50 protein-coding genes and 1 tRNA gene (1 of these 51 running past the window's edge) are annotated in these 57,671 nt (G+C 72.3%); 16 read left to right on the forward strand and 35 right to left on the reverse strand.

The annotated features are described in order from the left end of the window. Window positions 1-926 precede the first annotated feature (926 nt). The 13 genes from IF06_RS0115265 to glyA all read right to left on the reverse strand — a co-directional run bounded on the left by IF06_RS0115265 (window position 927) and on the right by glyA (window position 11,885). Window positions 927-1,382 carry a DUF2550 domain-containing protein gene (locus tag IF06_RS0115265; protein ID WP_013475361.1) on the reverse strand — a complete coding sequence of 152 codons (456 nt, stop codon included), beginning with the start codon at window positions 1,380-1,382 and terminating at the stop codon, window positions 927-929. A 12-nt stretch (window positions 1,383-1,394) separates the two neighbouring features. Then, the gene (locus IF06_RS0115270; protein WP_013288251.1) at window positions 1,395-1,673 is read right to left on the reverse strand and encodes a F0F1 ATP synthase subunit epsilon; all 279 of its coding nucleotides are present in this window, start codon (window positions 1,671-1,673) and stop codon (window positions 1,395-1,397) included. Window positions 1,674-1,782: 109 nt separating this feature from the next. Further along, entirely contained in the window at window positions 1,783-2,928 is a 1,146-nt protein-coding gene (locus IF06_RS0115275) for an LCP family protein (protein WP_030271777.1), read from the reverse strand. Window positions 2,929-3,142: 214 nt separating this feature from the next. Continuing rightward, a complete protein-coding gene (gene atpD, locus IF06_RS0115280; protein WP_013288253.1) occupies window positions 3,143-4,588 on the reverse strand; it encodes a F0F1 ATP synthase subunit beta in 1,446 nt (481 codons plus the stop codon). After that, the gene (locus tag IF06_RS0115285; protein ID WP_013288254.1) at window positions 4,588-5,517 is read right to left on the reverse strand and encodes a F0F1 ATP synthase subunit gamma; all 930 of its coding nucleotides are present in this window, start codon (window positions 5,515-5,517) and stop codon (window positions 4,588-4,590) included. Before IF06_RS0115285 ends, atpD begins: the two co-directional genes overlap by 1 nt. A gap of 4 nt (window positions 5,518-5,521) precedes the next feature. Next, window positions 5,522-7,174 (reverse strand): F0F1 ATP synthase subunit alpha, encoded by a 1,653-nt coding sequence (atpA, locus tag IF06_RS0115290; RefSeq protein ID WP_013288255.1) that lies wholly within the window; start codon window positions 7,172-7,174, stop codon window positions 5,522-5,524. Window positions 7,175-7,259: 85 nt separating this feature from the next. Beyond that, on the reverse strand, window positions 7,260-8,081 hold the full coding sequence (locus tag IF06_RS0115295; RefSeq protein WP_013288256.1) for a F0F1 ATP synthase subunit delta: 822 nt from the start codon (window positions 8,079-8,081) through the stop codon (window positions 7,260-7,262). Next, on the reverse strand, window positions 8,081-8,620 hold the full coding sequence (locus IF06_RS0115300) for a F0F1 ATP synthase subunit B (RefSeq protein ID WP_013288257.1): 540 nt from the start codon (window positions 8,618-8,620) through the stop codon (window positions 8,081-8,083). Before IF06_RS0115300 ends, IF06_RS0115295 begins: the two co-directional genes overlap by 1 nt. Window positions 8,621-8,647: 27 nt before the next feature. Beyond that, window positions 8,648-8,881, reverse strand: a complete 234-nt coding sequence (locus IF06_RS0115305) for an ATP synthase F0 subunit C (RefSeq protein ID WP_013288258.1) — start codon at window positions 8,879-8,881, stop codon at window positions 8,648-8,650. 70 nt (window positions 8,882-8,951) lie between these two features. After that, window positions 8,952-9,749, reverse strand: coding sequence for a F0F1 ATP synthase subunit A (gene atpB / locus IF06_RS0115310; RefSeq protein ID WP_013288259.1), 798 nt, complete (start codon window positions 9,747-9,749; stop codon window positions 8,952-8,954). An 11-nt stretch (window positions 9,750-9,760) separates the two neighbouring features. Next, on the reverse strand, window positions 9,761-9,997 hold the full coding sequence (locus IF06_RS0115315) for an AtpZ/AtpI family protein (RefSeq protein WP_013288260.1): 237 nt from the start codon (window positions 9,995-9,997) through the stop codon (window positions 9,761-9,763). A gap of 174 nt (window positions 9,998-10,171) precedes the next feature. Further along, window positions 10,172-10,603, reverse strand: coding sequence for a hypothetical protein (locus IF06_RS0115320; protein ID WP_013288261.1), 432 nt, complete (start codon window positions 10,601-10,603; stop codon window positions 10,172-10,174). Continuing rightward, window positions 10,596-11,885, reverse strand: a complete 1,290-nt coding sequence (gene glyA / locus IF06_RS0115325) for a serine hydroxymethyltransferase (protein WP_030271779.1) — start codon at window positions 11,883-11,885, stop codon at window positions 10,596-10,598. The genes IF06_RS0115320 and glyA overlap by 8 nt, the downstream gene beginning before the upstream one ends. A 35-nt stretch (window positions 11,886-11,920) precedes the next feature. On the opposite strand from glyA, the gene IF06_RS0115330 reads away from it, so the two are divergent. Next, complete coding sequence (locus IF06_RS0115330; protein WP_013475359.1) at window positions 11,921-13,387, forward strand: SDR family oxidoreductase; 1,467 nt, start codon at window positions 11,921-11,923, stop codon at window positions 13,385-13,387. On the opposite strand, the gene IF06_RS0115335 is transcribed toward IF06_RS0115330, so the two are convergent. After that, window positions 13,384-14,226 (reverse strand): SDR family NAD(P)-dependent oxidoreductase, encoded by an 843-nt coding sequence (locus IF06_RS0115335; RefSeq protein WP_232236691.1) that lies wholly within the window; start codon window positions 14,224-14,226, stop codon window positions 13,384-13,386. The genes IF06_RS0115330 and IF06_RS0115335 overlap by 4 nt on opposite strands. Window positions 14,227-14,287: 61 nt before the next feature. On the opposite strand from IF06_RS0115335, the gene IF06_RS0115340 reads away from it, so the two are divergent. Continuing rightward, a complete protein-coding gene (locus IF06_RS0115340; protein WP_013288265.1) occupies window positions 14,288-14,914 on the forward strand; it encodes a TetR/AcrR family transcriptional regulator in 627 nt (208 codons plus the stop codon). 10 nt (window positions 14,915-14,924) lie between these two features. Here the strand turns inward: IF06_RS0115340 and IF06_RS0115345 are convergent, their stop codons facing one another. From IF06_RS0115345 to prmC, 4 genes are all read right to left on the reverse strand, one after another. After that, window positions 14,925-17,033 carry a transglycosylase domain-containing protein gene (locus IF06_RS0115345; RefSeq protein WP_013288266.1) on the reverse strand — a complete coding sequence of 703 codons (2,109 nt, stop codon included), beginning with the start codon at window positions 17,031-17,033 and terminating at the stop codon, window positions 14,925-14,927. A gap of 116 nt (window positions 17,034-17,149) precedes the next feature. Further along, window positions 17,150-17,761: a phosphotyrosine protein phosphatase gene (locus tag IF06_RS0115350; protein ID WP_030271783.1), complete on the reverse strand. Its 612-nt coding sequence runs from the start codon at window positions 17,759-17,761 to the stop codon at window positions 17,150-17,152. After that, window positions 17,762-18,406: an L-threonylcarbamoyladenylate synthase gene (locus tag IF06_RS0115355; protein WP_013288268.1), complete on the reverse strand. Its 645-nt coding sequence runs from the start codon at window positions 18,404-18,406 to the stop codon at window positions 17,762-17,764. Further along, complete coding sequence (gene prmC / locus IF06_RS0115360) at window positions 18,406-19,296, reverse strand: peptide chain release factor N(5)-glutamine methyltransferase (RefSeq protein WP_036310877.1); 891 nt, start codon at window positions 19,294-19,296, stop codon at window positions 18,406-18,408. Before prmC ends, IF06_RS0115355 begins: the two co-directional genes overlap by 1 nt. Before the next feature lie 130 nt (window positions 19,297-19,426). Between prmC and IF06_RS0115365 the strand changes: the two genes are divergently transcribed. Then, on the forward strand, window positions 19,427-20,980 hold the full coding sequence (locus IF06_RS0115365) for a GGDEF domain-containing protein (protein WP_013288270.1): 1,554 nt from the start codon (window positions 19,427-19,429) through the stop codon (window positions 20,978-20,980). 68 nt (window positions 20,981-21,048) lie between these two features. Here IF06_RS0115365 and prfA read toward each other — a convergent pair whose 3' ends face one another. The 12 genes from prfA to argS form a co-directional block, all read right to left on the reverse strand. Beyond that, window positions 21,049-22,137, reverse strand: coding sequence for a peptide chain release factor 1 (gene prfA / locus IF06_RS0115370; RefSeq protein ID WP_030271787.1), 1,089 nt, complete (start codon window positions 22,135-22,137; stop codon window positions 21,049-21,051). Between the two features lie 91 nt (window positions 22,138-22,228). Next, window positions 22,229-22,453 (reverse strand): 50S ribosomal protein L31, encoded by a 225-nt coding sequence (gene rpmE, locus IF06_RS0115375; RefSeq protein ID WP_013288272.1) that lies wholly within the window; start codon window positions 22,451-22,453, stop codon window positions 22,229-22,231. Between the two features lie 362 nt (window positions 22,454-22,815). Continuing rightward, window positions 22,816-26,241, reverse strand: a complete 3,426-nt coding sequence (locus IF06_RS0115385; RefSeq protein ID WP_030271789.1) for a phosphodiester glycosidase family protein — start codon at window positions 26,239-26,241, stop codon at window positions 22,816-22,818. A 141-nt stretch (window positions 26,242-26,382) separates the two neighbouring features. Continuing rightward, window positions 26,383-28,476, reverse strand: a complete 2,094-nt coding sequence (rho, locus tag IF06_RS0115390) for a transcription termination factor Rho (protein WP_030271791.1) — start codon at window positions 28,474-28,476, stop codon at window positions 26,383-26,385. Window positions 28,477-28,813: 337 nt separating this feature from the next. Continuing rightward, window positions 28,814-29,716, reverse strand: coding sequence for a homoserine kinase (thrB, locus tag IF06_RS0115395; protein WP_030271792.1), 903 nt, complete (start codon window positions 29,714-29,716; stop codon window positions 28,814-28,816). A 64-nt stretch (window positions 29,717-29,780) separates the two neighbouring features. Beyond that, a complete protein-coding gene (locus IF06_RS0115400; RefSeq protein ID WP_013288276.1) occupies window positions 29,781-31,025 on the reverse strand; it encodes an MFS transporter in 1,245 nt (414 codons plus the stop codon). Between the two features lie 9 nt (window positions 31,026-31,034). Beyond that, complete coding sequence (locus tag IF06_RS0115405; protein ID WP_030271794.1) at window positions 31,035-31,856, reverse strand: polysaccharide deacetylase family protein; 822 nt, start codon at window positions 31,854-31,856, stop codon at window positions 31,035-31,037. Between the two features lie 117 nt (window positions 31,857-31,973). Continuing rightward, window positions 31,974-35,219 (reverse strand): efflux RND transporter permease subunit, encoded by a 3,246-nt coding sequence (locus IF06_RS0115410; protein ID WP_030271796.1) that lies wholly within the window; start codon window positions 35,217-35,219, stop codon window positions 31,974-31,976. Between the two features lie 607 nt (window positions 35,220-35,826). Then, window positions 35,827-36,876: a threonine synthase gene (gene thrC, locus IF06_RS0115415; protein ID WP_013288279.1), complete on the reverse strand. Its 1,050-nt coding sequence runs from the start codon at window positions 36,874-36,876 to the stop codon at window positions 35,827-35,829. A gap of 112 nt (window positions 36,877-36,988) precedes the next feature. After that, complete coding sequence (locus IF06_RS0115420; RefSeq protein WP_013288280.1) at window positions 36,989-38,293, reverse strand: homoserine dehydrogenase; 1,305 nt, start codon at window positions 38,291-38,293, stop codon at window positions 36,989-36,991. Further along, window positions 38,290-39,675 (reverse strand): diaminopimelate decarboxylase, encoded by a 1,386-nt coding sequence (lysA, locus tag IF06_RS0115425; protein WP_013288281.1) that lies wholly within the window; start codon window positions 39,673-39,675, stop codon window positions 38,290-38,292. Before lysA ends, IF06_RS0115420 begins: the two co-directional genes overlap by 4 nt. Window positions 39,676-39,679: 4 nt before the next feature. Then, window positions 39,680-41,347, reverse strand: coding sequence for an arginine--tRNA ligase (gene argS, locus IF06_RS0115430; RefSeq protein ID WP_013288282.1), 1,668 nt, complete (start codon window positions 41,345-41,347; stop codon window positions 39,680-39,682). 98 nt (window positions 41,348-41,445) lie between these two features. On the opposite strand from argS, the gene IF06_RS0115435 reads away from it, so the two are divergent. The 8 genes from IF06_RS0115435 to IF06_RS0115470 all read left to right on the forward strand — a co-directional run bounded on the left by IF06_RS0115435 (window position 41,446) and on the right by IF06_RS0115470 (window position 48,791). Continuing rightward, window positions 41,446-42,282: a DUF3105 domain-containing protein gene (locus IF06_RS0115435; RefSeq protein WP_013288283.1), complete on the forward strand. Its 837-nt coding sequence runs from the start codon at window positions 41,446-41,448 to the stop codon at window positions 42,280-42,282. Window positions 42,283-42,292: 10 nt separating this feature from the next. Further along, on the forward strand, window positions 42,293-42,967 hold the full coding sequence (locus tag IF06_RS0115440) for a DUF305 domain-containing protein (RefSeq protein ID WP_030271799.1): 675 nt from the start codon (window positions 42,293-42,295) through the stop codon (window positions 42,965-42,967). A 429-nt stretch (window positions 42,968-43,396) separates the two neighbouring features. Continuing rightward, window positions 43,397-44,092 (forward strand): winged helix-turn-helix domain-containing protein, encoded by a 696-nt coding sequence (locus IF06_RS0115445; protein WP_026267749.1) that lies wholly within the window; start codon window positions 43,397-43,399, stop codon window positions 44,090-44,092. Between the two features lie 76 nt (window positions 44,093-44,168). Next, window positions 44,169-44,240: transfer RNA gene (locus tag IF06_RS0115450), tRNA-Arg, on the forward strand. A 166-nt stretch (window positions 44,241-44,406) separates the two neighbouring features. Next, window positions 44,407-44,802: a GntR family transcriptional regulator gene (locus IF06_RS0115455; RefSeq protein WP_013288286.1), complete on the forward strand. Its 396-nt coding sequence runs from the start codon at window positions 44,407-44,409 to the stop codon at window positions 44,800-44,802. Further along, entirely contained in the window at window positions 44,799-45,698 is a 900-nt protein-coding gene (locus IF06_RS0115460) for an ABC transporter ATP-binding protein (protein WP_013288287.1), read from the forward strand. Before IF06_RS0115455 ends, IF06_RS0115460 begins: the two co-directional genes overlap by 4 nt. Further along, entirely contained in the window at window positions 45,695-46,666 is a 972-nt protein-coding gene (locus IF06_RS0115465) for an ABC transporter permease subunit (protein WP_030271802.1), read from the forward strand. The genes IF06_RS0115460 and IF06_RS0115465 overlap by 4 nt, the downstream gene beginning before the upstream one ends. A gap of 115 nt (window positions 46,667-46,781) precedes the next feature. After that, on the forward strand, window positions 46,782-48,791 hold the full coding sequence (locus IF06_RS0115470; protein WP_013288289.1) for a helix-turn-helix domain-containing protein: 2,010 nt from the start codon (window positions 46,782-46,784) through the stop codon (window positions 48,789-48,791). A gap of 61 nt (window positions 48,792-48,852) precedes the next feature. Here IF06_RS0115470 and IF06_RS0115475 read toward each other — a convergent pair whose 3' ends face one another. Then, on the reverse strand, window positions 48,853-49,953 hold the full coding sequence (locus IF06_RS0115475; protein WP_030271804.1) for a cupin domain-containing protein: 1,101 nt from the start codon (window positions 49,951-49,953) through the stop codon (window positions 48,853-48,855). Window positions 49,954-49,990: 37 nt separating this feature from the next. Continuing rightward, the gene (locus tag IF06_RS34355; RefSeq protein ID WP_232236692.1) at window positions 49,991-50,431 is read right to left on the reverse strand and encodes a hypothetical protein; all 441 of its coding nucleotides are present in this window, start codon (window positions 50,429-50,431) and stop codon (window positions 49,991-49,993) included. Between IF06_RS34355 and IF06_RS0115485 the strand changes: the two genes are divergently transcribed. Beyond that, a complete protein-coding gene (locus IF06_RS0115485) occupies window positions 50,424-51,155 on the forward strand; it encodes a DUF1275 family protein (RefSeq protein ID WP_030271806.1) in 732 nt (243 codons plus the stop codon). The two genes, IF06_RS34355 and IF06_RS0115485, sit on opposite strands and share 8 nt — an antisense overlap. 12 nt (window positions 51,156-51,167) lie before the next feature. Here the strand turns inward: IF06_RS0115485 and ligD are convergent, their stop codons facing one another. Further along, window positions 51,168-52,127, reverse strand: a complete 960-nt coding sequence (gene ligD / locus IF06_RS0115490; RefSeq protein ID WP_030271808.1) for a non-homologous end-joining DNA ligase — start codon at window positions 52,125-52,127, stop codon at window positions 51,168-51,170. A 90-nt stretch (window positions 52,128-52,217) separates the two neighbouring features. On the opposite strand from ligD, the gene IF06_RS0115495 reads away from it, so the two are divergent. The 3 genes from IF06_RS0115495 (at window position 52,218) to IF06_RS0115505 (ending at window position 55,464) form a co-directional block, all read left to right on the forward strand. After that, the gene (locus IF06_RS0115495; protein WP_030271810.1) at window positions 52,218-52,619 is read left to right on the forward strand and encodes a winged helix-turn-helix transcriptional regulator; all 402 of its coding nucleotides are present in this window, start codon (window positions 52,218-52,220) and stop codon (window positions 52,617-52,619) included. 91 nt (window positions 52,620-52,710) lie between these two features. Further along, window positions 52,711-53,256: a TetR/AcrR family transcriptional regulator gene (locus tag IF06_RS0115500; protein WP_013288294.1), complete on the forward strand. Its 546-nt coding sequence runs from the start codon at window positions 52,711-52,713 to the stop codon at window positions 53,254-53,256. Between the two features lie 27 nt (window positions 53,257-53,283). Continuing rightward, the gene (locus IF06_RS0115505) at window positions 53,284-55,464 is read left to right on the forward strand and encodes an MMPL family transporter (RefSeq protein WP_030271812.1); all 2,181 of its coding nucleotides are present in this window, start codon (window positions 53,284-53,286) and stop codon (window positions 55,462-55,464) included. A 35-nt stretch (window positions 55,465-55,499) separates the two neighbouring features. On the opposite strand, the gene IF06_RS0115510 is transcribed toward IF06_RS0115505, so the two are convergent. After that, the gene (locus IF06_RS0115510; protein ID WP_013475318.1) at window positions 55,500-56,756 is read right to left on the reverse strand and encodes an erythromycin esterase family protein; all 1,257 of its coding nucleotides are present in this window, start codon (window positions 56,754-56,756) and stop codon (window positions 55,500-55,502) included. A gap of 125 nt (window positions 56,757-56,881) precedes the next feature. Between IF06_RS0115510 and IF06_RS0115515 the strand changes: the two genes are divergently transcribed. After that, complete coding sequence (locus tag IF06_RS0115515) at window positions 56,882-57,079, forward strand: DUF2795 domain-containing protein (protein ID WP_013288297.1); 198 nt, start codon at window positions 56,882-56,884, stop codon at window positions 57,077-57,079. A 60-nt stretch (window positions 57,080-57,139) separates the two neighbouring features. On the opposite strand, the gene IF06_RS0115520 is transcribed toward IF06_RS0115515, so the two are convergent. Next, window positions 57,140-57,671, reverse strand: the 3' portion of a protein-coding gene (locus tag IF06_RS0115520; RefSeq protein ID WP_030271814.1) for a Gfo/Idh/MocA family protein. The gene runs 365 nt beyond the window's last position; 532 of the gene's 897 nt are visible here — the last part of the coding sequence; its start codon lies beyond the right edge, outside the window — the gene reads right to left on this strand; the stop codon is at window positions 57,140-57,142.

Here is a 57,671-nt window from a genome sequence, read left to right on the forward strand (position 1 = left end):
TGTCCGCCGCGTGCGCAGCCACCGGACCGGCGAACACGCCACCGGTGAAAGCCAGACCAGCAACACCCAGAATGCTCTTACGCAGAATCGTGTTCATGGAGGGCTCCATTCGGGGGTCGACACACCCCGCGGGGGACGGGGATGCGTGGGCACCGTCAGGCGCTCAAAAAGACTGGGGGGATCCGGCTACTCGCGAGGGCAGAGGGGTGCCGCTGCGCGGCGCCGGAAGCATGTCCAACGACCCGCCACCCGCCACCATTCCCGGGGGCGCCACACGCCACCGGAGAGCAGGCGCGGGGGTTCACGTCGTCGGAACCGTGTTCAACGACCAGCCGGCCAGGATGATTCCCGGGCCTGCGGACACCGCCCCGCTCGCAGGGCGCGCCGCCGACGCTCGGTCGTTCACCCGGTTACAACGCCACCCACCCACCCGCGATTCCACCCTCAGAGTGCCGCCCACCACCCCCGAACCAGACACACCCGCCCAGGTCAGCACGGATCGCACCACACGCACCCGCCCCCGCGCCGTCGATCATGAAGTTGACGCCGACAAACCGGACACCAAACACCGTCAAGTTCATGATCGACAGAACCCAGGCAGGGCTGACCCGGGGCGGGTTGGCCCGAGCGGGGCTGGCCCGAGCGGGGCTGGCCCGAGCGGGGCTGGCCCGAGCGGGGCTGGCCCGAGCGGGGCTGGCCCGAGCGGGGCTGGCTCAGTGCGGGGGGCGTCTCATTTGCGAGGTTTGCCGGGCACCAATGTGCAAGATCGCGGGAGGCGCCGGGAAGGGTGCGGCGATCTTGGAGTTGTGGTGCCTCACTAACGGCGCGAACCGGGCATTTCCTGGCGCCACAACTCCAAGATCGGCGTCAGCGGCGGCGACCCGGCACGACCCCCGTGACCGGTTGACGGGGTGTTGGGGTGAGGGTCAGGCGGCGGGCCAGTCCTGGGAGGCCAGACGCGGCGAGGCCGCCCCGGGTGGGGCGGCCTCGAGCCAGGACAGGAATCCGGTGACCGTGGATCGCGCCATGGCGATCTCGATCGGCGCGTGGTGGCTGGTACAGCGCAGGATCACCCACTCGGCGGGCATCGACATGCGCTCCTGCCCCTCGGGCAGCCGGCGACGCTCGACCGCCAGCCCCTTGCGGGAGAGCACCCGCTTGGGGCGCAGCGCGAAGCTGAACATGCGGTACCAGCGGAGTTCGTCGCCCACGAAGCGACCGAACCCGGGTGACCAGCCACGACCGTCGAGGATCGTGTTGACCCGGACGCTCAGCCGGATGATGCCACCGCTACGCGTGAACAGGGCCCGCCGGATGAAGAGGATCAGAAGCGCGACGACGACGATCGCGAAGCCGATTCCGATCCCTTCGACGATCTCCATCGGCGGGTCGGCTCAGCGGGCCGGGGTGGCGGGGGTTGCGCTCTCGGCGAGGACTGTGACGCCCTCACCGGTCACCGACAGGAAGCCGCCGGCCACGTCGTACGCGATCTGCTGGCCACCGGCCTGCTTGATGCGTACCTGGCTGGGTTCGGCGAGCTGGCCGAGCAGCGGTGCGTGCCCAGGCAGCACACCGAGCTCACCCTCGGTCGTCCGGGCGACGACCATCTCGGCCTCGCCGGTCCAGACCTTCTCCTCGACGGCTACGAGCTCGACGTGAAGCTGCTGTGCCACGCTGTCTCCTTGCTGCGGCGGCGGATTGCCGAAAGTCTAGTCGCGACCCCGCAGCCCACCCAACGCGGGTGGTGAGAGCCGGACCACCACGGTCCCGCACCCGCTCAGGCTACTTGGTCTTCTGCTTGAAGTCGGGGTGCTCCAGCAGGAATGCGTCGAGCTGTTCGGTACGCAGGGCGGTGAAGAAGTCCTCCGCCGGTTCGAGCAGTTGCTCACCCCGGTAGTTGCTGCCGGTACCGATCGGGCCGCCCGGCAGCTTGATCGTCTCGATCGCCTCGGGCCGGATGTCCTTCAGGGCCAGCCCGAAGTCGACCACGCTGTTGCCGCGGCCGTTGAACACCAGCGACTTCCCGGCGGCGCGCAGCACCCGGTCCAGCTTGACCGGGTTGGCCACCACGTCGGCGCTGAACGCCTGGCTCACCATCGCCTTGACGAACTGCTGCTGGTGCCGCTGCCGGCCGTAGTCGGCGTCCGGCACGCCGTTCTTCGGGTAGCGCTGCCGGACGTAGTCCAGCGCCTGCCAGCCCTTGAGGTGGGCGTTGCCCTTCTTGTACACGGCCTGCGGCCCGAGGTAGCCACCACCGCCGGGCTTGAGCTGGCGCGGCGTGCCGTCCGGCTGGAGGTGCTCCGAGCGCACCTCCCGCTCGATGTACATGTCGACGCCGCCCATGGCGTCGACGATCTTCTTGAAACCGCTGAAGTTGATGATCGCACCGGCGTCGAAGCGCTTGATGCCGGTGACCTCCTGCACGGTGTTGGCGAGCAGCTCGAAGCCCTGCGCGGTGCTGGGGTTCTGCCCCGGCACGTTGCTGCCGTGCGACATGGCCGCGTTGAGCCGGTCGTTGGCGCCCGAGTAGTCGGCCTTGGGGAACTCCGGGATGTCCACCCGCAGGTCACGCGGCAGCGAGAAGAGGTAGCCGCGGTCCATGGTGGCGGGCACGTGCAGGACCATGATCGAGTCGGCGAGCGGGCGGGCGGTCGCGGTCCGGGGGTCCACGCCGACGAGCAGGATGTTGAGCGGGCCCTTGATGTCGCTCTTCTTCTCGTTGGCGCCGGCGGCCTGGTCACCGAAGAGGTCGGCCTTGCCCACCGATCCCTCGTAGCGGGCGACGAGGGCGCGCGAGCCGATCAGCACGGAGCCGCTGAGCACCACCATGACGATGCCCAGGATCGTGCAGACGCGGGCCCACCGGGGCACGCCGCGCCACATGGACCGCTTCCCGCGATCCGCGCCGCCCTTACCGCCCACGAGCATCTCCAATCGTCGCGCCCACGGGTAGGAAGACGGGCGCGGGGGTCCGTTTGGTTGCAGAGATCAACGGCCGGATGTGAAGTCGTGTCAGGAACGGTACCGCGCGATCCGGCGAACTGCTTGCCGGAGAACCGGGCATCTGGTAGTGCAGTGCCCGGAAAAGGCGAAGGCCGCCCCGGCTTTCGCCGGGACGGCCCTCGTGGGTGTGAGCGGGCTCTCAGCCCTCCTCGCCCATCAGCTCCTTGGCCTTGGCCCGCAGGTCGTCCAGGCCGCCGCACATGAAGAACGCCTGCTCCGGGAAGTGGTCGAACTCCCCCTCGCTGATCCGGCGGAAGGCGTCGATGGTCTCGGCGATCGGGACCGTCGAGCCGGGCACGCCGGTGAACTGCTCCGCCGCGTACGTGTTCTGCGAGAGGAACCGCTCGATCCGGCGGGCGCGGCCGACGGTGAGCTTGTCCTCCTCGGAGAGCTCCTCGATACCGAGGATGGCGATGATGTCCTGCAGGTCCTTGTAGCGCTGCAGGATCCGCTTCACCTCGGTGGCGACGGCGAAGTGCTCCTCGCCGACGAACTCCGGGGCGAGGATCCGGGACGAGGACGCCAGCGGGTCCACGGCCGGGTAGATGCCCTTGTCGGAGATCGACCGCTCCAGGTTGGTGGTCGCGTCGAGGTGGGCGAACGTGGTGGCCGGCGCCGGGTCGGTGTAGTCGTCGGCGGGCACGTAGATCGCCTGCATCGAGGTGATGGCCTGGCCCCGGACGGAGGTGATCCGCTCCTGGAGCTCGCCCATCTCGTCGGCCAGGGTCGGCTGGTAACCCACGGCGCTCGGCATGCGGCCGAGCAGCGTGGAGACCTCGGAACCGGCCTGGGTGAAGCGGAAGATGTTGTCGATGAAGAGCAGCACCTCCTGCTTCTTCACGTCACGGAAGTACTCCGCCATGGTCAGCGCGGACAGCGCGACCCGCAGGCGGGTGCCCGGCGGCTCGTCCATCTGGCCGTAGACCAGCGCGGTCTTGTCGATGACGCCCGACTCGGTCATCTCGGCGATGAGGTCGTTGCCCTCGCGGGTGCGCTCACCCACGCCGGCGAAGACCGAGGTACCACCGAAGTTGCGGGCGACACGGGTGATCATCTCCTGGATGAGCACCGTCTTGCCCACGCCCGCGCCGCCGAACAGGCCGATCTTGCCGCCCTTGACGTACGGGGCGAGCAGGTCGATGACCTTGATGCCGGTCTCCAGCATCTCGGTCTTCGGCTCCAGGTCGGCGAAGGCCGGGGCCTTGCGGTGGATGCCCCACCGGTCGTCGGCCTGGATGGTCTCGCCCTCGGTGAGGTTGAGGCACTCGCCGATCGCGTTGAACACGTGGCCCTTGACCGCGTCGCCCACCGGCACGCTGATCGGCGCGCCGGTGTCGCGCACCTCGGTGCCGCGGACCAGGCCGTCGGTCGGCTGCATCGAGATGGCGCGGATCAGGTTGTCACCCAGGTGCTGGGCGACCTCCAGGGTCAGCGTCTTCTCACCGCCGGAGAGGGTCACGTCGACGTGCAGGGCGTTGAACAGCCCCGGCATGGCGTCGCGCGGGAACTCGGCGTCGACGACCGGGCCGATGACCCGGACCACGCGACCCGTGGCCGTCTTGGTCTCAACTGCGGATACAGTCATCACACTTCACTTCCCGACGCGGCCAGCGCGTTCGCGCCGCCGACGATCTCACTGATCTCCTGGGTGATGCCGGCCTGACGAGCCGAGTTCATCTCACGCGTGTACTTCTCGATCATCTCTTCGGCGTTGTCGGTGGCGCTCTTCATCGCCCGCCGACGGGCGGCCGACTCACTGGCCGCCGACTCCAGCAACGCCGCGAAGATCCGCGTGTTGATGTACTTCGGCAGCAGGGCGTCGAGCAGCGACTCCGGCTCCGGCTCGAACTCGTACGCCGGCAGCAGGCCCTCGGACCGGGGCCGGTCCTCGACCTGCATCGGACCGACGATCCGGGTCACCGGGTTCTGCGTCATCAGGGACTTGAACTCGGTGTAGACGATGTGCAGCTCGTCCACGCCGAGGATCCCGTCGGCGCCGGCCTCGTTGTCGGTGTCGTCCGCGCCGGCGGTGAACGCCTTGATCAGCGTCTCACCGACCTCGCGGGCGTCCTCGAACGACGGCTGCTCGGAGAAACCCGTCCAGCTCGCGGCGATCTGCCGGTTGCGGAACCGGTAGAACGCCACGCCCTTGCGGCCGATGACGTAGAGCACGGGCTCCTTGCCGTCGGCACGCAGGCGGGCGATCAGCGACTCGGCGGTCCGGATCGCGTTCGAGCTGTAGCCACCGGCCAGGCCCCGGTCGGCGGTGACCAGCAGGACGCCCGCCCGCCGCACCCGCTCGCGCGGGGTGAGCAGCGGGTGGTCGATCCGCGCATTCGAGGCCAGCGCCGTCAGCACGCCGGTGATCGCCTCGGCGTACGGCAGCGAGGCCGCCACCTTGGCCTGGGCCTTGGCGATGCGGCTCGTCGCGACGAGCTCCATCGCCTTGGTGATCTTCTTCATCCCCTTGGCGGAACGGATCCGCTGCCGGAGAACGCGTACCTGGGCGGCCATCGGATCAGCTCTCGGCCGGGCGGTCGGTGGTGCCGTCGCGGAAGCGGGTCACCGTCTCGCGGGTCTCCTCGCCCTCCAGCGGCTTGGCCGGCGCGTCGTTGACCCGGACCTCGTCCTCCTTGCCCAGGAAGACCTGCTTGAACTCGCTGATCGCGGAGTCGAGCGAGGAGATGATCTCGTCGTCCCACTTGTTGTCGGCGATTCCGGCCAGGACGCCCTCGTGCTTGTGGCGGAGGTACTGGAGGAACTCGGACTCGAAGCGGCGGACCTCGCCGACCGGGACGTCGTCCAGCTTGCCCTCGGTGCCGGCCCAGACGGAGACGACCTGCTCCTGCACCGGGTACGGCGAGTAGTTCGGCTGCTTGAGCAGCTCGACCAGGCGGGAACCCCGGTCCAGCTGGGCGCGGGAGGCCCGGTCCAGGTCGGAGGCGAAGGCGGCGAACGCCTCCAGCTCGCGGTACTGGGCCAGGTTCAGCCGCAGCGAGCCGGCGACCTTCTTCATCGGCTTCACCTGCGCGGCGCCACCGACCCGGGAGACCGAGGTGCCGACGTTGATGGCCGGCCGGACGCCCTGGTTGAACAGGTCGGTCTCGAGGAAGATCTGGCCGTCGGTGATGGAGATGACGTTGGTCGGGATGAACGCCGAGATGTCGTTCGCCTTGGTCTCGATGATCGGCAGACCGGTCATCGAGCCGCCGCCCAGCTCGTCGGAGAGCTTGGCGCAGCGCTCCAGCAGACGCGAGTGCAGGTAGAAGACGTCACCCGGGTAGGCCTCGCGGCCCGGCGGGCGGCGCAGCAGCAGCGACACGGCGCGGTACGCCTCGGCCTGCTTGCTCAGGTCGTCGAAGACGATCAGGACGTGCTTGCCGCCGTACATCCAGTGCTGCCCGATGGACGAGCCGGTGTAGGGGGCGAGGTACTTGAAGCCGGCCGGGTCGGAGGCCGGGGAGGCGACGATGGTGGTGTACTCCATCGCGCCCGCCTCCTCCAGCGTCCCCTTGATGGAGGCGATGGTGGAGGCCTTCTGGCCGATCGCGACGTAGATGCAGCGGACCTGCTTCTTCGGGTCGCCGGAGCGCCAGTTCTCGCGCTGGTTGAGGATGGTGTCCAGGGCGACAGTGGTCTTGCCGGTCTTGCGGTCACCGATGATCAGCTGGCGCTGGCCACGGCCGATCGGGGTCATCGCGTCGACGGCCTTGATGCCCGTCTGCAGCGGCTCGTCGACCGACTTGCGGGACATCACGTTCGGGGCCTGGAGCTCCAGCTCGCGGAAGCCCTCGTTGGCGATGTCGCCGAGGCCGTCGATCGGCTCGCCGAGCGCGTTCACCACGCGGCCGAGGAACGCGTCGCCGACGGGCACGGAGAGCACCCGGCCGGTGCGCTTGACGCGCTGACCCTCTTCGATCCCGCCGAAGTCACCGAGGACGACGACACCGATCTCCCGGACGTCGAGGTTCAGCGCCACGCCGAGCGTGCCGTCCTCGAACTCCAGGAGCTCGTTGGTCATGGTCGAGGGGAGACCCTCGACGTGGGCGATGCCGTCACCGGCGTCGGCGACGGTGCCGACCTCCTCGCGGGAGACGTCGGCCGTGTAGGAGGAGACGTAGCGCTCCAGGGCGCCGCGGATCTCCTCCGTCGAGATGGTCAGCTCGGCCATCCTCTGCTTCCTTAAGTATCAGGGGCCCGGGATACCTAGTACCGACCGGTCCGATGGCGTCGAATCAGGGCTGCTAAGACGCTGGTCAGCGCTTCGCGAGCGCGTTGCGGGTCTCGTTGAGGCGGCGCAGGACGGTCCCGTCGTACAGGTCGGATCCGACCCGCACGCGCACTCCGCCGAGCACGTCGGGGTCGACCGTCTGCTTGACGGAGACCTCCCGACCGTACATCTGGGAGAGGCGGGCGCCGAGGCGTCGCTCCTCCTCGTCGTTCAGCGGTGCCGCCACGGTCACGTACGCGACCTGACGGTCCCGCCGGTCGGCGGCCAGCTCGACCAGCCGGGTGAGCGCACCGGTGAAGGAGCGTCCCCCGAAGCCGGCGAGCGCGGCCTCGACGAGGCGGACGGTGACCGGCCGGGCCTTGCCGGCCAGCAGCTGCTGGGCCAGTTCGGCCCGCCGCTGCACCGGGGCCATCGGGTCGGAGAGCGCGTTGGACAGCTCGCCGGAACCGGAGACGACCTTCCCGAAGCGGAACAGCTCGTCCTCGACCTCGCCCAGATCGCCGGTCGAGTCGGCGCTCGCGAGGAGCGCCTCCACGCCGATCCGCTCGACGCCGTCGAGCAGCTCCGACGGGGCCGACCAGCGACCGGAGACCAGCGTGGTGAGCAGGTCGAGCGCGTCCGCGCCGACCTTCCCGCCCAGGATCCCGGTGAGCAGAGCCGCGCGGTCCTCACCCGAGCGCGCCGGGTCGGCCAGCGCCCGGCGCAGCCGCGGCTCGCGCCGCAGCAGGTCGGCGACGGAGAGGATGTCGTCGGCGGTGGAGGCCACCGCCGACGGCTCCGCGCCGCGGGCGTACGCGTCGAGGCGCTCGGCCCCGGCGGAGTACGACTCCCGGCTGGCGGCCTGCATCAGCGGGCCCCCGTGCTCTCGAGACCGCTCAGGAACCGGTCGACGGTGCCCTTGCGACGCGCCTCGTCGGCCAGCGACTCACCGACGATCTTGCTGGCCAGGTCCACCGCGATGGTGCCGACCTCGGTGCGCAGCTCGCGCACGATGGTGGCCCGCTCCGCGGCGAGCTGCTCCTTGCCGGCGGCGATGATCCGGTCGGACTCCTCGCGCGCCTTGGCGAGGATGTCCTGGCGGATGCCCTCGGCGTCGGCCCGGGCGTCGTCCCGGATCTTGGCGGCGTCGGTACGCGCCTCCGCGAGCTGGGCCCGGTACTGCTCGAGCAGCTGGTTCGCCTCGGCCTGCGCGGCCTCGGCGCGCTTGATGCCGCCCTCGATCGCGTCGACCCGGGCCTGGAACGTCTGCTCCATGCGCGGGAAGACGAACTTCATCAGCACGAAGCAGAGCACGATGAAGGCGATCCCACCGACCACGATCTCCTGCCAGACAGGGATGATCGGGTTGTGGGTCGTCTCACCACCCTCAGCGGCGAGGAAGTACATCGGAAACCTCCCGGTCTCAGGGCCGAATTAGAGGTTGCCCTGCCAGATGAAGCCGAAGGCGATACCCAGCAGCGCGAGGGCCTCGATGACGGCGAAGCCGATCCAGACGTACGGCAGGGTCATCCGGGACGACTCCGGCTGGCGGGCGGTCGACTGGATGTAGGCCGAGAAGACCAGGCCCACGCCGATGCCCGGGCCGATGGCCGCGAGACCGTAGCCGATGGCGGCGGTGCTGCCCTCTACCGCGGCGTAGATGTCCATTGGTTGGTTCCTCCTGGTTATCACGCGTGACGGTCACGCGGGACGACAACGGTTGGTGCGAAAGATCGGATCAGTGCTCGTCGGCGAGGGCGCCCTGCACGTAGCTGGCGGTCAGCACCGTGAAGACGTACGCCTGCAGACAGATCACCAGGAACTCGAGGAAGGTCAGCGCCACAGTCATCGTCCAGGACAGCACCGAGACCGGTGCCAGCCAGGCGTTGGCGCTGATCATGGCGAACCCGCCGAGCGTGAAGACCAGCAGGAGCATGTGGCCGGCGAACATGTTCGCGAAGAGACGGACGGCCAGCGAGAACGGCCGGACGATGAAGGTCGAGAACAGCTCGATCGGGATCAGCAGCGGCAGGATGAACCAGGGCGCCGGCGGGACCAGAGCGTTCTTGAAGTACTTCACGAAGCCGTGGTGCCGGATGCCGACGTAGTTGAACATCACGTAGCTGATCACGGCGAGGAAGGCCGGGAAGGCGATGTGCGAGTTCGGCGAGATCTGGAAGAACGGCACGATCGCGAAGAAGTTCGTCAGCAGGATGAAGCAGAAGAGCGTGGTGAAGTACGGCGCGAACCGCACTCCCGCGTGACCGATCATGTCCACGGCGATGTTGTTGCGCACGAAGCCGTAGATCGACTCGGCCAGCCACTGCTTCTTGGTGGGGACCAGCTGCGGCTTCCGGTACGTGGCCAGGAAGAAGATGATCAGCACGCCGACGGCGATCCACACCATCGCCGTGATCTTGGTGAACCAGTACGAGTTCTCCGCACCCCAGGGCAGGATGCTGGGCAGGTAGAAGTCCCCCACGCTCGGTGGGAATTCCGCCTGGCCCTGAGCCAGGACGTTCGCCTGTCCGAACACCGCGTCCCTTCCTAAGTAGGCGTGCCAAGTCGGCGGACGACCAGGATGATCCCCCCGGCCATGCCGAGCACGACCCCGATACCGGTGGCGATGCCGCCGGTGTCGAGCCAACGGTCGACCAGCCAGCCGATGAAACCCCAGACGAGCATGCCCCCGATGAGGTATGAGAGCGCGGTCCAACCCTGACCGGCACCGGACGGAACGTCGCCCGAGCCGCCAGTGTTGGGGGGTTTCTGGTCACCGGCCATGACGGGGCGAACGATATCAGTCGAGCAGAAGAGGTTGTGCCTCACCCCCCGCACAACCTGGTTGTGTGGGACACGGGCGGGCGAAGTCGTCTGGAGGAACGGTACTCCTCCCCCGCCACTGAGAGAATGACCGATCGCGGACAGAACCACGCGTCGCCCGAAGGGTGGGACGGCTCAGCGCAGCATCCGTCGGGCATGGACGGTCGTGAGCCACCAGACGTGCACGCCGGTCCAGACCACCACGCCCGCGGCGATGCCGAAACAGAACGGGATCAGTCCCGGCCAGCCGGTCGAGGCCACCAGCACCATCACCCCGCCGAGCGCGGTGATCTTGGCGACGTAGAGGCCCAGCCCGAACGGCAGCACGAGCTGCGGATCCTTCGAGTCCGCCCAGGCAAGCACCACTGTGGTGAGCGTGTAGCTCGCAGCCGTGACGGCCACCCCGGCCGCCGCGCCGAGCGCGCCGTCCGCGCCGCGCCACACCCCGCCGACCACCGCCGCGACAGCGGCCAGCACCGCCACCGCGGCCAGCAGCACCGGCAGATGGCGCAGTCGCCAGCCGCGGTCCGCCGTCGCCTCCGCCGCGCGCGTCCCGGGCTCAGCCACGGGGGTACGCCGGGAACTCGGTGACCAGCTCGGTCACGTCGGCGGCGATCCGGGTCAGCTCGTCGCCGCCCCCGGGGGACTCCGGATCGGTCCGCACCGCCCGACCGATCAACGTGGCGATCCGGCGCATCTCCCCTTCCCGCATGCCCTGGGTGGTGACGCTCGGCGAGCCCACCCGGATGCCGGAGGCCACCGCCGGCGGCTGCGGGTCGTACGGGACGGCGTTCTTGTTCAGCGTGATGCCGGCGGCGTCGCAGCGGGCCTCGGCCTGGGCGCCGGTCACACCGGTCTCGCGCAGGTCGAGCAGGGCCAGGTGGGTGTCGGTGCCGCCGGACACCGCCGGCAGCCCCTCCGCGGCCAGCCCGTCGGCGAGCGCGCGGGCGTTGGTGACCACCTGGGCGGCGTACGTGCGGAACTCGGGCTGCGCGGCCTCGCGCAGCGCGACCGCCTTGGCGGCGACGGCGTGCATCAGCGGGCCGCCCTGGGTGAACGGGAAGACCGCCTTGTCGATCCGGGCCGCCAGCGGCTCCCGGCAGAGGATCATGCCGCCGCGCGGGCCGCGCAGCACCTTGTGGGTGGTCGCGGTGACCACGTCGGCGTACGGCACGGGCGACGGGATCGCGCCGCCGGCCACCAGGCCGATGAAGTGCGCGGCGTCCACCATCAGGTACGCGTCGACCTCGTCGGCGATCTCCCGGAAGCGGGCGAAGTCGATCAGCCGCGGGTACGCCGTCGCGCCGCAGATGATCATCTTCGGCCGGTGCGCGCGGGCCAGGTCGCGTACCTCGTCGTAGTCGATCGTCCCGGTGTCCCGCCGGACGGTGTAGCCGACCGGGTGGAACCACTTGCCGGAGAAGTTCACCCGGCTGCCGTGGGTCAGGTGCCCGCCGTGCGGCAGGTCCATGGCCAGCACCGTGTCACCCGGCTGCACCAGGGCGGCGTACGCGGCCAGGTTGGCGCTCGCCCCGGAGTGCGGCTGGACGTTCGCGTGCTCGGCGCCGAACAGCTCCTTCGCCCGGGAGATCGCCAGTTCCTCGGCCCGGTCCACCTCGGCGCAGCCGCCGTAGTAGCGCCGCCCCGGGTAGCCCTCGGCGTACTTGTTGGTGAGCGTGGAGCCCAGCGCGGCCAGCACCGCGGGCGAGGTGAGGTTCTCGCTGGCGATCAGTTGCAGGCCGCCGCGCAGCCGGTCCAGCTCACCCAGCACCACCTCGGCGATCTCCGGGTCGACGGTACTGAGCTGCTGAAAGTCCGGCCCCCAGAAGGTGTCCCTCGCGTTCTCCACAGCGAAGGAGTCTACGGAGCCGCACACTGGATGCCGTGAGATGCCTCGTCACCGGTGCGACCGGCTACATCGGCGGACGCCTCGCGCCCCGGCTGCTGGCCGAGGGGCACACCGTACGCTGCCTGGCCCGGACCGCCGGACGGCTGCGGGACGTGCCGTGGGCGGCCGAGGCGGAGGTCGTCGAGGGCGACCTCCGCCGGCCGGAGACGCTGCCGGCCGTGTTCGCAGGCGTGGAGGTGGCGTACTACCTGGTCCACTCGCTGGGCCAGCGTGGTTTCGAGGCGGCCGACCGGGAGGCGGCGACGAACTTCGCCGAGGCGGCGCGCGCCGCGGGCGTACGCCGGATCGTGTATCTCGGCGGGCCGGAGCCGGCGGAGCGCGACGGCCTGCCCTCGGCGCACCTGCGCTCCCGGGCGGAGGTCGCGCGGATCCTGCTGGACAGCGGCGTGCCCACTGCGGTGCTGCGCGCCGCCGTGATCATCGGATCCGGTTCGGCCTCGTTCGAGATGCTGCGCCACCTGACCGAGCGGCTCCCGGCGATGGTCACCCCGCGCTGGGTGCGCAACCGGATCCAGCCGATCGCGGTCCGGGACGTGCTGCGCTACCTGGCCGGCTGCGCGCACCTGCCGGCCGACGTCAACCGGGCCTTCGACATCGGCGGCCCGGACGTGCTGACGTTCTCCGAGATGATGCAGCGGTACGCCCGGGTGGCCGGGCTGCGGCGCCGGGTCATCCTGCCGGTACGCCCGCTCACCCCGTCGCTCTCCTCGCACTGGGTCGGCCTGATCACGCCGGTGCCGAACGCGATCGCCCGGCCGCTCGTGGAGAGCCTGGTGCACGAGGCGGTGGCGCACGAGCACGACATCGCCCGGTACGTGCCGGACCCGCCGGACGGGCTGATCGGCTTCGACCAGGCGGTCGCGCTGGCGCTGACCAAGGTGCGGGACGCGGAGGTGGAGACGCGCTGGTCGAACGCGAGCGGGCCGGACGCGCCCGCCGAGCCGCTGCCGTCGGATCCGCACTGGTCCGGCGGCACCGCGTACACCGATCTGCGGGAGCGGACGGTGGACGCGCCACCGGCGGCGTTGTGGCGGGTCATCGAGGGCGTCGGCGGCGAGAACGGCTGGTACTCGTTCCCGCTCGCCTGGTCGGTGCGCGGCTGGATGGACCGCCTGATCGGCGGCGTCGGGCTGCGCCGGGGACGGCGCGACCCGCACCGGCTCCAGGTCGGCGAGGCGCTGGACTTCTGGCGGGTCGAGGAGATCGTCCCGGGTGAGCTGCTGCGGCTGCGCGCCGAGATGCGGCTGCCCGGCCGCGCCTGGCTGGAGATGCGCGCCGAGCCGGACGGGGACGGCCGCAGCAGGTACGTGCAGCGGGCCGTGTTCCTCCCGCGCGGCCTGCCCGGCCACCTCTACTGGGCCTCGGTGGCCCCCTTCCACGCCGTCGTCTTCGGCGGCATGGCCCGCAACATCGCCCGGGGCGCCGAACACCCCGCCGGTTAGGACGGAGAGCCGTTCTTCAGTGCGGGGCCGAGGAGCAGCCCTCCGTCGATGACGTACTCGGCGCCGGTGATGAAGGCCGCGTCCGGCGACGTGAGGAACAACAGCAGCGCGGTGATGTCGGCGGGCTGCCCGAGTCGCGGGACGGCGAACGGCTCGGGCGAGTAGAAGTCGGCGATCGGGGCGGCGCTGCCGGCCGCCGGCTCGGTGATGAACGGGGTGGCGACCACGCCGGGGTGGATCGCGTTGACGCGGATGTTGTCGCGGCCCAGTTCGAGGGCGGCGGTCCGGGTGAGCCCTCGAACCGCCCACTTGCCGGCGACGTAGGGCGCGTAGAGGGCGGTACCGCCGAGGCCCGTGGTGGAGCCGATGTTGACGATCGTTCCTCCCCCCGCGCGCCGCAGCGCCGGGGCGGCTGCCCTGATGCCGAGGAACGTGCCGGTGAGGTTGACGTCGAGGATGCGGGCCCACGTGGCCAGGTCGGTGGACTCGATGACGGCCGGCGGGTTCTGCACCCCGGCGTTGTTGACGAGGATCGTGAGCGCACCGAATGTCTTCTCGGTCTCCGCGACGGCGGCGGCCCACGACTCCTCCCGGGTGACGTCCAGGCGGACGGAGAGGGCCCGGTGTCCCAGCTCGGCGGCGAGGCCGGCGCCACGGTCGGCGTCGATGCCACCGATGACGACGTTGGCGCCTTCGGCGTGCAGGGCGCGGACGTGGCTGGCCCCCTGCCCGCCGCTGCCTCCGGTGACGAGAACTGTCTGATCGGCGAAACGGGACATCGGATCCTCCGGTACGTACGGGACGACCACCCGGGACGGGTGGTGAGTCGAGCGACTCACCACTCGAAGCTACGCCCCCGCAGATGGTGAGTCAACCCACTCACCTCGCTATGATGGGCGCATGACCCCAGCGCCGTCGGCCTATCACCAGCGCGTGGCGGAGGAGAAGCGCGCGCTGATCCTGCAGGCCGCCACCGAGCTCTTCCTGGAGTCGGGCTACGACCGGGCGTCACTGGCGCGTATCGCCGAGAGTGCCGGCGTGTCGAAGGCGACGCTGTTCAAGCAGTTCCCGACGAAGGCGGCACTGTTCGATGCCATCGTCATCGACTCGTGGGCCCGCAACGACGTCGCCGACGTGCCGCCCGCCGGTGACCTGACGGCCGGCCTGACGGTTCTCGGGCGGCACTACGCGACGCTGTTGAGCCGGCCGGAGATGACCGATCTGTTCCGCATCGTGATCGCCGAACTGCCACGCTTTCCCGAACTGGCCCGAGCGCACTTCTCCCAGGGCAAACTGCCGTACTTCGAGTCCGTCCGGACCTACCTCGTGGCCGAGCACGAGGCGGGAGCCGCGGACGTCGACGACCCGGAGATGGCCGCTACGCAGTTCCTCGGGATGATCTCCAACTACCTGTTCTGGCCGCGCCTGGTCCTCCCGGACTGGACGGTCACCCCTGACCGCACGACAGCGGTGGTGGACGAAGCCGTCCGGACCACTGTCGCGCGGTACGGCAGGTCGACGAGCTGACGGACGTCTCTCAGTTACCGGTGCGCGGGCTGGTGTGCTGGAAGGCCACCGCCTGGCCGGGCGGGACGAAGTCGCGTACCGGCTCGTCGCGCAGCGACCACGCGAGGATGCGGCCCACAGCGGCGATCTGCCGCTTCTGCACGCCGCCGCCGACCGCGTCCCGGGGGTCGTCCGGGTTCGCGGCGATCGTCGCCACCGACAGCTGCGGGGTGAACGCGACGACCGTCTCGGTGGCGTTCCGCTCCGAGCTGCCGGTCTTGCCCGCCACCGGCCGGCGCAGACCAGGGGCCAGTTCCTCGGCGGTGCCGCCGTCGCAGCGCCGGTACATCGACTGGTCGCCGACCGGGCAGCGACTGGCGTCGGCCGCCGCGCGGGCCACCTCGGTGTCGAGCACCTGCCGGCAGTCGGTGTTCCCGGCCGGCACCGTCCGGCCGCCCGGATCGGTGATCGAGGTGACCGGCGTGGGCCGGCACCAGGTGCCCTCGGCGGCCACCGCGGCGTACGCGCCGGCCAGGTCCAGCGGCGTGGTGGCAGAGACCCCGAGCGTGAACGGTCCCCAGCTCTTGGCGCCCTCGCGGGCCATCCGGGCGTCCGCCGGGGCACGGAAGACGATGCCCAGCCGCTGGGCCATCTCGACCACCCGGTCCGCGCCGACGCGCTCGGTCAGCCACGCGAAGTACGTGTTCACCGACCGGCCGAACGCGTCCCACATGTCCCGGTCGCCGTCCATCCAGTAGGTGTTGGCGTTCGCCGGGCACCACCGGCCGCCGCAGCTCGCCGGGCCGGCGCCGACCGGGTACTGCGTCACGTAGACGCGCGGCGCGTCGAACTCGGTGTCCAGCGGCAGCCCGGACTCCAGCGCGGCCAGCAGGGCGAACAGCTTGAACGTGGAGCCCGCCTGATAGCCGGTGATGCCACCACCACCGGCCACCAGCTGGTTGACCGTGTTCGGGTAGTTCTGCTGCCCGTCCGGGTTGGCGGTCGTGCCGTAGGTGCGGTTCACCGCCATGGCCAGCACCCGGCCGGTGCCCGGCTGCACCACGGCGGTCGGCGCCGCCCGCGCGATCGTCTCCGGGTAGATCTCCCGCACCTGCTCGCTCGCCTTGGCCTGCACGTCCGGGTCGAGCGAGGACACGATCTTCCAGCCGCCGCGGCGCAGCGTCCGCTGCCGCTCGTCGACGTTCTCGCCGAACGCCGGCTGGGCGTTCCACCACTGGGTGAACCAGTCGCAGAAGAAGCCCCAGTCGTTGTGGTCGGCGGGCACCGCGGCGCAGTCGTTCGGTGTGGTGTTGGGCTTGAGGGCCAGCTCCGTTGCCTTCGCCGTCTCGGCGTCGGCCGCGCTGACCCGGCCGGTCTCCACCATCCGGTCCAGCACGTACGCCCGCCGCTGCCGGGCCGCGTCGGCGTCGCCGTTGATCGGGTCGTCGGCCGGGGACCGGACCAGCCCGGCGAGCAGCGCGGCCTGGGCCAGCGTGAGCCGCTCCGGGGTGGTGGAGAAGTAGCGCTTGCTGGCGGCGGCGATGCCGTACGCCCCGGCGCCGAAGTACGCGATGTTCAGGTAGCGCCCGAGGATCTCGTCCTTGCCGATCTGCCGTTCCAGCGTCAGCGCGTACCGCATCTCGCGGATCTTGCGCCCGACGGTGATCTCGGTGGCGGCGGCGCGCTGCTCCTCGGTCAGCCGGGGGTCACCGGCGAGCGCGTTGCGCACGTACTGCATGGTCAGCGTGGAGGCGCCCTGGCGGGTGCCCTCGCGACGGTTGGCCGTGAACGCCCGCGCCACGCCGCGCACGTCGACGCCGTGGTGCTCGTAGAAGCGCACGTCCTCGGCGGCCACGATGGCGTCGCGCATCACCGGCGCCACCTCGCCGACCGGCACGTCCACCCGGTCCTCGACGTAGAACGAGGTGATGAGCGTCCGCCCGTCGTTGGCGTACAGGTTGGACCGCTGCGCCGGCTGCGGCGTCTTGAGCGCCTCCGGCAGCACTGTGTACGGCATCAGGTTCTTCACGCCCAGCCCGAAGACCAGCGCGGCCGGCAGCGCGGCTGCGGCCAGGGCCAGTCCGGCGAGCACGCCGGCGAGCACAACGGTGAACAGCTTGTCGAGATAGGCCCGGTTCATCAGCTCTCCCCGCAGGAGCCGGCCGTACGGACCCGTTCAGAATGACCGGAATGGCCGCTTTCGCCGCCGTCTTCCGCGAAATGCGCAGGAAGTTCGCGAGGAAGGATGAACCGCGATCAGGGGAGCAGCACGGCAGCCAGCGGCTGCACCGTCTCCTCGATCTCGTCGGCGACCCGGCTGAAGCACTGGTCGCCCCGCCCCCACGGGTCGTCCAGGTCGTCGGTGGGCAGCGCGGAGGCGTTCTGCCGGGCCGCGTCGACTGCCGCGACGAGGGCGACGCCGCGCGCGTACACGGCGTCCGGCGTCGGCTCGGCCGGCGGCAGTGCGGACCGGTCCAGCGCGCCGAGCAGGCGGCCGAACTCCCCGAGCACGAACGTGCGCGCGGCGGCGTCCGGCCGCAGCGCCACCACGTACTCCTGCTGGTCCGCGGTGGCGGTGAGCACCAGGTCGGCGGCGTCGATCAGGTCGGAGCGCAGCCGCCGGGCGGCGAACCCCCCGGTGTCACCGCCGCGCGAGATCACCTGCCGGGCGGCGGGCGGGTTCATCTCCTCCCCCGCGTGCCAGCCGCCGGTGCCGGCGCTGTGGCTGTGCACGAGCGCGTCCGACCCGGCCGGATCGACGTCGAGGCGGGCCAGCCGCTCCCGGACCGCGAGCAGCAGCAGCCGCTCGGCCATCGGCGACCGGCAGATGTTGCCCATGCAGACATGCAGGACGGTGAAGGGCGGCACTCAGACCCCCCGCTCGTCGAGGATGTCCGGCACGACCTCGCGCAGCTTCGCCAGCGTCACCGCGCCCTCGCGCAGCACCCGCGGCACGTCGCCGGTCAGGTCGACGATGGTGCTCGGCACCGGGTCCACCGCCGGCCCGGCCTCCAGGTACGCCCGGACGCCGTAGCCGAGCTGGTCACGAGCCTCCTCGGCGGTGAGCGCGGCGGGCTGGCCGATCTTGTTGGCCGACGCGACGGCCATCGGCCCGGTCTCCCGCAGCACCTCCAGCGCGACCGGGTGCAGCGGCATCCGCACCGCCACCGTGCCGCTGGAGTCGCCCAGGTCCCAGGCCAGGCTCGGCGAGTGCTCCACCACGATGGTCAGCGCGCCGGGCCAGAACGCCTCGACCAGGTCGCGGGCCGCGCCGGGCAGCGAGAAGACCAGGCCGTCGAGCGTGTGCCGGGAACCGATGAGCACCGGGGGCGCCTGCCGGGCGCCACCCTTCGTGTCCGCCAGGGCCTTCACCGCGTACGGGGTGAAGGCGTCCGCCCCGATGCCGTAGACCGTGTCGGTCGGCAGGACGACGAGTTCCCCGTTCTTGACCGCCTCGATGGCAGCGGCGATGCCGCGGTCCCGGTCGGCGGGCGACCGACAGTCGTAGAGCATCACGAGGAGTCAGTCTGCCACGCCCGGGCGGGGTCGGCGTGGGTGCCGTCCGCCCGCCGGGACGCGCTCGCCCAGCGGGGCCGCCCGGCCAGGTCCCGGTGCTCCTCCACCCGGTCGTAGCGGCCGTCGCCGCGCAGCAGCGCGGGCACCGCCGCCGCGTGCGTGTCGTCGTGCTCGATGCCGATCGCCCCGCCCGGGCGCAGCAACGCGGCGGCCCGGCCGACCACCGGACGGATCACGTCCAGCCCGTCCGCGCCGCCGAACACCGCCTCGTCCGGGTCGTGCCCGGCCACCTCCGGCGGCACCGCTACCGACCTCGGCACGTACGGCGGGTTGCACAGCAGCACGTCGACCCGCCCGGCCAGGTCGGCCAGCAGGTCCGGATCGGTCACGTCGGCGGCCACCACCTCGACCGGCCGGTCCCCGGCGGCGGCGCGCCCGGCCGCGTTGCGCCGCAGCCACGCCAGCGCGGCCGGGGACCGCTCCACCGCCACCACCCGGGCCGCGGGCACCTCCTGCGCGACAGCGAGGGCGATCGCGCCGGAACCGCTGCACAGGTCGACCACGAGCGGCGCGGCGTGCTCCCGGGCACGCTCGATCCCCCACCCGGCCAGCAGCTCGGTCTCCGGCCGGGGCACGAAGACGCCCGGCCCGACGGCCAACTCCAGGTGCCGGAAACCGGCCGAGCCGAGCAGGTGCTGCAACGGCTCGCGGGTCACCCGCCGGCCGACGAGCGCGTCCAGGCGGTCGCGCTGTGCCGGGGTGAAGCCGTCGGCGAGCGCCAGCCGGCCACGCGGCACGTCCAGGACGTACGCGGCGAGCTGCTCGGCCTCGGCGCGGGGTGCCTCGACGCCCGCCGCGGCGAGCGCGCGCGCCACCCGGATGATCACCAGCGAGGGGCGTTCGCGTTCTGTCCCTTCGGACGGGTGTTGCGGGAGTGCGGTCACGCAATAATCATGAGGCGTCGCGGCCCACCTCACGAGCGGGTGCGTCCGGGCGCACACCGCAGGGAGGTCGCGAGTGGGCTGGCTCGACCAGGTCGAGGACCAGGTTGACGCTCTCCGACGCGCTCGGTCACTCCAGGAGGCCAGCCGGTCCGCGGAGGCGTGTGCCCTGCTCGACCGCGTCATCCGCACCACCGACGACCCGTACGCCCGCGCCGACGCGCTCGTGCAACGCCTGTCCGCGCTGATCAATCTCGGCCGGACCGCCGAGTTCACCCGGGCCGTCGAGGACGCCTCCGCCGCCGTACGCGACCTGACCGAGCCCTACCTGCACGGGCACCTCAACGCGCTGGCCGCCCTCGCCGCACACCACCAGGGCGCGCTGGACCGATGCGTGATGCACCTGGTCCGGGCCGCCCGCGCGCTCAGCGCCGACGACACGCCCGACCGGGACACCGCCTGGGGCTGGCACGACCTGGCGATGGCGTACTCGTACCTGAGCTTCCACGGCCACGCGCTCGGCGCGATCGAGCGGGCCCGGGAGGTCGGGCTCAGCGTCGGCATCCCCGAGGAGACGTTCGCCGCCCCCGGGATCCGGCTGCGCAACGCGGTCGCGCTCGACCACAACGGCGACAGCGACGGCTGCCTGCGGGTGCTGCGCGACGTCGCCGGTGACCTCGCCCGGTTCCTGCGCGGCGGGGGTGCCGGCAACCTGCGCCCGAGCAGCCTGGCCGCGTACGGCTACGCCGCCGCCCGGCGGGCCGCGCTCGGCGACCGGGTGGAGTCCGCCGGGGACGCCGACCCGAACCGGCTGCTCGGCCACGGCGGTGACAGTGCCCGCGCCCGCGACCTGCGCCAGCTCGGTCAGGTCTGCCTCGCGGTGGCCGCCGGCCGCCCGATCGAGGCGGTCACCCGCCTGGACTCGCTGCGGGTGTCCGACGAGACGCTCGGCGCGGCCGAGGCACCCCGGCTGCGCAGCGTGGCGCTGGCCCGGGCCGGTGACCATGCGGGCGCGCACCGGGCCGACCGGCACGCGTTCCGGCTGGCGGCGCGGCGCAGCGACCGGCTGCGGGACGTCTACATCGACGGCATCGCCGCCCGGATCGACCACGAGGAGATGCGCCGCGAGGCGGCCCGGTACGAGGGCGAGGCGCTCACCGACCCGCTCACCGGCCTGCCCAACCGGCGCCGGCTGGAGCGCTACCTGGGCGCCGTGGTGTCCCGGGGCGAGCGGGTGGTGATCGGCGTCTGCGACCTCGACGGGTTCAAGGCGGTGAACACCCGGCACGGCCACCACTCCGGGGACCTGGTTCTGCAACGGGTCGCCGGGGTGATCAACCGGGTGATGCGGCGGGGAGACTTCGTGGCGCGCTACGGCGGCGACGAGTTCGTCGTGGTGCTGCCCGACACCGGCATGCCGGAGGCGGTCGAGGTGGCCCGCCGGATCGAGGCGGCCGTCCGCACCGAGGACTGGGAGTCCCTGGTCCCGGGCACGCCGGTCGGGGTGACGATCGGCTTCGCCGAGGTCGACGGCAGCACCACCGTGAGCGTCCGGGAGGCGCTGGGCGCCGCGTTCGAGCTGGCCGACCGGGAGATGCTGCGCGCCAAGGCGCGGTTGCGGGCGAGCTGAGCGGTAAGGAGGGGGCCCTTGTTAACGCCTCCGGTAGAGGAGGGGCCCCCGCTTAACACCCCCGGCGGTCAGCGGCGGGACAGCTCGGTCTCGCCGGCCAGCCGGGCCGCGCGGTCCGCCTCGGCCAGCGCGTCGAGCACCCCGTCCAGTTCGCCGGCCAGCGCCAGGTCCAGGTTGTACGCGGTGTAGCCGATGCGGTGGTCGGTGATCCGGTTCTGCGGGAAGTTGTAGGTGCGGATCCGCTCGGACCGGTCCACGGTCCGGACCTGCGCCTTGCGGGCGTCCGACGCCGCCGCGTCCGCCTGCTCCTGGGCGGCGGCCAGCAGCCGGGCGCGCAGGATGCGCATGGCCTGCTCCCGGTTCTGCAACTGCGACTTCTCGTTCTGGCAGGAGACCACGATGCCGGTCGGCACGTGGGTGATCCGTACCGCCGAGTCGGTGGTGTTCACCGACTGCCCACCGGGGCCGGACGAGCGGAACACGTCGATGCGCAGCTCGTTCGGGTCGATGGTGACGTCCACGTCCTCCGCCTCGGGCAGCACCAGCACGCCGGCGGCGCTGGTGTGGATCCGCCCCTGCGACTCGGTGACCGGGACGCGCTGCACCCGGTGCACGCCGCCCTCCCACTTGAGCCGGGACCAGACGCCGTTGCCGCCCTCCGGGACGCCCTTGCTCTTGATCGCCAGGGAGACGTCCTTGACGCCGCCGAGGTCGGAGTCCTGCGCGTCGATCACCTCGGTGACCCAGCCGTGCCGCTCGGCGTACCGGGTGTACATCCGCAGCAGGTCACCGGCGAACAGCGCGGACTCCTCGCCACCCTCGCCGGCCTTGATCTCGACGATCACGTCCTTGGCGTCGTGCGGGTCGCGCGGGATGAGCAGTTCCGCGAGCCGTTCCTCAAGGGCCGGCAGGGAGGCGGCGATGGTGTCCGCCTCGACGGCGAACGTCGCGTCCTCGGCGGCCAGTTCCCGGGCGGCGGCCAGGTCGGCGCGGGCCTGCTCCAGCTCACCGGCCGCCTTGTGCAGCGGGACCAGTTCGGCGTACCGACGGCCGACCCGCCGGGCGGCGCCCTGGTCGGCGTGGATGGCCGGGTCGGCCAGCCGCCGCTCCAGCTCGGCGTACTCGTCGAGGAGGGCGGCCAGGCGCTCACTGCTCATGCTGCGGATGCTCCTTGGGGGAGATGAAACCGGCGCAAACGGACGAACGCCCGTGCCCGGCAGGAGCCGGACACGGGCGTCGTCGACGGAGCTACTTGGCCTTCTTGGCCTGAACCTTGGCGTACTTCTGCTGGAACTTCGCGACCCGGCCGGCGGTGTCCAGCACGCGCTGCTTACCGGTGTAGAACGGGTGGCAGGCGCTGCAGGTCTCGACGCTGATGGCGCCGCCCTTGGCGGTGCTGCGGGTCGTGAACGTGTTGCCGCAGGAGCAGCGGACCTCGGTGGTCACGTACTCCGGGTGGATGTTGGGCTTCATGTCGCCTCGGTCCTTTCGTCGGTGGTCGCCGGGTCGCCGTCGGTGCGCCCCGTCGTCACGACGGGCTCGGGCGTGAACCGGAACCGGTGGCCGATTGACCAGTCTGCCACGGGCATCTTCCACCCGGCACAGGAGGTCCGCCACCCCCAACGCCGGCCCACCCGTCAGCATTCCCACCCCCACCCCACCCACTCCCCCACCTGCCCGGGGCGCCGGGCCGACCCGGGCCCGATCTGCCCCGGCGATCATGAAGTTAGCGGCATTTCCTGTCGCTTTTGTCCAGGTCAACTTCATGATCACCGAGGCGAGAGCCAGGTGGGCGAAGGCCGGGGCGGGGCGGGGGGCGGGGGCAGGACCGGGGGTTACGGGGTGGTGGTCACCTGGGCCTCGGCCTTCACTCCGTTCACCGTCACAGTCAGCTGGACCTGGGCGCCGGGGCGCAGGGCGGTCAGTTTTCCGGTCAGCGGGTCGAATCGGGCGGCGTGCCAGGGACGTACGCCCGCGGCGCCGCCGATGTGCAGGTTCGGCGACCCGGACCAGTCGGCGCTGACCGGCGCGGCGACCGGCACCAGCCGGCCGCTGGGCTGGGTGAGCGTGGCCGTGACGTCGGCCGGCGTACGCCGGGACACCTGCGCGGGTGCGGTCAGCGCGAGCCGGTCGACGTGCGCGTGCATCTCCGCGCTCACCCACCGCGGTCCCTCGGCCAGCGGGTCACGGCGGGCCCGCTCGGCCTCCCCCGGCGTCACCGGGTCCACCCCGAACTCGGTCCACCCGGTGAACCCGCCGAGCGCCGCCGGGGTGGACGGGTCCTTGCCCGAGTTGCCGTTGATCACGTACGGCACGCCGTCCACCCGGTCGGCGTGGAACGTGCCGACGTGGCCGTTGACCATCAGCGCGCCCTTGCCGGTGCGGTGCTGGAAGTCGGCCAGCCACTGCTCGACCAGTGCCGCCTCCTTGCGGTCGCCGAGCTGGCTGGCCTTGGCCGGGCTCGGGTCGCGCGGCGGGTGGTGGAAGAACACCGCTACCGAACCGACCGAGCGGTCGGCGGCGGCCTGATCGAGCGTCCGGCGCAGCAGCTCCACCTGGTCGAACCCGCCGCCGCGCAACGAGCCGGTGGCGGTGCTCAGCGTCAGGAATCTGGTGCCCCGGTGGTCGAAGACGCGCGAGGTGTCCCCGAAGACGCTCCGGAAGTTGTCGATCGGCGCGCCCATGATCTCGTGGTTGCCGGGCACGTAGTGGTACGGCACCTCGCCGCCCAGTTCCTCGTCCAGGATGCGCTTGGCCAGGGCGAAGTCCGCCGGGTAGGCGGTGTCCACGAAGTCACCGTTGATGATCAGGAAGTCCGGCCGGGCGGCGCGGACCTCGCGCAGCGTACGCCGGGCCTGGGCGACCAGGTCGCTGTCCGGGTTCGCGGCGACGAACTGGGCGTCGGAGAGCACCGCGAAGCGCCAGGGCGCGCCGTCCACAGTGCCGTCACGCACCACCACCCGGTCGGTGCGGTTCGGCTCCGGCGGCGCCTGCACGTCCGGCGGCACCCGCGCCACCAGGTCGTCGATCACGACCTCGCTGCGGTACTGCTCGGCCGGGTCGGTCTCGGCCACGTAGAACCGGCGCACCCGCACCGGGTACTGCACGCCCGGCGGTACGGCGAACTCGACGTACTTCCAGCCGGTCCAGTCCAGGTACGGGCCGCGCAGCACGAACTGGGTGTCCTGCGCGTCGTGCAGGTGCAGGCTGGGCCACTCGCCGGTGCCGTTCGCCTTGATCCACATGCCGAACGCCTGCGGTTGGCCGGGTACGTCGATCCAGGCGGGCGGGTCGGCGTACGCGGCCCGCGTTCCGGTGGACTGGCTGAAGTCGTACGACATCCGCAGCCCGCTCCCGGTGTGCCCGTCGGCCGGTGCGACCGATCCGGAGGCGCGGGCCTGGCTGAACTTCCAGGACGCCGCGTCGTCGAACCCGGCCACCGGCACGTCGGTCAGCCCGACGGTCACCGGCAGGACCGTGGTGCGGTTGCCGACCCGGGCGGTGACCAGCGCCGAGCCGGTCGCGGCGAGCGCCGTGACGGACAGGTTGCCGTCGGCGGTGGGGGTGACGGAGAGCAGGTCGCTGTCGTACTCCAGCCTCAGGTCGGCCGGCTCGATCGGCGCGGTGTTGCCCTCGGCGTCGTAGCCGACGACGCCGAACAGGCCGCTGTCGCCGGCCCGGTCCAGGCCGACCCGGTCGACGGTGCCGTCGATGCGCGCGAGCGGGCCGAGCACCGTCAGCTCGATCGTGCCCCGGGCGCGGCCGCGGGCGGCGGTGACGGTGCTGCGGCCGGGGACGGCGGCCCGGAACACGCCGTCGCCGTCGACCCGGCCGTGGGTGGCGTGCCAGCGCGGCTCGCCGGCGGCCGGGCCGTACGTCTCGTCGTATCCGGCGGCGGTGAGCCGGCGGGTGAGGCCGGGGAAGACCCGGTCCGGCCGGCCGCCGCGCACCGGCGCGACACCGGGTGCGGCGGTCGGGTCGCTGGCGGTCTCCAGCCAGTAGCCGGCGAGCCGGCCGCTGCCCTTCGGGGCGTAGACGGCGAGCCCGTTGGGCACCGGCCGCTCACTGCCGTCGGACGGACTGTTCTCCACCTGGACCGTGGCCGCGCCCGGCTCCCGGGCGAGCAGCGTGGAGGAGCCGCCGCCGTCGAGGTTGAGCGCGTTCGCGGCGCCCAGCTCGGCCATCATGCGGCCCATCTCGGTCTGGGTGACGCCCCGGCTGTCCACCTGCCGGCCGTCCACGGTCAGCATGATCATCTTGCGGCCGTCGGCGGAGAAGCCGACAGCGGTCCGCGGGGCCAGCGACGCGTCGGCGATGCTCTGCACCACGCCGTCGCGGACCAGCACGTTGCCGCCGCCCACGGCGGCGCGCAGGTCACCGCCGTCGGAGGCACGCGGCCGCCAGGTCAGGTCCACCGCGTCGCCGGGACGCAGCGCGGCGAGCGCGTCGGCGCCGGCCTCGCGGCCGAGCAGCACGGTACTGCCGGCCGGGATCGGCCCCTCGCCCGCCGTGGTGGCGACGCTCGCCACCCGGCCGCCGGTCAGCGTCACCTCGACCGTCCGGGCCGCGCCCTCCACGGCCCGCTTGCGGGTGTACGAGCCCCAGAGCGGCGTGAACACTCCGACGCCGTCGCGCTGCACCATGTTGTTGAACTGGGTGAGCGGCACCGGCCCGGCGGGCAGCGTCGCGGTGCCCTCGAAGCCGACCTGGACGACCCGGCCGATGCCCTGGGCGCTGATCCCGACGGCGTTGGGGTGCCCGGCGACTGGCGACTGCACCAGCTCGCCGGAGCGGACGCCGACGCCCTGGGCGGCTCCGGAGTTGTTGATGTCGAAGAAGTCGCCGTTCACCGCCGCGACGGCACGGGACCGGTCCACCGCGGCGCGCAGCGGCTCGTCCTTGGTGACCTCGCCGGAGTTCACGTAGTCGACTGTCAGCCCGCCGGCCAGGTCGGCGGTGAGGGCGTCGGCGCGCAGCCAGCCGGCCGCGTCGTACCTGTCGAAGGAGGTCAGGTCGAGGCCGGGCGCGACCGGCCGGGTGGTCTTGGCGGTCTCCAGGCCGCCGGCCGGTTCCACACCGGCCAGCGCGACGGCGGAGTCGGGGCGGGACGAGGCGCGTGGCGCGTCCTCGGCGGCGGTGCCCGGCGGCGCGACGGCCGACGGCGCGGCAGTGGCGGCGGACGGTGCCGACGCGGTGAGGGTCAGCAACGGCGTCAGCAGCAGGACGCCGGCGAGGCGGGCGGGTCGACTGCGGGTTCGCATGGACGACAGTCAACCCGACGGTGAACAGAAGTTTCAATACCTAGCGGCTTAACCGTAGAAAAACTTCACGGCCTGCGGCCCGGTACGCGACGAGGGGCACGGCCGATGCGGCCGTGCCCCTCGTTCGTCGGATCCGTCAGCTCACTCGCCCGGAGTGGACTTCGCGATCTGCATCAGGAACTCGATGTTGGTGCGGGACTGCTTGAGCCGGTCCAGCAGGAGGTCGAGCGCCGCCTGCGAGTCCAGCGAGTGCAGCACCTTGCGGAGCTTGTGGATGATCGCCAGCTCCTCCGGCGCGAGCAGGACCTCCTCCTTGCGGGTGCCGGAGGGGTTGATGTCGATCGCCGGGAAGACCCGCTTGTCGGCGATCTTCCGGTCCAGCTTCAGCTCGGCGTTACCCGTGCCCTTGAACTCCTCGAAGATGACCGTGTCCGCCATGGATCCGGTCTCCACCAGCGCGGTGGCGAGAATGGTCAGCGAACCGCCGTTCTCGATGTTGCGCGCCGCGCCGAGGAAGCGCTTGGGCGGGTAGAGCGCGGTGGAGTCGATACCACCCGACATGATCCGGCCGCTGGCCGGTGCCGCCAGGTTGTACGACCGCCCGAGCCGGGTCACCGAGTCGAGCAGCACGACCACGTCGTGGCCCAGCTCGACCAGGCGCTTCGCCCGCTCGATCGCCAGCTCCGCCACCGTGGTGTGGTCCTGCGGCGGACGGTCGAACGTGGCCGCGATGACCTCGCCCTTCACCGACCGCTGCATGTCGGTGACCTCTTCCGGCCGCTCGTCCACCAGCACCACCATCAGGTGGCACTCCGGGTTGTTGCGGGTGATCGCGTTCGCGATCGCCTGCAGCACCATCGTCTTACCGGCCTTCGGCGGGGACACGATGAGCGCCCGCTGGCCCTTGCCGATCGGCATGACCAGGTCGATCACCCGGGTGGTGAGGATGTGCGGCTCGGTCTCCAGCCGCAGGCGCTCCTGCGGGTAGAGCGGCGTGAGCTTGTAGAACTCCGGCCGGCGCTTCGCCTCGTCCGGCTCCATCCCGTTGATGGTGTCCAGCCGGACCAGCGGGTTGTACTTGTCGCGCCGCTGCTCGCCGTCCCGGGCGGCCCGCACGGCGCCGGTGATCGCGTCACCGCGGCGCAGGCCGTACTTCTTGATCTGGGACATCGAGACGTACACGTCGTTCGGGCCGGCCAGGTAGCCGGTGGTCCGGACGAAGGCGTAGTTGTCGAGCAGGTCGATGATGCCGGCGACCGGGACGAGCACGTCGTCCTCGCCGACCTGCGGCTCGCGACCGCCACCGCTCTCGCCCTCGCCCCGCTCGCCGCGGCCGCGACGACGGTCCCGGAACCGGCTGCGCCGGCCCCGCCGGCCGCCGCCCTCGCCGTCGTCGTCGCCGTCGTTGTCCCGCTCGGCGCGCTGACCACGGTCGTTGCGGTCACCCCGGTCGTTGCGGTCGTTGCGGTCGCCGCCCCGGTCGTTCCGCTCGTTCCGGTCGTTGCGCTCGGCGCGCTCGCCCCGCTCGTTGCGGTCGCCACGCTCGGCCCGGTCGCCACGCTCGGCACGGTCACCACGGTCGTTGCGCTCACCGCGCTCGGCCCGATCACCGCCGCGCTCGCCACGGTCGGCCCGCTCGCCGCCACGCTCGGCCCGCTCGGCCCGGTCACCGCCGCGCTCGCCGCGCTCACGGCCCCGGCCCTCGTTGCGCTCACCGCGCTCGGCCCGGTCACCGCCACGCTCGGCGCGCTCACCGGTCTCGGCGGGCGCCTCCTCGGCGCGCGTCGTCTCGGCCGGACGCGCCTCGGTCGCCGGCGCCTCGGCCGGTCGCGCCTCGGTGGTCGCGGCGGCGGCCCGGCTGCGGCGACCACGGGTACGACCCTCGGTCACCTCGGCGGCCGGCGCCTGCTCGGCGGGGCGTGCCTCGGCCCGCTCCTCACGGACCTCCGCGTGCACCTCCTCACGGGCGGGAGCGGACGCAGCCGCCACCTCGGCTCGCGGTCGAGGGGTTCCGGCCGCGCCGCCCTGCTGCCGCTCGGTGATGGCACTGATCAGCTCGCCCTTGCGCATGCGAGCGGTACCAGAGATGCCGAGCGACGCGGCCAGGCTCTGCAGCTCCGGCAGCAGCATCGCCGACAGACCGGTGCCGCTCCGCCGGCGGCGCGTGGGGGCGGCGGTGGTGGCATCGCCAGCGACGTTGGAAACATCCGACGTCACGTCGGTGGTGTCGCTCAATGGATTCCTTCCCTCGATAGGCCGGGGCTGCCCGGAGTCGTGGAACCAGGTGGCCGGGCGGCCTCGGTGCACCCGCCTCGCATGGACGCGTCGCGGGAGTCTGTGACACAGCAGCCGGTGGTTTCCCAACTCACCACCATCGGTGAGCAGGTCTCGCCGTCTGCGGCGACCTGTGGAAACTGCGGTGCGGCGTGGGCCTTGAGCAGGGGTGACGGGCTACCGCCGAGAGCTTCGGGGGTGCGCCGAACCGCAGGAAGATCGCATGCTTCGCGGCTGTGCTAGGTCTAGAGCGTAATCGCCTCGTCCGACCTGCGGCAACAGGGCCCCGCTCGGCGTGTCAAAGTCTACCCCGGATGACCCGGGCACCGCTGACATCTATCGGCAACTCCCACCGGCGCCAATCTGTTCCCGCCTGGAATCCCGCCGGGACCTCGGAGAGCGCCAGCACCGTCGGCCCCGCCCCACTGACCACAGCCGCCACACCCGCCGCACGCAGCTCACCGACGAGCGCCGCCGTGGCGGGCATCCCCGGCGCCCGCTGCTCCTGGTGCAGCCGGTCGACGGTGGCCGGCAGCAGCAGCGCGGGATCAGCGGTCAGCGCGTGCACCAGCAGGGCCGCCCGGCCCGCGTTCGACGCCGCGTCGGCGTGCGGCACGGTGGCGGGCAGCGCCGCCCGGGCCACCGAGGTCAGGCCGCGCTCGGCGGGCACGAACACGGTCGGGCGCACGGCCGGCGCCACCGGCAGCGAGACCGCCCGCGCACCGCCCGGTTCGGTCCAGGCGATCGTGAAGCCGCCGAGCAGACAGGGAGCGACGTTGTCCGGGTGCCCCTCCAGCTCGGCCGCCAGTCGCAGCGCGGCGTCGTCGTCCATCCGCCGGTCGCCGCCTGCAACCAGCGCGCGGGCCGCCAGCACCCCGGCCACGATCGCCGCCGACGACGAGCCGAGCCCTCGGGCCTGCGGGATGCGGTTGACGCACTCCAGCGCCAGGCCGGCCGGCTGCGCGCCGAGCGCGTCGAAGGTGGCCCGCATAGCGGTGACGATCAGGTGCCGCTCGTCCGACGGCAGCTCGCCGGCGCCCTCCCCGGTGACCGACACCCGTACGCCGCCGTCTGTCACCTCGGCCGTGACGTCGTCGTGGCGGCCGAGGGCCAGCCCGAGCGCGTCGAAGCCGGGGCCCAGGTTGGCGCTGGTCGCGGGCACCCGGACCCGCACCGGGCCGGGGGTGAATGTGGTCGGCACCGGCTCATGCTAGGACGTCACCCCGACAGCCCGGCCGGACCGCCCGGAGCGTGGGACCGGCGTGTCAGGCGGCGCGCTCGGGGGCCGGCGCGTCGACCGGGTCGGTGAGCGAGAGCCGCCGGGTGGCAAACCGCCAGCCGATCGCGTACACGACGGTGACCAGGCCACAGCCGGCCAGCACGGTGCGCTCGTCCACCCGGTCCACCACGAGCGCCACCACAAGCTGGCTCACCGCGATGGCGAGCGTCGCCAGCATCATGTCGGTGGCGAAGACCCGGCCGCGCAGCCGGTCCGGCACCTCGCCCTGCAACGCGTAGTTGGACAGCACCCAGTTGCTGCCGCCGCCCAGGTGGGCCAGGAACACCAGGACCAGCACCAGCGGGAACCAGGTCACCACCGAGGCGCCCAGGTAGGCCAGGCCGTACAACGACATGGACAGTGCCAGTCCGGTGAGCAGCCAGGCCCGGTTGCTCAGCACCCGGCGCATCATGATCGGGCCGACCAGGGCTCCGGCGCCGCGGGCGGCGAAGAGCAGCCCGGCGCCGACCGCGCCCACCCCGTACACCCCGGCGAGCAGCGGGAAGACGGTGAGCACGCCGTTGCCCAGGCCGACCGCCGACTTGACCGTGACCAGCGCCAGCACGCGCGGGCGGTGGGCGATGTAGCGCAGTGCCTCGCGGATCGCCGCCCAGGTGCGCGGCACCGTCGCCGCCGGGTCGCGCGGCGCCTGCAACGGCCGGCGGATCAGCGCGGCCAGGCCCGCGGCGGCGACCAGGCCGACTGCCGCCACCCAGAAGCTGGCGTACGGGCCCGCGACGGCGCTCAGGATGCCGCCGAGCGAGGCCCCGACCACAGTCATCGTGCCCCACGCCGAGCCGGCGACCGCGTTGCCCGCGGCCAGGTCCTCCGGGTCGACCACGTTCGGCAGCGCGGCCTGGGCAGCGGGCGAGTAGAACGCCTTCGCCACCGCCACCAGCGCGATCGCCGCCAGCGCCAGCCAGGCCGTGCCGGCGCTGCGCACGCCGAGCAGCAGCAGCACACCGGCCAGCGCGCCCACGTTCGCCACCATCATCACCTTGCGGCGGTCGAACCGGTCGGCGATCGTTCCGGCGTACGGGAGCAGCAACGCGGTCGTGCCGGTGTCCACCGCCAGCACCAGCGCGCCCCAGACACCGCTGCCGGTCAGGTCGGGCAGCAGCACCAGCAACGGCACCATGACGAACCAGTCCGCGCCGAAGACCACCAGCTCGGCGAGGAACAGATGGCGGAAGTCGCGGTTGCGGACGAGGACCGAGAGGGTGGGTGACACGCGGGCACCCTACCGGGCCGCCCCGGGCGCGGCAGCGCGGCGCAGCAGGTCGGAGACCGTGACGAAGGTGTATCCCCGGGCCCGCAGACCGCCGATCATGTCGGGCAGGCCGCGGAGCGCGACGAGCCGGCCGTCGTTGCCGACGTCGTGGCCGAGCACTATCGTGCCGGGGCGCACGTCGGCGACGATGCGCCGGGCGTGCCCGGCCGGGTCGTGCGGGAACTCGCTCTCGACCATCTGGAGCGTCCAGAGCACCAGGCGGTAGCCCAGCCGGGCCGACGCGTACAGCACCGACCCGCCGAGGTGCCCCCAGGGCGGGCGGAGCAGCCGGGGCGCCGAGCCGGTGGCCGCCGTGATCGCGTCGTGGCTGCGGCGCAGGTCGGCGTAGACCGTCGCGGCGTCCATCCGGGCCAGGTCGCGGTGCGCCCAGCTGTGGTTGCCGACCTCGTGGGCGTCCATTCGGCCGCGGACCAGCGCGGCGTGCTCGCGGGCCCGCTCACCGACCAGGAAGAAGGTGGCCGGCACCCGGTGCTCGGCGAGCGTGTCGAGCACCATCGGGGTCCACTGTGGGCGGGGACCGTCGTCGAAGGTGAGCGCCACCAGGGGCTCTTCGGTGCGTACCCCCCAGACGACCTGCACCCCGCCGGTGCCGACGTCCTGATGGCGGTTGCCGAGCGTGGCGCTCGCCGGGCCGCCCGCGATCGGGAGCCTCCGATCGGCCACCCAGGTGCTCTCGGCGGTCGCGAACGAGCCGACCACGGCCCCGCCGAGCAGCAGCGCGGAGCGGCGCAGCACGGTACGCCGATCCCACCGGCCCGCTCCCCCCGCCATCGCACCCCCGAACCGAAAGTAGGCAGCAGCTCACTGAGCGTACCGCCCGGCGCGGTTCGGGTGTGTCCCGCACGCCGAGGTGCCGGGAGGGGCCCGCGCGGGGCCCCTCCCGGTCCGTCACTCGGTCGGCGGGAGCGGCGACTGGCGGCTCTTGGGCAGGCGGAGCACCTCGAACTGGTCGGTGCCGTCGACCAGCGCACCCGACGGGCGGGCCGGCGGCGGCGCCACCACGCCCCGCTCCTCGGCGCGCTCCCCGCCACCGACCGCCACCGGCACCGGGTCCGGCTCCGGCTGCGGCTCGACCGGCTCGGAAGCGCCGCCCCGCCGCCGGTTCCGGAACGAGCCCTTGGTGTGCTCGACCATCGTGTAGAGCGTCGGCACCAGCACCAGCGTCAGCAGCGTCGAGCTGAGCAGGCCGCCGATCACCACGATCGCCAGCGGCTTGGAGATGAAGCCGCCCTCGCCGGTCAGGCCGAGCGCCATCGGCAGCAACGCGAAGATGGTGGCGACGGCGGTCATCAGGATGGGCCGCAGGCGGCGCCGGCCGCCCTCCACCACGGCCTCGGTCACGTCCATGCCCTGGGCCCGGTACTGGTTGATCAGGTCGAGCAGCACGATCGCGTTCGTCACCACGATGCCGACGAGCATGAGCACGCCGATCAGCGCCGGCACACCCAGCGGCGTACCGGTGACCAGCAGCAGCCCGATCGCGCCGGTCGCGGCGAACGGCACCGAGATCAGCAGGATCAGCGCCTGGGTCAGGCTGCGGAACGTCGCCACCATGATCAGGAAGACGATCGCGATGGCGGCCAGCACCGCGAGGCCGAGGTCCGCGAACGCGTCGGCCTGGTCGGCGCTGACGCCGCCGATCACGTACGTGGCGCCCGGCACGTCCAGCGCGTCCAGCCGCTTCTGCAGCTCCTGCGTGGTGGCGCCGAGGTTCGAGCCGGTCGCCGTACCGGTGACCGAGACGCTGCGCTCCCCGTCGATCCGGGTCACCTGCTGCGGGCCGTCGACCTGCTCGACGTCCGCGATCGCGTCCAGCGGCACCGCGCCGACCCGCAGCGCCCGCAGCTCGTCGACGGTCAGCGGCGGCCGGGCACCGCTGCTCAGCACCACGCTCTGCGCCGTACCGTCGAGCGTCACCTGCCCGAGCGGCGCTCCCCGGTACGTCTGCGCGACGAGCTGCCCGACGGCCGCCTCGGTGAGACCCGCACGGGCCGCGGCCACCCGGTCCACAGTCACCTCGACGCGCGGCACCTGGGTGGCCAGGCTGCTGGTGACGTCCTCCACGCCCGGCGTGCCGGCCATCGCGCCCCGTACCGCCTCGGCTGCCCGCGTCAGCGTCTCCTGGTCGGCGGCCTGCACGACCACCTCGACCTGGTTGGCGGAGGCGTTCTGCCCGCCGCCGAACGTCAACTCGCCGACCTCCGGGCCGAGCGCGTCGAACTCCTTGCGCAGGCCCTGCCGTACCGTCGCGGCGTCGGTGTCGTCGGAGAGCGACAGCGACCAGGTGGCCTGGTCACTGCCGCCGCCGGCGAACGGGTTGTCCCCACCGCCGGCGCTGACCTGGTAGGTCTCCACCCCCGGGGTACGCCGCAGCACCTCCTCGACCCGGGCGGCGGCCCGGTCGGTGCCGGCGAGCGAGGTGCCGGCCGGCATCTCCTGCCGGATGGCGAGCGTGTCCTGGCCGGAGTCGTCCAGGAAGTTCGTCTCCAGCTTCTGCGCCAGGCCGAACGTGCCCAGGAGCACCAGCAGGCCCAGACCCACAGTGGCCCAGCGGGTCTTCCGGGAGCGGGTGGCGAAGTCGATCACCGGCAGGTACGCCCGCTGCAACGGGTTGCGCAGCTCCTTCTCCTCGGCGGCGCGCCGGGCGGCGGCGTCGTCCGCACCGCCCCGCGGCCGCAGGAACCAGTACGCCAGCACCGGGATGACGGTCAGCGACACCAGCAGCGAGGCGAGCAGCGCCACCGTCACGGTGATCGCGAACGGGGCGAACAGCTGCCCGACGAAGCCGCCCACCAGGGCGATCGGCGCGAACACGGCGACAGTGGTGAGCGTGGACGCGGTCACCGCGCCGGCCACCTCGCGTACCGCGGTGAGGATCGCGTCCCGCTTCGGTTCGCCGTACTCCAGATGGCGTTTGATGTTCTCCAGCACCACGATGGAGTCGTCCACCACCCGCCCGACCGCGATGGTCAACGCGCCGAGGGTGAGCAGGTTCAGCGAGTAGTCGCCGGACCAGAGCACGATCAGCGCGACCAGCACCGACAGCGGGATGGACACCGCGGTGACCACCGTGGAACGCACCGACAGCAGGAACACCAGGATCACCACGACCGCCATGACCAGGCCGAGCAGGCCCTCGGTGGTCAGGCTCTCGATCGACCGCTCGACGAACGGCGCCTGGTCGAAGACCACAGTCAGCTCGGCGCCGGAGGCCTTCGACAGCTCGTCCAGCCGGTCCCGGATGTCGTGCGAGATGTCGACCGCGTTGCCGTCCGGCGCGGCGGTCACCGCGATGCCGAGGCTGGGCTTGCCGTTGGTCCGGGTCAGCGAGGTGGCGGGGGCGAGCTGCTGCTCCACGGCGGCCACGTCGCCGAGGCGTACCGGGGCGGCGGGAGCCGTGGTCAGCACGATGCCGCGCAGGTCGTCGATGGTCCGGATCGGCGTGCCCACCTGCACCGGCAGCGACCTGTCGCCGTCGGCGAGCGCACCGGCCGGCACGGCCACGCCGTTGCTCTTGAGCGCCGACGCGATGGCGGTCGGCGCCACCTTGGCGGCGGCCAGCTTCGCCGGGTCCGGCGTGATCGTCACGACCTGGTTGCGGGCGCCGGTGACGTCCACCGAGCGGACGCCGTCCAGCGCCTCCAGATCCGGTACGACGGCGCTGCGCAGCTTCTCCGCCAGCGCCCGCTCGTCGCCGTCACCGGTCGCGGCGACCACCACTGCGGGCAGGTCGTCGGTGCTACCGGCGATCACCTGCGGGTCGACGCCCTCGGGGAGCTGGGAGTCGATCCGGTTGAGCGCGGTCTCCATCTTGTTGACCACGTCGTCCAGGTCGGTGCCGAACTCGTACTGCACCTGGACCGTGGCCGCGCCCTCGCGCGAGGTCGAGGTGACCTTGTCGAGGCCCGGGATGCCCTGGAGGCTGTTCTCGATCGGCTCGGCGACCTGGGATTCCACGATCTCCGGCGCGGCGCCCGGGTACGTCGCCACGATGAACGCGGCGGGGAACTCCAGCGACGGCAGGAGCTGCTGCTTCAGCGACGGCACGGCGAACAGGCCGAAGGCCGTGGTCACCAACGCGACGAGGGCGATCAGCCCCCGGTTGGCGAGGCTGAATCTGGCGAGCAGCGACATCGGCGTTACTCACTCCTGAAGAGGTGTCCGGCGGGGGTGTCTGAGTCTGCCGCACGCCCCGACACTCCCGGCATCCGCCCCAGCCGATGGCACTTCCGCGCTCGGGGGTCGCCCGTGCCCGCCTTGATCGACACCAGCTCGCCGAAGTGGCTGCATTCCACCCACTCCGACCCCGCCACCTCCCCGAGCTGGTGTCGATCAAGCACGAAGCCGGGAGCGCGGACGCGCGAGGCGGGCGGGAATGCCCTCCGTCGGGCCGACCCGGCCTCACCCGGTCCTTCGGGTGTGGCCACCCCGTCCCACCTAGACCGGCCGCCTGCCCGAGTACCTCACCCCGCTCTTGATCCACTCCACCTCGCCGAAGTGGCGGCATTCCACCCACCCTGATACCGCCACCTCCCCGAACTGGAGTGGATCAAGACGGGGGATGCCACCACCTCCCCGAGCTGGTGCAGATCGGGGGATGCCGCCACCTCCCCCAAGTGAGGTCCGGCAGAGGAAGCGCGGAGGCCCGCGAGGTCCAGCGGAGTGCGTCGCCCGAGGCACCCCGGACGGAGGTGTGAATCGGGGCCGGGCAAGGCCCGGGGAAGCCGCGGGGACGGAGCGATCAGACCAGGTCGAGCGAGCGGGCGGCGGCCAGCGCGTCGTTGGCGATGGTCACCGGGGCCGGCGCGGTGGAGATGGCCCACTCCGGGTCCTTCAGGCCGTGCCCGGTGACCGTGCAGACCACCCGCGACCCGGCCGGCACCCGCCCGGCCTCGGCCTGCTGGAGCAGACCGGCGACGCTGGCCGCGCTGCCCAGCTCGACGAAGGCGCCCACCTCGCGGGCCAGCAGCCGGTACGCCGACAGGATCTCCCGGTCGGTGACCGCCGAGATCAGGCCGTCGGAGGCGTCCCGCGCGTCGATGGCCTTCGTCCAGCTCGCCGGGTTGCCGATCCGGATGGCGGTGGCGATCGTCGACGGCTCCGGCACCACCTGACCGGTGACGATGGGAGCGGCGCCGGCCGCCTGGAAGCCGTACATCCGGGGGGCCTTCGTGGCGTTGCCGTCGCGCAGGTCCTCGGAGTAGCCCATCCAGTACGCGGTGATGTTGCCGGCGTTGCCGACCGGCAGGCAGTGGATGTCGGGCGCGTCGCCGAGCGCCTCGACGATCTCGAAGGCGGCGGTCTTCTGGCCGTGCAGCCGGTCGATGTTGACGGAGTTGACCAGCGCGACCGGGTAGTCCTGGGCGAGCTTGCCGGCGAGCCCGAGGCAGTCGTCGAAGTTCCCCTGCACCTGGAGCAGCTTCGCGCCGTGCACGAGCGCCTGGGCCAGCTTGCCCAGCGCGATCTTGCCCTGCGGCACCAGAACCGCGCAGGTGATCCCGGCGCGGGCCGCGTACGCGGCGGCGGAGGCGCTGGTGTTGCCGGTGGAGGCGCAGATGATCGCCTTGTCACCGGCCTCGACGGCCTTGGAGACCGCGACAGTCATGCCGCGGTCCTTGAACGAGCCGGTCGGGTTGGCGCCCTCGACCTTGAGCCACACGTCCGCGCCGACCCGGGCGGAGAGCACCGGTGCCGGCAGCAGCGGCGTGTTGCCCTCGTGCAGGGTGACGACGGGAGTCGCCCCGGTGACCGGCAGCCGATCCCGGTACGCCTCGATCAGTCCCCGCCACATGTCGTGCTCCTCGCGTCCGTCGCCCCGCTCCGGGGCCTGTCACCAGCGTGGACCAGCCTGCTCGGCCGGCCACCGGCACACCCTGCTCTAACCATCAGGCGGGACGCGCGGGTTACGCGCCACCCTCCACCCGCAGCACACTCGTCACCGAACGGACGATGTCGAGTCCGCGCAGCTCACCGACGGTGGCCGCGAGCGCGGCATCCGGCGCGACGTGGGTGACGATGACCAGTTCGGCGTCCCCGCCTGCCGGACCCTGCCGGACGGTGGCGATGGACACCTCGTGCCGGGCGAAGACGCCTGCCACCCCGGCCAGCACGCCCGGCCGGTCGGCCACGTCGAGGCTGATGTGGTAGCGGGTGAGCGCCTCGCCCATCGGGCGCACCGGCAGGTCCGCGTACGCCGACTCGCTCGCCGCGTGCACCCCGGCGAGGCGGTTGCGGGCCACCGCCACCACGTCGCCGAGCACCGCGCTGGCGGTGGGCGCGCCACCGGCGCCCCGGCCGTAGAACATGAGCTGCCCGGCGGCGTCGGCCTCGACGAAGACCGCGTTGAACGCGTCACCGACGCTCGCGAGCGGATGCGTCAGCGGGATCATCGCCGGGTGCACCCGGACGTTGACGGTCTCCCGGCCCTCCGCGTCGACGCCCCGGGCCGCGATGCAGAGCAGTTTGATCGTGCAACCCATGGCCTTGGCGCTGGCCACGTCGGCGGCGGTCACCTCGGTGATGCCCTCGCGGTGCACGTCGGCGGCGGTCACCCGGGTGTGGAACGCCAGCGAGGCGAGGATGGCGGCCTTGGCGGCGGCGTCGAAGCCCTCCACGTCGGCCGTCGGGTCGGCCTCGGCGTACCCCAGCTCGGTGGCCTCCTCCAGCGCCTCGGCGAACCCGGCGCCGGTGGCGTCCATGGCGGAGAGGATGAAGTTCGTGGTGCCGTTCACGATGCCGGTGACCCGGGTGATCCGGTCGCCGTGCAGCGACTCGCGCAGCGGGCGCAGCAGCGGGATGGCCCCGGCGACGCTCGCCTCGTAGTAGAGGTCGGCGCCACCCTCGGCGGCGGCGTCGTGCAGCGCGGCGCCGTCCTCGGCGAGCAGCGCCTTGTTGGCGGTGACCACGCTCTTGCCGGCGCGCAGCGCCTCGACCAGCCAGCCGCGGGCCGGCTCGATGCCGCCGACCACCTCGACCACCACGTCCACGTCGTCGCGCTTGATCAGCCCGAGCGCGTCGGTGGTGAACAGCGCCGGGTCGACCGGCAGGTCGCCGCGGTCACGGCCGATTCGGCGTACGGCGATCCCGGCGATCTCCAGCGGGGCGCCGATCCGGGCGGCGAGGTCTTCCGACTGCTCGTGCAGCAGCCGGACCACGTCGCTGCCGACAGTGCCGCAGCCGAGCAGCGCCAAGCGAACCGGTGAGGTCATCCCACATCCAATGCCAGCAGGTCGTCTTCGGTCTCCCGGCGGACGATCAGCCGCGCCCGACCTTCGCGGACGGCGACGACCGGGGGCCGCGGGACATGGTTGTAGTTGCTCGCCATGCTCCGGCAGTAGGCCCCGGTGCCGGGCACCGCGACAAGATCTCCGGGCTGCACGTCAGCGGGCAGGAATTCATCCTTCACCACGATGTCCCCGGACTCACAATGCTTTCCCACCACGCGGGCGAGCATCGGCTGCGCGGTTGACGTGCGGTTCGCCAGCGTGGCCGAGTACGAGGCGTCGTAGAGCGCGGTACGGATGTTGTCACTCATCCCCCCGTCCACGCTCACGTAGGTCCGCAGGCCGTCCACATCTTTCACGGTCCCGGCCTGATAGAGCGTGAACACCGCCGGGCCGACGATCGCGCGGCCCGGCTCGACGGACAGATGCGGCACGGCCAGGTTCTCCGCCGCGCACTCCCCGTCCACGATCTTGCGCAGCCGCTTCGCCAGGTCGTGCGGCGACGCCGGGTCGTCCTGCGTGGTGTACGCGATGCCGAAGCCGCCGCCCAGGTCCAGCTCGGGCAGCTCCACGCCGCGGGCGTCGCGGATCTGCGACTGGAGGGCGAGCACCCGGCGGGCGGACACCTCGAAGCCGCTGGCGTCGAAGATCTGCGAGCCGATGTGCGAGTGCAGGCCGCGCAGCTCCAGCACGTCCTCGTCGAGGATCTTGAACGCGGCCGCCGCGGCGGCCCCGCCCGCGAGGGAGAAGCCGAACTTCTGGTCCTCGTGGGCGGTGGCGATGAACTCGTGGGTGTGCGCCTCCACCCCGACGGTGACCCGGACCAGCACCTTGGGGCGTACCCCGCGCTCGCGGGCCAGCTCGGAGAGCCGGTCGATCTCGGTGAACGAGTCGACGATGATCCGGCCCACCCCGGCGTCGACCGCCCGGGTCAGCTCCGCCACCGACTTGTTGTTGCCGTGGAAGCCGATCCGCTCGGGCGGCATCCCGGCCGACAGCGCGGTGGCCAGCTCGCCGCCGGTGCAGACGTCGAGGAACATGCCCTCCTCGGCGATCATCCGGACCACGGCGCGGCACAGGAACGCCTTGCCGGCGTAGTAGACGTCCGCGTCCGGGAAGGCCGCCCGGAACTCGCGGCAGCGCTCGCGCAGGTCGTCCTCGTCCAGCACGTACGCCGGGGTGCCGTACTCCGCGGCCAGGCCGCGGACGTCCAGGCCCGCGACTGTGAGCGCGCCGCCGGAGCCGCGCGCCACGTTGCGCGGCCACAGTTGCGGCACCAGGGCGTTGACGTCGACCGGGGTACGCAGCCAGGCAGGCCCCCGGGTACCGATCTCGCCGTGCAGTGCGCCTGCCTCGTGAGCCCGCATGTCGCTACATCCGCTCCGGCGCGGACACCCCGAGCAGGTGCAGGCCGTTGGCGATGACCACCCGGGTGGCGTCGTTGAGCCAGAGCCGCGCCCGGTGGGTGTCGGTGATCTCCTCGTCGCCCTGCGGGGCGATCCGGCAGTTGTCGTAGAACCGGTGGTACGCCTGCGCGACGCTCTCCTCCAGGTAGCGGGCCACCCGGTGCGGCTCGCGCAGCTCGGCGGCGGTGGCCACCACCGCGGGGAACTCCGCGAGCGCCTTGAGCAGCTCGTTCTCCTTGTCGTGGCCGAGCAGCTCCGGCTGGAACGCGGCGGCGTCACCCCGGGTCAGCCCGATCTCGGCCGCGTTGCGGGCCACCCCGGCGGTACGGGCCGCGACGTACTGCACGTAGTAGACCGGGTTGTCGTTCTTGGCCCGGGTCCACAGCTCCACGTCGATGTCGATGGGCGAGTCGGCCGAGTAGCGGGCCAGCGCGTACCGGGCCGCGTCCACACCGATCGCGTCGACCAGGTCCTCCAGCGTGACCACGGTGCCGGCCCGCTTGCTCATCCGCACCGGGGCGCCGTCGCGGACCAGGTTGACCAGCTGGCCGATGAGGATCTCCAGGTTGCGCGCCGGGTCGTCGCCGAAGCACGCGGACATCGCCTTCATCCGGCCGATGTAGCCGTGGTGGTCGGCGCCCAGCATGATCACGACCCGGTCGAAGCCGCGCTCCCGCTTGTTCAGGTAGTAGGCGCAGTCGGCGGCGAAGTACGTCCACTCGCCGTTGGACTTGCGCAGCACCCGGTCCTTGTCGTCGCCGAACTCGGTGGTGCGCAGCCAGGTCGCGCCCTCGGACTCGAAGACGTGCCCCTGCTCCCGCAGCCGGTCCAGCGCCGCGTCCAGCGCACCCCCGTCGTGCAGGTCCTTCTCGTTGAAGTAGGTGTCGAACTCCACACCGAAGTCGCGCAGCGAGGACTTGATCTCGGCGAACATCAACTGGACGCCCTCGTTCCGGAACACCTCCTGGGCGGCGTCCTCGGGGAGGTCGAGCACGTCCGGCCGCAGCCGGACCACCTCGGCGGCGATCTCCGCGATGTACGCGCCGCCGTAGCCGTCCTCCGGCGCGGGCTCACCCTTGGCGGCGGCCAGCAGCGAGCGGGCGAACCGGTCGATCTGCGAGCCGGCGTCGTTGAAGTAGTACTCCGTGCCCACGTCGGCGCCGGTGGCGCGGAGCAGGCGGCTGAGCGCGTCGCCGACGGCCGCCCAGCGGACCCCGCCGATGTGCACCGGGCCGGTCGGGTTCGCCGAGACGAACTCCAGGTTGATCCGCTGGCCGGCGAGCGTGTCGCTGCGCCCGTACGCCGGACCGGCCTCAACGATGACCTTGGCGAGCTGACCGGCGGCGGCCGCGTCGAGGCGGACGTTCAGGAAGCCGGGCCCGGCGATCTCCACCGACTTGATCCCCGGCGCCTTGGCCAGTTCGTCGGCCAGCGCGGTCGCCAGCTCCCGCGGGGGTACGCCCACCTTCTTGCTGAGCTGGAGCGCCAGCGTCGAGGCGTAGTCACCGTGATCGGGATTACGGGGTCGCTCGACGGTGGTCTGCGCGGGCAGCGCGGCGCGGTCCAGTCCCCGCTCGTCGAAGACGGCGTGGGCTGCGGCGAGGACGACCTCGGCGAGTTCTGCGGGAGTCACCGAACCATGTTATCGGGGGTAGACTCGGGCACCGCGGAGGCGACCCAGCATGTGAACCGGCCCCGCGCTCCCCTGACCGACCGACCTGACGAGGCACGATGAGCATCAGCACCCCGGGCGGCCCGGAGCGCCGTCCCACCGTGGTCAGCACCGGCAAGAAGCCGGCCGCCGGCCGGCCCGCGGCTGCCGACAAGCCCGCCGCGAAGGCCGGCTCGGGCAAGGCCGGGGGCGGCAAGGGCACGCCACGGCAGGGCGCCGGGGGCAAGGGCCGCAAGCCGGTCACCCCGGTGAAGGTGAGCCAGGGCCGCTCCTGGGGCCCGATCGCCCTCTTCGTCGCGGTCGGCGTACTGGCCGTGGGCATCATCGGCGTCGGCGCCTGGGCGGTCTACCAGGGCGGCCAGCCGTGGCAGAAGCGCGCCGAGGCGATCGACGGCATCGTCGACTACCGCGCGAAGGACAAGGACCTGGTCAAGGGCGGCAACCACCAGCCCGGCGCGATCAAGTACGACATCACCCCGCCGGTCGGCGGCCCGCACAACCAGGCGTGGCAGAACTGCATGGGTGACGTCTACGACGCCCCGATCGCCAACGAGCACGCGGTGCACAGCCTGGAGCACGGCACGGTCTGGATCACCTACCGCCCGGACCTGCCCGCCGACCAGGTGGAGAAGCTCCGCAGCAAGGTGCAGGGCAAGGAGAAGCTGATGCTCAGCCCGTTCGAGGGGCTGGACAAGCCGATCTCGCTCCAGGCCTGGGGCTACCAGCTCAAGGTCGACAACGCCGACGACGGCCGGATCGACGACTTCATCAAGACCCTGCGGGTGAACGCCTCCATCGAGGGCCCGAACGCGCTCTGCGACCAGGGCGTCACCGCCACCGGCACCACCCCGCGCGACAACCTCCAGAACACCATGCCCCAGCAGCCCACCCAGTAAGGACGCCGCGATGACCGCTCCGGTGACCACCGACAGCGAGACCGACGAGGCTCCGGCCGCCGACCAGGGCGGCCGGGGCGCGGTGCGCCGTTACGGCCTGCTGGCCGTGGCCGCCGCCCTCGTGGTCGGGCTGGTCCTCGGGTACGCGGGCGGCCTGCTCACCCCGACGCTCACCCGTCCGGGTGAGAACTCGGCGGAGGCCGGGTTCGCCCGGGACATGACCGCCCACCACAACCAGGCCGTCGCGATGGGTCTGCTGGCGTTCGGCCAGGGCCAGGACCCGGAGGTACGCCAGGTCGGCGTGGACATCGCCACCGGCCAGCAGGGCGAGATCGGCACCATGCAGACCTGGCTGCGCTCCTGGAAGCTGGACCCGACCGGTGACCAGGCCCCGATGGCGTGGATGAAGGACGGCGGCGGGTTGGTCAAGAACGGCCTGATGCCGGGCATGGCGACGCCGGAGGAGATGGCGAAGCTGCGCGCGGCGAGCGGCCGCGAGTTCGACGTGCTCTTCCTCCAGATGATGATCCGCCACCACATCGGTGGGGTGCACATGATCGACGGCATCCTCGACGAGGGGCACGACGACGACGTGCTGGCGGTCGCCCAGACGATGAAGAACACCCAGCAGAACGACCTGACCAACCTGGGCGCGGCGCTGAAGCGCCTGGGCGGCACCCCGTAACACCCGCCCCACCCGATCCACCGAGGCCCGGTCTCCCTCCCAGGGGCACCGGGCCTCACCGTCTCCGCGCTCCCTCGCCCCCGCCCCCGCCCCGTGTCGCCCCCGTGTCGCCCCGCCCCACCCCGCCCCGCCCCGGCGATCTTGCAGTTGCTGCCCCGGTGATGCCGGATTCACCCCGTTATCGGAGGGCGGCAAGTGCAAGATCGCGGGGACGGGGGGCGGCGGGGGTCGCGCCAGGAGATCTTGGTACGGAAGGGCCCCCAGGAGGGCCGCTTCGTACCAAGATCTCGAACTTGAGAGCCTCAGGCTGCCCGGAATGTTCTGTATGGGTGTTTGTAACGGTTTGGGGTTAACGGGTCATTGTGGAGGTTGGAGAGTTTTCTACCCACATATCGTGACCAGTTGCGATTCGGGCTCGTTGCCCAAGACGTGGGGGTTGCACTCAGAGACGCAGGGCGGTCGGTGACCAGCTGGTGCCGACGCCACACCATCGGCGGTGACGGAGCGGTGGCAGCCGTCCGTCGCGGACTGCGGCAGGGCGAGCCGGGAACGCTCAGCCGCGAACAGGAACTCGAACTCATCGACGTGCTCCGGGGGGTCCACCCCGACGAGTTCGGCCTCGACGAGGAGCTCTGGACACGACAGAGCCTGACCGCCCTCATCGAGCGCCGGTTCGGGCTGGCGATGGACGCCGGCACCGTCGGGGCGTACCTCCGGGCCTGGGGTCTGGGGCCGCGCGAGCCGCGCGAGCGGGCCTGCGGCCTGTGCGTCGGCGCGGTCGAGCGCTGGGTACGCAGCGAGTACCCGGCGATCACGCGGGCGGCCCAGGAGCACGCCGCGGAGGTCTACTGGATCGGCCGGGTACGCCTGCGCGGCACCATGCCCGCCGCCGATGTGGTGTCGGCGGTCTCCTCGCGGGGACGGGTGCGGTTCATGGTCACGACGCCGTCGGTGGATCCGCCACTGCCCCGGGACTTCGTGCTGCGGCTCAGCGGCGCCGAGGAACGCACCGTGCACCTGATCGTGGACGGCTCGTGGCCGCGCAACGAGTGGCCCCGCCGGCTGCCCCGCCGGGTCGTGCTGCACCCGCTGCCGAGCTGCGGTCGCGCCGTCGCCGCCGCCTGATCCGACGAAGATCGACTCGCGGGGGTACCGATTCGGTGATCCGGGAGGGGGTTTGCTACTCTTCTCGGGTCGCTGAGCCCCCGTAGCTCAGGGGATAGAGCACCGCCCTCCGGAGGCGGGAGCGCAGGTTCGAATCCTGCCGGGGGCACACTTGCTAAGAAATCGCACCAAGAGACCTTCACGAGCCCGACAGCCGCCCTGGCTGCCGGGCTCGTTCCGTTTCCGGGCGATCCCTCGGCAGGCCGGGCGCGCCGGCTCCCTTGACCACCGATCCACTGCTTTACTACGTTACTAGTAAAGCAGTGAGGAGCACCGTGTTCGTCTTCCGGCTCGACACCCACTCCGGCGTGCCGCCGTACCTGCAACTCGTCCAGCAGGTCCGGCAGGCGGTGCTGCTGGGCTTCCTCCAACCCGGTGACCGCCTCCCGCTCATCCGCGAGGTGGTCGAGGACCTGGCGATCAATCCGAACACCGTCGCCAAGGCGTACCGGCAGATGGAGCAGGAGAACCTGGTCACCGGCCGGCCCGGCCAGGGCACGTTCGTCAACGCACAGCAGTCGGCCGTGATGTCGGCGTCGACGTACACGTCGCTGCGCCGCGGCCTGGAGACCTGGTTGCGCCGCGCCTACGCGGCCGGCCTCGACGAACAGGCGGTCGACGCGCTCTTCACCTCCGTCCACCAGCAGACGAGGAACGAGGACGTGGCGTGACAGCGACCGGGTTCGCGCTGCGCACCGACGGTGTGGGCAAGCGGTACCGGAAGGGCTGGGCGCTGCGTGACTGCACCCTGGCGCTGCCGGCGGGCGGCGTGATCGCCCTGGTCGGGCCGAACGGCGCGGGCAAGACCACGCTGCTGCGCCTGGTCGTCGGGTTGCTGGCACCGAGCACCGGCACGGTGGAGGTCCTCGGCCGGGACGTCACTGCGAGCACCCCGCAGACGCTGTCCCGGATCGGGTTCCTGGCCCAGGACCACCCGCTGTACAAGCGCTTCACAGTCGCCGAGATGCTCCGCTTCGGCCGGGCCTGCAACCTCCGCTTCGACCAGGGGTTGGCCGAGCGCCGGCTGGCGAAGCTGGGCATACCCCTCGACCGCAGGGCCGGCACGCTCTCCGGCGGGCAGCAGGCCCAGGTCGCGTTGGCCCTGGCGCTGGCGAAGCGGCCGGACCTGCTCGTCCTCGACGAGCCGGTGGCCAGCCTCGACCCGCTGGCCCGGCACGAGTTCCTCCAGGTCCTCATGGGCGCGGTGGCCGAGGGCGGGGTGACCGTCCTGTTCTCCTCCCACGTCGTGCACGAACTGGAGCGCGTCTGCGACCACCTGGTCGTGCTCAACCAGGGCCGGGTCACGCTCACCGGTGACATCGACACCCTCCTCGCCGAGCACCGGCTGCTCGTCGGCCCGCGCACGGCCGACGACCTCGACCGGGCCGGCACCGTCGTGGAGGCCGTCCACAGCGACAGGCACACGACCCTGCTGGTACGTGACGGCGGGCTCCCGGCCGCGCCCGGATGGCAGGCCCAGCCGGTCGCGCTGGAGGATCTGGTGCTGGCGTACCTGCGCCGGCCGTCCGAGCCGGGCGCCGCGGTCACCTCGGGGGTGCCGGCGTGACGTGGTTGATCTGGCGCCAGCACCGGACCGAGGTCTGCGTCCTGGGTCTGCTCGTCGGCGTGTTCGGCGTCGCCCTGCTCGTTCTCGGGACGCAGGCCCACGACCTGTTCCCCGGCGGTCCCGCCCGGTGCGCGGGACAGGCCGGCGTCGACACGGCCTGCACGGCCTCCTTCCGCCGGCTCGACGAGGAGTACGGGTACGTCGAGAACCTCCTGGCGGCCTTCTACCTGGTCCCCGTCGTCATCGGCGCGTTCCTCGGCGCACCGCTGCTGGCGCGCGAACTGGAGGACGGCACCTGGCAGCTCGCCTGGACGCAGGCCGTGCCGCGGATGCGCTGGCTGGCGGCAAAGCTCGCGGCACTGGCCGGCGTCACCGTCGCGCTCACCGGGGTGTTCACAGCGGTGCTCACCTGGTTCCGTCAGCCGTTCGACGCGTGGGAGGGGCGGTTCCAGTACGACGCATTCGACCTGGAGGGACTCGTCCCGGTGGCGTACGCGCTGTTCGCGTTCGGTGTCGCCACCGCCGCGGGGGCGATCCTGCGGCGCAGCCTGCCCGCGTTCGGCGTCGCGTTCGGGGCGTTCCTCGCCGCCCGGATGTCGGTGGGGCTGTTGGCCCGTCCCGCGTACGCCACGCCGCTCACGACCATGGAGCCGGTGCCCGTGGGCGACTCGCAGGACCGGGCGGGGCACCTGCCGGGCGTCGCCGACTGGGTGATCGAGCGCGGCTACGCCGACGCCACCGGGCGGCGGCTGAGCGGAGTCGAGTACGCCGAGCTGGCGGACGCCGCCGACCGGGCCGGCACCAACCTCAACCAGTTCCTGCACGCGCGCGGCGTCCAGCAGTTCGGGGTCTACCACCCGGCGAACCGGTTCTGGACGTTCCAGCTCATCGAGGCGGCAGTGTTCGTCACCGTCGCGGCGATCCTGGTCGGTGTGGTGGTGTGGCGGGTCCGGCGCCGCGTCATCTAGCGGCCGGCACCGGAGATCCGGAGCCGCCCTCACCTTTGTCCCCCGATTCGGGGATGAGCAGGTCGTGAGCTGGCTAACCTCGCGGTGAACGGGTCGAAACCCAGCACCTGCGAAGGTGAGCCAGTTGCCCGAGACGCCGTTGACCAACCGTCCCAAGATGCACACCGGCGTACCCTCGTCGCTCACCACCGCGCAGCGGTGGGTCCTGCGCGGTGTCGCCGTCGCGGACGCGCCCTGCGGCCTATGGTTCCTCGAAGCGGTGGCCGTTCGCACCGGCACCACGCCGGACGAGCCGGTCGACGCGACGGTGGAGGAGCTGATCGCGCGCGGGTTCCTCGTCGACACCGCGGCCGGGCTGCGACTGGCCTCGATCGCGCTGCGCGACGACGTCCTGCGGGACACGCCGGCCTCGGTGCGCCAGGCGCTGCGCGAGGCGGCCGCCGAGGTGCTCGCCGACGCCGGACGCCCGGCCCAGGCCGCCCGGCAGCTCCTGCGGGTCCTGCCGGCGGTGAGCCGGTCCGCCCGGGCGCTCGCCACGCGGCTGGCGGCCGACCCGGCGGTCGGACCCAGCCTCGCCGCGGACCTGCTGCTGGCCGCCCCGGCACCGGGCCCGGCCGACGAGCGCCTGGCCTGGCTGGTCGACGTCGCCGACAACCTCTACCTGGCCGGCCGGGTGGACGAGACGCTGCGCATGCTGCACCGGGAGGTCGCCGCCGACAGGTACGGGCCACGGCAGCGGGCGATGCTGCTCGGGCGGCTCGGGGCCTACTACGCGACACAGCGCCCCTCGCTGTCCCTGACGTACCTCGGGCGGGCGCTGAACCAGGAGCTGGACGCCGCCGGGCGGAGCTGGACGCTCACCATGCTGGCGTCGCTGGCGGCCCGGTTCGGGCATCCCGACGCCGCCGAGCTGGTGGCGGCGGCGGAGCGGGCGCACGAGCGCAGCCCCTCCCCCGGCGGCGGCATCCGGCTGGCCCTGGCGAACGCGTCCCGGGCCACCGCCACCGGCGACCTGCCCCGCGCCGCGCGGATCCTGCGGGAGGTGGACGCGGGCGAGCCGGCTGCCCGTACCCAGGCGATCTTCCTGCGCGTCGACCGGGTGGCGAACCAGATCGCGCTCGGCCGGTACGTCGACGCGGCGACCGCGCTCGACGGCGTCGCCGGGGAGATCGACACGCTGGGCGCGGTGGCGCAGCCGCTGGTGACCGCGCTGGACTGCGTCCTGCGGCTGAGCACCGGCGAGCTGGCCGAGGCCGAGGCGCGGGCCCGCCTCGCGTTGTCCGAACGCGGTGTCGCCCTGCCGGCGCAGGCCCGGGTGGACCTGCTCGCCACGGTCGTGGAGGTGCTGCTGCGCCGGGGTGAGGTGGCCGCGGCCCGGAAGCTGCTGGCGGACGAACGCCCCACGGTGGGCTGGCCCGACGACATGCAGTGGTTCCGTCTGGGCTGCGCCGCCGCGGGCGACCCGGAACCGGGCCGGCACGCCGCGCTCCTGGGGGCCGCGTTCGCCATGCCGGACCGCTCGATGGCTCCCCTGCTGCTGGTGCCGCACCACGGCCCGCGGCTGGTCCGCGCAGCGCTGGCGCTGGGTGACCGGCAGCGGGCCGAGATCCTCGCCGACCACCTGAAGCGGGCCGCCGGGATGGCGAACAACGCGCTCTGGCGCGGGGTGGCGCACCAGGTCGACGGGCTGCTGACCGATGATCCGCCGGCGCTGCGCGCGGCGGTACGGCTGCTCCGCACCACCTCCGCCCGGCCGGCCCTGGCCGACGCGCTGCACGACCTGGCGCGGTCGCCCGGGCTGCCGCCGGCGGAGGCGCCCGGCCTGCTCGCCGAGTGCGCCGCGATGTACACCCGGATGGGTGCCGGCGTCGCCGGGGACGGGACGCCGGAGCCCGACGGCACGACGGGAGACGACGCCAGCCGCCGGGCCGTGGCCGCGCTGACCCCCGCCGAGGTACGGGTGGCCGAACTGCTCGCGGTCGGCATGACGAAGCAGGAGGCGGCCCGGGACCTGTTCGTCTCGTTCCACACCGTCGACACCCACCTGCGTTCGATCTACGCGAAGCTCGGCGTCCACAACCGGGTGGAGCTGGCGCTGGTCTGGGAGTCGCGGGACGAAGGTTGAGGAATGCGGCGCGGAGCGCGGACACCACAGGGTCGCGGCGTCCGCGCTCAGCACCGCGTTCTCAGTGCCGTTGCAGCGGGCTCTTCGTCTTCGGAAGGGCCTCGATCAGCTCGCGTGGCACGTTGATCGTGTCCGCGACCACCTCCGGCGGGACGTTGGCCAGCCACTGGGCGAGCGACACGTCCTCGAACTTCGCGGTCCGGAACAGCTCCAGGTAGACGAAGGGCTTGTCGCCGATGTTCTCGATATAGTGGCCCATGGAGATCGGCACGTAGCCGACGTCCCCGGTCTCCATGTTGTAGGTGCGGGCCGTGGCGTGGTTGGCGAAGACGCCCATCCGCCCCTTGCCCGAGATGACGTACTGCATCTCCGCGCCGTTGGGATGCCAGTGCAGTTCCCGCATCGCGCCGGGCTCGATCTCCACCAGCGCGGCGGTGGTGGTGACCGCCGCGGCGAAGTTGCTCGAGTCGGCGATCCGTACGCTGCCGCCCTCGAACTTCTCCGGCGTCTGGGCGAGCAGGCTGTGCTTGAACGTGCGGGGCACGTCGCCGGTCGGACTGAAGACCCGGTCCTCGGCCAGCGGTGGCGGCACCTGCCCCGGGAAGATGTACCGTTCGGACTCCGGCGGGAAGTTGGCCATCTGCTGCATCGTCCAGCCGAAGTTCTTGGCGATGACCTCCTTCGGCACGTGCGAGAAGAAGTCCGTGAGCTGGAACGTGGCGTCCTCGGAGTAGCAGCCGTCGTCGAAGACGAGCAGGAACTCCACGCCCTCGTCGTGCGCCTGGATGTGGTGCGGGATGCCGGCCGGGAAGTACCAGAGGTCGCCGGCCTTGACGTCCTCCAGGAAGTTGCGGCCCTCCTGGTCCACGGCGGCGATCCGGCAGCTGCCGGTGAGGACGAAGGCCCACTCGGACTGGATGTGCCAGTGCAGTTCCCGGTACGCCCCGGGGTTGAGCTTCATGTTCACGATCGCCAGGTCGTGGGCGATCGGCAGGAGTCGGTTGGTGACCTCCCGGGTCCAGCCGCCGCTCTCCTGCCGGGTGTGCGCCAGCGAGAACGGGAACACCAGGTTCGGCATGAGCCCGTTGTCTGTCGACGGCGGATGCACCAGGTCGGGGTGTGACTGGTCGATCGCCGGATTCCGCGGGACCGTGCCGACCATCTGGTGGTCCTTGGGCGATGATCCCATTCCGGCACGGTCATTGGATCGGGGCATGACGGATTTCCTTCCGGGTGTGGACCGCCGATTCGGCGGCCCGGGACGGGACGAACAACGCCCGCAGGTGTTCCGGGCTCTGAAAGGCCACCGCGAGCGGAATCGCGACACAGAGGAACAGCGACGCCGCAATGCTCCAGACCGGAGCATCCGTGGCGACTCCGGCGACGGCCAGCGCCGCGATCGAATAGAACGTGACGCGGATTCTGGCGACGGGGAGCACGAACATGCGCTCGGCCTCCTTCGGCTTCGAGTCTCGCCGTCGAGACACAATTGCGATGCTGCCGAACCGGATGCCATTGGTGAATAACGCGATCGCGCCATTCACCGGAAACGACAGGAAACACTTTTCCCGGCACTTCTGCGCATCGCGCGCCGCAGCGGTTTCACGGGCGGAACGAGGGGTAGGGAGGGCGATGTCCAACAACGCGGAGGATCGCTGGCGGGTGGGGGAATACGACTTCCACATACCGTTTCTGGCACTTGCGCTCTCCACCGGCCTCGCCGGTGTGGTAGACGCCTTCTCGTTCCTCAAGTACAAGGTGTTCGTGGGTATTCAGACCGGCAACGTGGCGTTCGTCGGAATGGGTGCCGCCGATCACCTGCCGGCGTGGCCGTCCGCGCTGGCGTCACTTGTCGCGTTCGGCCTGGGCGGCCTGCTCGGCGCCGGGATCCGCCGCGTGCGCCCGGCCGGACCGCTCACCCCGCCGGGCATGGAACTGCTCGCCATGCTGGCGCTGCTCGTGCTCTGGGGGCTGGTGGACCGGTCCCTCGACTCGGGGCGCGACTCGCTGACCGAGCGCACGATCCTGACCGCGCTGCTGGCGTTCCCGGTCGGCATCCTCGGCGGGCTCGTCGTCCGCACGTTCGGCGTGCAGACCGCCACGTCGTACCAGACCGGCACAGTGCTGCGCACCACGAAGGGCATCGCCGACTGGGTGTTCGAGCCGGAGGGCCGCAGCGCGGCCGGGCGGCTCGCCGCGACCGGCCTGCTCTGCCTGGTCAGCTACGCGATCGGCGGGTTCGTCGGCGCGGCCACCGAGACCCGCCCGATCTGGACGATGATCGTCACCTGGGTGCTGGCAGTGGTGCTCATCGCGTTCACCTGGGGCAAGCGGCCACCGGCGACGGCGACCCGGCGCCGCTGACGCGGACCGGCGTCACCCGGCCTCGCGGCGGGCCTTGGCGCGGCGCTTGCCCTCGTGCATCGCCTGCACCCGGGCAACCGGGATGGTCCGCCCCTGCTCGACCAGGTCCGCCGGCAGGCGCTGCGGCGCGGGCAGCGCCTCAGCCCAGGGATCCCGGTCCCCCAGCAGGCCCGGCACGGTCCGCACGGTGAAGTCGGCCGGGGTCGCGCTCTCCAGATCGGTCCAGCCCACCGGGTACGACACCGGGGCGCCGGGCCGGATCCGGGGGCTGTAGGCGGCCACCACAGTCGCGCCGTACGCCCGGGTGGAGTCGACGAAGACGCGGCCGCCGCGGTCGGCGACGATGAACGCGGTGGTCGCGGCCGCCGGGTCGAGCCGTTCGGTACGGACGGCGAGAGCGCGGGTCGCGGCGGCGGCCTCCTCCGCCGTGGTGGCCGGGTCCACCGGCACGACCACGTGCAGCCCCTTGGCGCCGCTCGTCTTCACCGCGCCGGCGAGCCCGGCGTCGGCGAGCGCCTGCCGGACCAGCAGGGCGACCCGCACCACGGCGCCGAACGCGTCCCCCTCCGGCGGGTCCAGGTCGAGCACCAGGTGGGACGGGTGCTCGGGCGCACCGGCGCGGGCCAGCGTCGGGTGGTACTCCACCGCCCGCTGGTTGGCGAACCAGAGCAGCGTCCGCCGGTCGTCGCAGAGCGCGTACGAGATCCGCCGGTGCGACGCCTCCGCCCACACCTCGGTGCGGCGCACCCAGCCGGGCGTGTACTTCGGCAGGTTCTTCTGCATGAACGGCTCCTGGCCGGGCCGCACCCGCAGCACCGACAGCGGCCGGTCCCGCAGTTCCGGCAGGATCCGGTCGGCCATCGCGTCGAGGTAGTCGACCAGGTCGCGTTTGGTCGCCCCGGCGCCGTCGAAGAGCGGCTGGTCGAGGTTGGTCAGCGACACTCCGGCCCGGGTCTCGTCGGCGGCGCCCATCGGACCACCATCCCGGGCCGGGCCCGGCTCGGCAACCCCGACACGGTGCCCGGCGCGCCGCACCGGCCGGCACCTGCGACGATCGGGGGCGTGGGTGAGGCGGAGTCGGAGCGGTGCGGACCGGACACGGCGGAGCGGGCGAGCGCCTGCACCGTGCGGGAGGCGCTGGACCGGGTCGGCGGCAAGTGGGCCATCGGCATCCTGATCGCCGCCTCGGCCGGCCCGGTCCGCTTCACCGAGCTGGAGCGCCGGGTGGAGGGGATCAGCCGCCGGATGCTCACGCTGACGCTGCGCAATCTGGAGCGGGACGGGCTGCTTCACCGGCACGTGCATCCCACGGTGCCGCCGAAGGTGGAGTACACCGCCACGCCGATGGCCCGGGAGCTGTACGAGTCGCTGGTGGCGCTGACGAGCTGGGCGGAGCGGCACCGGGAGGCGATCAGCGCGGCCCGGACCGAGTACGACCGCACACACGGCCGCCCACCGGCCTGACCTGCGAAAACGGGTCGTTGTGGCGAACGCCACGCGTGCGATCTGACCGATCGGTCAGCACCTGACCGATCGGTCAGGCATGCTGGAGGACATGGCGCGACCCACCACCGCCACCCACGACGAGCTGCTGGCCGCGGCCGCTCGCCGGTTCGCCGTCACCGGGTACAAGGGCACCTCGCTGCAAGACATCGCCCGCGATGTCGGCTGCTCCAAGGCGACGGTGCTCTACCACTTCGCCAGCAAGGACGCCCTGCTCTGCGAGCTGATGGCCCCGGCCATCACGATGCTGGAGGAGCTGGACGTCCGGATCGCCGCGCACACCGGCGCCGAGGCCCAACGCGTCGCCGCGGACGGCTTCGTCGACCTGGCGGTCCGCTTCCGCCGGGAGATCGCGCTGCTCCGGGGCGAGTTCCCCGACCTGCTCCAGCAGCCCGCGTTCGCCCACATCCAGCAGATCTCCGAACAACTCATCGCCGCCTTCTCCGGCTTCTCCGACCGTCCGGAGGCACGCGTCGCGGCGCTCGTCGTGCTCGCCGGCATCGCCGAGACCTGCGGCGAGTTCCTGGACATCCCCGACGACCAGCTGCGACCCGCGCTGCTCGCCGTGGCGTACCGCGCGCTCGAAGTCACCACCTGATCCGAACCCCGAGGACAAGGAAGGTCCATGGCGACCCTGCTGTACCGGCTCGGCCGGGCATCCCTGCGCCGGCGGCGACTCGTCGCCGTCGTCTGGCTCGTCGTACTCGTCGGACTCGGCCTGGCCGCGGCCACGCTGAGGGGCCCGACGGCGAGCAACTTCACCATGCCGGGCACCGAATCGCAGAAGGCGATCGACCTGCTCGCCGACCGCTTCCCGGCGGCCAGCGGCGCCACCGGCACGATCGCGATCAAGGCGCCGCAGGACGGCGCGCTGACCTCACCCGCCGGGCAGGCGGTGGTCAAGCAGGTCACGCAGGAGGCGGCCACGCTCCCGGGCGTGGTCGGCGCGGTCGACCCGTACCAGGCGCAGGCGCTCACCCCGGACGGCCGGTACGCGCTGATCCAGGTGCAGTTCGCCGGCGGCGCGGACGAGGTGACCGACGAGCAGCGCGACGCGTACGAGAAGGTCGGCGCGCAGGCCGAGGCGCAGGGCTGGCAGATCGCCCCCGGCGGCGAGGTGCTCAACGGTGAGCCGGAGGTCGGCTCGACCGAGGCGATCGGCGTGCTGGTCGCGGCGATCGTTCTGGTGATCACGTTCGGCTCGCTCGTGGCGGCCGGGATGACCATGTTGAACGCGCTCATCGGCGTCGGCGTCGGCATGGCCGGTCTGTTCGCGCTCAGCGGCGCGGTCGAGCTGACCAGCACCGCGCCGATCCTGGCGCTGATGCTCGGCCTCGCGGTCGGCATCGACTACTCGCTGTTCATCACCTCCCGGCACCGGCAGAACCTGCTCGACGGGCTCTCCCCGGAGGAGGCGGTCGGCCGTGCGGTCGGCACCGCCGGCTCGGCTGTGGTCTTCGCCGGCGCGACGGTCGTGGTGGCGCTCGCCGGTCTGGCCGTGGTGGGCATCCCGTTCCTCACCGTGATGGGCCTGGCCGCCGCCGGCACCGTCACAGTGGCCGTGCTGGTGGCGATCACGCTGGCTCCGGCGCTGCTCGGCTTCGCCGGACACAAGGTGCTGCCGCGCAAGCTGCGTGACCGCAAGGCGGTCGAGGACCCGACCACCGGCTCGGAGGACCGCTCCGGCTTCGGCTTCCGCTGGGCGCGGTGGGTGACCAGACTGCGCATCCCGGTGATCCTGGTCGGGCTGCTCGGCCTCGGCCTGCTCGCGATCCCGGCCCAGGACATGCGCTTGGCGCTGCCGGACGCCTCCGCCGCCGCCGAGGGCACCCCGGCCCGGGTCAGCAGCGATCTGATCCGCGAGGGCTTCGGCCCCGGCTTCACCGGCCGGCTCGCGGTCGTGGTGACGGCCGACTCGCCGCAGGCCACCCAGGCCGCCATTCCGCAGGTGACCGCGCTGGTCCAGAAGACCGACGGGGTGCTGGCGGTGGCCCCGCCGCAGGTCGACCCGTCGGGGCGTACCGCGCTGATCGGGGTGATCCCGAAGACCGGGCCGACCGAGGAGGCCACCGAGACGGTGGTGCACGACATCCGCAAGCAGGTGTCGGGCATCCAGAACGCCGACGTGCTGCTCACCGGCGTCACCGCTGTCGGCATCGACGTGTCGGAGAAGCTCTCCGACGCGCTGCCGGTCTACCTGCTGCTGGTGGTGGGCCTGTCGATCCTGCTGCTGATGCTGGTGTTCCGGTCGATCCTGGTGCCGGTCAAGGCGGCGCTGGGCTTCCTGCTCACCGTGGCGGCCACGTTCGGCATCACTGTGGCGGTGTTCCAGCAGGGCCACCTGGCCGACCTGGTCGGCCTGGACACGCCGGCCCCGCTGGTCAGCTTCCTGCCGATCCTGCTCATCGGCATCCTGTTCGGCCTGGCCATGGACTACGAGGTCTTCCTGGTCTCCCGGATGCGCGAGGACTTCGTGCACGGCGACACCGCCCAGCAGGCCACCATCAACGGCATGGGGCACGGCGCCCGGGTGGTCATCGCCGCCGCGCTCATCATGATCTCGGTGTTCGGCGGCTTCGTCTTCCTGGAGGACCCGATCATCAAGTCGATGGGCTTCGCGCTCGCGATCGGTGTCGCCATCGACGCGTTCGTGGTCCGGATGACGATCGTGCCGGCGGTGATGTCGCTGCTGAACAACGCCGCATGGTGGCTGCCGCGCTGGCTGAACAAGATCCTGCCCAACGTGGACGTCGAGGGTGAGGGCCTGCGCGCCCACCTCGCCGAGAAGCAGCACGCGAACGTGTGATCCGCACGGGTGGGGCCTCCGCGGGGCCCCACCCGTCACACACCCGCCGGATACGTCTCCATCTCACCGGGCGTGACGCACGTCGGCAGCGGGTGCAGCGCTGTGGCCTCGTCGCACCAGATGAACGCGTCGTAGCGTTCACCCAGCCGGGTCGGCACGTAGTTGCCCCAGGACTCGAAGCTCGGGTCGTACACCACCCCGATGGCCCGGTGGTCCGCCTCGCCGGTCACCCATTCCGGCTGGTCGTCGCCGCCGAAGACCAGCACCGCCCGGTCCGGCATCAGCTCGTGCAGCCGATGCTCCACCGAGCCCTCCCGCGCCGGTGGGACCACCATCGTCTCGGCCGGTGAGCCCCAGCGCGGCGCGGCCACCACGCTGCCGCGCCAGCTGCCGAAGCCGATCAGCGCCACCGCGTCCCGGCCGTGCCGTTCCCGGCCGAGCTGCCCGATGTTGACCATGCCGTCCGCCGCCATGTCGGTGGCCCGGGCATCGCCGACGTGCGTGTTGTGCGCCCACACGATGCCCCGCGAGCCCGGCCCGTACCGGTCGAGCAGCCGGTCGAGCGTGTCGGCCATGTGGACGTCGCGGACGTTCCACGACTCGGGGCCGCCGCCGACCATGGCCCGGTAGTACCGCTCCGCGCCGGCCACCACCTCCGCGTTCTGCCAGGCCGAGAAGCGGTCCGGGCCGTCCGCGGCGGCCTGTTCCCGGGTACGCGCCAGCAGCCGGACCACCTCCTCCTCGCACCGGGCGGAGACGAACCGGCTGGCCGTCCCGTACTCCTCGGCCCGTTTGCCGTACGGCTCGAAGCAGCGGTACGCCTCCTGGGCCGCCTCCAGCGAGGCCGGATCCTCCTCACCGAGGTAGTCGAAGATGGCCTGCATCGACTCCCAGAGGGAATACACGTCCAGCCCGTGGAAGCCGGCCCGCTCCCCCTCGGGGCGTTCCAGGTTCCACGCCCGCAGCCAGCGGCAGAAGCGGGCCACCTCGGCGTTCGCCCACATCCAGGTGGGCCAGCGTTCGAACCGTTCCAGCGCGGCGAGCGGATCGGCCGGCCCGTCCGGCGCGCCCACCACCGACCGGTGCACCCGGTCGCAGTCCGGCCAGTCCCCCTCCACCGCCACGAAGTCGAACCCCTGTTCGGCGATGAGCCGCCGGGTCAACTGCTCCCGCAGCCGGTAGTAGTCGTAGCTGCCGTGCGTCGCCTCACCGATCATCACCACCCGGGCGTCCCGCACGCGGTCCAGCAAGGGGTCGAAGTCGCTCGGCGCGCCGAGCCGCTGTACCAGCATGTCAGCGGCTACCCGGGGCCCGCCGGGACAAACCGCCGCCGCTGGGTCCGGCGGCGGGCGTACGGCGGACCCGGGCCGCACCCGCCGGCGGGCATGGTGCCGGGCTCAGTGGGTAGCCGGGCGGCATGACCGTCACCGGTGCGCAGTTGCGGGAGTTCCTGGCCGGGCTCGACTACCCGGTCTCGCGGGAGGACCTGGTCCGCTGGGGCCAGGAGAACGGCGCCGACACCGAGGCGCTGCAGGCGCTGCGGTCCCTGCCGGCCGAGGAGTTCCACACCCCCACCGAGCTGGGCGAGGCGCTGGTCACGCTGGCCGACGCCTGACCGGTGGGGTGTTAAGCGGGGGCCCCTCCTCTACCGGAGGCGTTAAGAAGGGGCCCTTCCTTACATCTCGACGATGCGGCCCTGGGCGCGGGCGGTCTGCGCGGCGTCCAGCACCGCCACCACCTCGCGGCCGAACCGCACGTCGCAGCGGTGGTCGCGGGTGCCGGCGTCGACCTCCTCCAGCAGCTGGTCGAGCGCGGCGCCGAACGCCTGGAGCGCGCTGCCGTCGCCGGGCGGGACGGTTTCGGTGCCGTTCTCGCCGAAGAAGACGAAATCCCGGGTGACCGCCTCGGACGGCGCGTCCAGGGTGAGCGAGAGCGAACTGGTCGCGCCGCCGTCGTGGGTGAGCAGCAGGTGCACCAGGCCGCTCGGGCCGTCCATCGCGGCGACCCGGGTGACCCGGCCGAGCACCGGCAGGATCAGCGACAACGCGTGCGGGCCGATGTCCCAGAGCGCGCCGCGCTCCCGCCGCCAGGTCGAGTCGCCGTACGGGTTCCCGGGCTGGAAGATCGACGCGAACATGGTGGCGCGGGCGTGCTGCCAGCCGCCGGCCGCCGCGGTCGAGGCGAGGAAACCGGTGACGTTCGGGTGG

Origin of the sequence: Micromonospora globosa (assembly GCF_000717585.1) — a bacterium.
In the GTDB taxonomy this organism is placed as follows: Bacteria; Actinomycetota; Actinomycetes; order Mycobacteriales; family Micromonosporaceae; genus Micromonospora; species Micromonospora aurantiaca.

What these genes read in the sequence shown, in the direction of transcription:
- IF06_RS0115265 (WP_013475361.1), bottom strand. Translation starts at nt 1,382, where the DNA reads ATGGAGATCGTCGAAGGGATCGGAATCGGCTTCGCGATCGTCGTCGTC.
- IF06_RS0115275 (WP_030271777.1), bottom strand. Translation starts at nt 2,928, where the DNA reads ATGCTCGTGGGCGGTAAGGGCGGCGCGGATCGCGGGAAGCGGTCCATG.
- atpD (WP_013288253.1), bottom strand. Translation starts at nt 4,588, where the DNA reads ATGACTGTATCCGCAGTTGAGACCAAGACGGCCACGGGTCGCGTGGTC.
- IF06_RS0115285 (WP_013288254.1), bottom strand. Translation starts at nt 5,517, where the DNA reads ATGGCCGCCCAGGTACGCGTTCTCCGGCAGCGGATCCGTTCCGCCAAG.
- atpA (WP_013288255.1), bottom strand. Translation starts at nt 7,174, where the DNA reads ATGGCCGAGCTGACCATCTCGACGGAGGAGATCCGCGGCGCCCTGGAG.
- IF06_RS0115295 (WP_013288256.1), bottom strand. Translation starts at nt 8,081, where the DNA reads ATGCAGGCCGCCAGCCGGGAGTCGTACTCCGCCGGGGCCGAGCGCCTC.
- IF06_RS0115300 (WP_013288257.1), bottom strand. Translation starts at nt 8,620, where the DNA reads ATGTACTTCCTCGCCGCTGAGGGTGGTGAGACGACCCACAACCCGATC.
- IF06_RS0115305 (WP_013288258.1), bottom strand. Translation starts at nt 8,881, where the DNA reads ATGGACATCTACGCCGCGGTAGAGGGCAGCACCGCCGCCATCGGCTAC.
- IF06_RS0115315 (WP_013288260.1), bottom strand. Translation starts at nt 9,997, where the DNA reads ATGGCCGGTGACCAGAAACCCCCCAACACTGGCGGCTCGGGCGACGTT.
- IF06_RS0115340 (WP_013288265.1), top strand. Translation starts at nt 14,288, where the DNA reads ATGACCCCAGCGCCGTCGGCCTATCACCAGCGCGTGGCGGAGGAGAAG.
- IF06_RS0115345 (WP_013288266.1), bottom strand. Translation starts at nt 17,033, where the DNA reads ATGAACCGGGCCTATCTCGACAAGCTGTTCACCGTTGTGCTCGCCGGC.
- IF06_RS0115355 (WP_013288268.1), bottom strand. Translation starts at nt 18,406, where the DNA reads ATGCTCTACGACTGTCGGTCGCCCGCCGACCGGGACCGCGGCATCGCC.
- prfA (WP_030271787.1), bottom strand. Translation starts at nt 22,137, where the DNA reads ATGAGCAGTGAGCGCCTGGCCGCCCTCCTCGACGAGTACGCCGAGCTG.
- rpmE (WP_013288272.1), bottom strand. Translation starts at nt 22,453, where the DNA reads ATGAAGCCCAACATCCACCCGGAGTACGTGACCACCGAGGTCCGCTGC.
- IF06_RS0115385 (WP_030271789.1), bottom strand. Translation starts at nt 26,241, where the DNA reads ATGCGAACCCGCAGTCGACCCGCCCGCCTCGCCGGCGTCCTGCTGCTG.
- IF06_RS0115405 (WP_030271794.1), bottom strand. Translation starts at nt 31,856, where the DNA reads ATGGCGGGGGGAGCGGGCCGGTGGGATCGGCGTACCGTGCTGCGCCGC.
- IF06_RS0115410 (WP_030271796.1), bottom strand. Translation starts at nt 35,219, where the DNA reads ATGTCGCTGCTCGCCAGATTCAGCCTCGCCAACCGGGGGCTGATCGCC.
- thrC (WP_013288279.1), bottom strand. Translation starts at nt 36,876, where the DNA reads ATGTGGCGGGGACTGATCGAGGCGTACCGGGATCGGCTGCCGGTCACC.
- IF06_RS0115420 (WP_013288280.1), bottom strand. Translation starts at nt 38,293, where the DNA reads ATGACCTCACCGGTTCGCTTGGCGCTGCTCGGCTGCGGCACTGTCGGC.
- lysA (WP_013288281.1), bottom strand. Translation starts at nt 39,675, where the DNA reads ATGCGGGCTCACGAGGCAGGCGCACTGCACGGCGAGATCGGTACCCGG.
- IF06_RS0115435 (WP_013288283.1), top strand. Translation starts at nt 41,446, where the DNA reads ATGAGCATCAGCACCCCGGGCGGCCCGGAGCGCCGTCCCACCGTGGTC.
- IF06_RS0115440 (WP_030271799.1), top strand. Translation starts at nt 42,293, where the DNA reads ATGACCGCTCCGGTGACCACCGACAGCGAGACCGACGAGGCTCCGGCC.
- IF06_RS0115475 (WP_030271804.1), bottom strand. Translation starts at nt 49,953, where the DNA reads ATGGTCGGCACGGTCCCGCGGAATCCGGCGATCGACCAGTCACACCCC.
- IF06_RS0115485 (WP_030271806.1), top strand. Translation starts at nt 50,424, where the DNA reads ATGTCCAACAACGCGGAGGATCGCTGGCGGGTGGGGGAATACGACTTC.
- ligD (WP_030271808.1), bottom strand. Translation starts at nt 52,127, where the DNA reads ATGGGCGCCGCCGACGAGACCCGGGCCGGAGTGTCGCTGACCAACCTC.
- IF06_RS0115500 (WP_013288294.1), top strand. Translation starts at nt 52,711, where the DNA reads ATGGCGCGACCCACCACCGCCACCCACGACGAGCTGCTGGCCGCGGCC.
- IF06_RS0115505 (WP_030271812.1), top strand. Translation starts at nt 53,284, where the DNA reads ATGGCGACCCTGCTGTACCGGCTCGGCCGGGCATCCCTGCGCCGGCGG.
- IF06_RS0115510 (WP_013475318.1), bottom strand. Translation starts at nt 56,756, where the DNA reads ATGCTGGTACAGCGGCTCGGCGCGCCGAGCGACTTCGACCCCTTGCTG.
- IF06_RS0115515 (WP_013288297.1), top strand. Translation starts at nt 56,882, where the DNA reads ATGACCGTCACCGGTGCGCAGTTGCGGGAGTTCCTGGCCGGGCTCGAC.